43 protein-coding genes (1 of these 43 cut by a window edge) are annotated in these 48,222 nt (G+C 53.9%); 27 read left to right on the forward strand and 16 right to left on the reverse strand.

Annotated elements, in window-relative coordinates; genetic code table 11:
- Positions 1-300, forward strand: the 3' portion of a protein-coding gene (locus tag FZF01_RS10700) for a type IV pilin protein (RefSeq protein WP_150278148.1). Its footprint begins 96 nt before the window's first position; only the last 300 of its 396 coding nucleotides appear in the window; the start codon falls outside the window, past its left edge; it ends in the stop codon at positions 298-300.
- A 17-nt stretch (positions 301-317) separates the two neighbouring features.
- Here FZF01_RS10700 and trmA read toward each other — a convergent pair whose 3' ends face one another.
- Positions 318-1,403: a tRNA (uridine(54)-C5)-methyltransferase TrmA gene (trmA, locus tag FZF01_RS10705; protein ID WP_150278149.1), complete on the reverse strand. Its 1,086-nt coding sequence runs from the start codon at positions 1,401-1,403 to the stop codon at positions 318-320.
- Entirely contained in the window at positions 1,403-2,695 is a 1,293-nt protein-coding gene (locus tag FZF01_RS10710) for an NCS2 family permease (RefSeq protein WP_150278150.1), read from the reverse strand. The genes trmA and FZF01_RS10710 overlap by 1 nt, the downstream gene beginning before the upstream one ends.
- Before the next feature lie 118 nt (positions 2,696-2,813).
- Between FZF01_RS10710 and FZF01_RS10715 the strand changes: the two genes are divergently transcribed.
- Positions 2,814-3,428, forward strand: coding sequence for an FKBP-type peptidyl-prolyl cis-trans isomerase (locus tag FZF01_RS10715; protein ID WP_150278151.1), 615 nt, complete (start codon positions 2,814-2,816; stop codon positions 3,426-3,428).
- Positions 3,429-3,494: 66 nt separating this feature from the next.
- Here FZF01_RS10715 and FZF01_RS10720 read toward each other — a convergent pair whose 3' ends face one another.
- Positions 3,495-4,463 carry a polyprenyl synthetase family protein gene (locus FZF01_RS10720; RefSeq protein WP_150278152.1) on the reverse strand — a complete coding sequence of 323 codons (969 nt, stop codon included), beginning with the start codon at positions 4,461-4,463 and terminating at the stop codon, positions 3,495-3,497.
- A 312-nt stretch (positions 4,464-4,775) separates the two neighbouring features.
- Between FZF01_RS10720 and rplU the strand changes: the two genes are divergently transcribed.
- The 12 genes from rplU to FZF01_RS10780 all read left to right on the forward strand — a co-directional run bounded on the left by rplU (position 4,776) and on the right by FZF01_RS10780 (position 17,755).
- Complete coding sequence (rplU, locus tag FZF01_RS10725; protein WP_150278153.1) at positions 4,776-5,087, forward strand: 50S ribosomal protein L21; 312 nt, start codon at positions 4,776-4,778, stop codon at positions 5,085-5,087.
- A gap of 23 nt (positions 5,088-5,110) precedes the next feature.
- Positions 5,111-5,368 carry a 50S ribosomal protein L27 gene (gene rpmA, locus FZF01_RS10730; RefSeq protein WP_150278154.1) on the forward strand — a complete coding sequence of 86 codons (258 nt, stop codon included), beginning with the start codon at positions 5,111-5,113 and terminating at the stop codon, positions 5,366-5,368.
- A 100-nt stretch (positions 5,369-5,468) separates the two neighbouring features.
- Complete coding sequence (gene cgtA / locus FZF01_RS10735; RefSeq protein WP_150278155.1) at positions 5,469-6,677, forward strand: Obg family GTPase CgtA; 1,209 nt, start codon at positions 5,469-5,471, stop codon at positions 6,675-6,677.
- 190 nt (positions 6,678-6,867) lie between these two features.
- Positions 6,868-7,986, forward strand: coding sequence for a glutamate 5-kinase (gene proB, locus FZF01_RS10740; protein WP_150278156.1), 1,119 nt, complete (start codon positions 6,868-6,870; stop codon positions 7,984-7,986).
- Between the two features lie 108 nt (positions 7,987-8,094).
- Positions 8,095-9,531 carry a UbiA family prenyltransferase gene (locus FZF01_RS10745; RefSeq protein ID WP_150278212.1) on the forward strand — a complete coding sequence of 479 codons (1,437 nt, stop codon included), beginning with the start codon at positions 8,095-8,097 and terminating at the stop codon, positions 9,529-9,531.
- The gene (locus tag FZF01_RS10750; RefSeq protein WP_150278157.1) at positions 9,531-10,841 is read left to right on the forward strand and encodes an FAD-binding oxidoreductase; all 1,311 of its coding nucleotides are present in this window, start codon (positions 9,531-9,533) and stop codon (positions 10,839-10,841) included. Before FZF01_RS10745 ends, FZF01_RS10750 begins: the two co-directional genes overlap by 1 nt.
- Positions 10,842-10,899: 58 nt before the next feature.
- Positions 10,900-13,248, forward strand: coding sequence for a hypothetical protein (locus tag FZF01_RS10755; protein ID WP_150278158.1), 2,349 nt, complete (start codon positions 10,900-10,902; stop codon positions 13,246-13,248).
- Complete coding sequence (locus FZF01_RS10760; RefSeq protein ID WP_150278159.1) at positions 13,245-13,982, forward strand: SDR family oxidoreductase; 738 nt, start codon at positions 13,245-13,247, stop codon at positions 13,980-13,982. Before FZF01_RS10755 ends, FZF01_RS10760 begins: the two co-directional genes overlap by 4 nt.
- Positions 13,983-14,178: 196 nt before the next feature.
- Entirely contained in the window at positions 14,179-15,120 is a 942-nt protein-coding gene (locus FZF01_RS10765) for an NAD-dependent epimerase/dehydratase family protein (protein WP_223825474.1), read from the forward strand.
- Positions 15,121-15,122: 2 nt separating this feature from the next.
- Positions 15,123-16,409: an NAD(P)/FAD-dependent oxidoreductase gene (locus tag FZF01_RS10770; RefSeq protein WP_150278160.1), complete on the forward strand. Its 1,287-nt coding sequence runs from the start codon at positions 15,123-15,125 to the stop codon at positions 16,407-16,409.
- On the forward strand, positions 16,406-16,807 hold the full coding sequence (locus tag FZF01_RS10775) for a GtrA family protein (RefSeq protein WP_150278161.1): 402 nt from the start codon (positions 16,406-16,408) through the stop codon (positions 16,805-16,807). Before FZF01_RS10770 ends, FZF01_RS10775 begins: the two co-directional genes overlap by 4 nt.
- 6 nt (positions 16,808-16,813) lie before the next feature.
- Complete coding sequence (locus FZF01_RS10780; protein ID WP_150278162.1) at positions 16,814-17,755, forward strand: lysylphosphatidylglycerol synthase transmembrane domain-containing protein; 942 nt, start codon at positions 16,814-16,816, stop codon at positions 17,753-17,755.
- 89 nt (positions 17,756-17,844) lie between these two features.
- Here FZF01_RS10780 and rpsT read toward each other — a convergent pair whose 3' ends face one another.
- A complete protein-coding gene (gene rpsT / locus FZF01_RS10785) occupies positions 17,845-18,117 on the reverse strand; it encodes a 30S ribosomal protein S20 (protein WP_150278163.1) in 273 nt (90 codons plus the stop codon).
- Positions 18,118-18,359: 242 nt separating this feature from the next.
- Here rpsT and murJ point away from each other — a divergent pair, with 242 nt between their 5' ends.
- The 6 genes from murJ (at position 18,360) to ispH (ending at position 26,095) form a co-directional block, all read left to right on the forward strand.
- The gene (murJ, locus tag FZF01_RS10790; protein ID WP_150278164.1) at positions 18,360-19,931 is read left to right on the forward strand and encodes a murein biosynthesis integral membrane protein MurJ; all 1,572 of its coding nucleotides are present in this window, start codon (positions 18,360-18,362) and stop codon (positions 19,929-19,931) included.
- A 173-nt stretch (positions 19,932-20,104) separates the two neighbouring features.
- Positions 20,105-21,055 carry a bifunctional riboflavin kinase/FAD synthetase gene (gene ribF, locus FZF01_RS10795; RefSeq protein ID WP_150278165.1) on the forward strand — a complete coding sequence of 317 codons (951 nt, stop codon included), beginning with the start codon at positions 20,105-20,107 and terminating at the stop codon, positions 21,053-21,055.
- 11 nt (positions 21,056-21,066) lie between these two features.
- Complete coding sequence (ileS, locus tag FZF01_RS10800; protein ID WP_150278166.1) at positions 21,067-23,898, forward strand: isoleucine--tRNA ligase; 2,832 nt, start codon at positions 21,067-21,069, stop codon at positions 23,896-23,898.
- Positions 23,891-24,391: a signal peptidase II gene (lspA, locus tag FZF01_RS10805; RefSeq protein ID WP_150278167.1), complete on the forward strand. Its 501-nt coding sequence runs from the start codon at positions 23,891-23,893 to the stop codon at positions 24,389-24,391. Before ileS ends, lspA begins: the two co-directional genes overlap by 8 nt.
- A complete protein-coding gene (gene fkpB, locus FZF01_RS10810) occupies positions 24,388-24,825 on the forward strand; it encodes an FKBP-type peptidyl-prolyl cis-trans isomerase (protein WP_150278168.1) in 438 nt (145 codons plus the stop codon). The genes lspA and fkpB overlap by 4 nt, the downstream gene beginning before the upstream one ends.
- Positions 24,826-25,147: 322 nt before the next feature.
- Positions 25,148-26,095, forward strand: coding sequence for a 4-hydroxy-3-methylbut-2-enyl diphosphate reductase (ispH, locus tag FZF01_RS10815; protein WP_150278169.1), 948 nt, complete (start codon positions 25,148-25,150; stop codon positions 26,093-26,095).
- Here ispH and mutT read toward each other — a convergent pair whose 3' ends face one another.
- Genes mutT through pilB form a run of 6 tightly spaced genes read right to left on the reverse strand, consistent with a single transcriptional unit; the run spans position 26,096 to position 31,807 of the window.
- Positions 26,096-27,157 carry an 8-oxo-dGTP diphosphatase MutT gene (mutT, locus tag FZF01_RS10820; protein ID WP_150278170.1) on the reverse strand — a complete coding sequence of 354 codons (1,062 nt, stop codon included), beginning with the start codon at positions 27,155-27,157 and terminating at the stop codon, positions 26,096-26,098.
- 4 nt (positions 27,158-27,161) lie between these two features.
- A complete protein-coding gene (gene yacG, locus FZF01_RS10825) occupies positions 27,162-27,350 on the reverse strand; it encodes a DNA gyrase inhibitor YacG (protein ID WP_150278171.1) in 189 nt (62 codons plus the stop codon).
- On the reverse strand, positions 27,347-27,952 hold the full coding sequence (gene coaE, locus FZF01_RS10830) for a dephospho-CoA kinase (RefSeq protein WP_150278172.1): 606 nt from the start codon (positions 27,950-27,952) through the stop codon (positions 27,347-27,349). The genes yacG and coaE overlap by 4 nt, the downstream gene beginning before the upstream one ends.
- Before the next feature lie 3 nt (positions 27,953-27,955).
- On the reverse strand, positions 27,956-28,828 hold the full coding sequence (locus FZF01_RS10835; protein ID WP_150278173.1) for a prepilin peptidase: 873 nt from the start codon (positions 28,826-28,828) through the stop codon (positions 27,956-27,958).
- A 3-nt stretch (positions 28,829-28,831) separates the two neighbouring features.
- Positions 28,832-30,100: a type II secretion system F family protein gene (locus FZF01_RS10840; protein ID WP_150278174.1), complete on the reverse strand. Its 1,269-nt coding sequence runs from the start codon at positions 30,098-30,100 to the stop codon at positions 28,832-28,834.
- Between the two features lie 3 nt (positions 30,101-30,103).
- Positions 30,104-31,807, reverse strand: a complete 1,704-nt coding sequence (pilB, locus tag FZF01_RS10845) for a type IV-A pilus assembly ATPase PilB (protein ID WP_150278175.1) — start codon at positions 31,805-31,807, stop codon at positions 30,104-30,106.
- A 264-nt stretch (positions 31,808-32,071) separates the two neighbouring features.
- On the opposite strand from pilB, the gene FZF01_RS10850 reads away from it, so the two are divergent.
- From FZF01_RS10850 to FZF01_RS10870, 5 genes are read left to right on the forward strand one after another with little or no spacing between them, the layout of a single operon-like run.
- Positions 32,072-32,476, forward strand: coding sequence for a pilin (locus FZF01_RS10850; protein ID WP_150278176.1), 405 nt, complete (start codon positions 32,072-32,074; stop codon positions 32,474-32,476).
- Between the two features lie 52 nt (positions 32,477-32,528).
- The gene (locus FZF01_RS10855; protein WP_190325447.1) at positions 32,529-34,523 is read left to right on the forward strand and encodes a hypothetical protein; all 1,995 of its coding nucleotides are present in this window, start codon (positions 32,529-32,531) and stop codon (positions 34,521-34,523) included.
- Positions 34,459-35,340: a glycosyltransferase family 2 protein gene (locus tag FZF01_RS10860; RefSeq protein WP_223825475.1), complete on the forward strand. Its 882-nt coding sequence runs from the start codon at positions 34,459-34,461 to the stop codon at positions 35,338-35,340. The genes FZF01_RS10855 and FZF01_RS10860 overlap by 65 nt, the downstream gene beginning before the upstream one ends.
- Positions 35,337-36,275, forward strand: coding sequence for a hypothetical protein (locus FZF01_RS10865; RefSeq protein WP_150278178.1), 939 nt, complete (start codon positions 35,337-35,339; stop codon positions 36,273-36,275). Before FZF01_RS10860 ends, FZF01_RS10865 begins: the two co-directional genes overlap by 4 nt.
- Positions 36,272-37,024 (forward strand): class I SAM-dependent methyltransferase, encoded by a 753-nt coding sequence (locus FZF01_RS10870; protein ID WP_150278179.1) that lies wholly within the window; start codon positions 36,272-36,274, stop codon positions 37,022-37,024. The genes FZF01_RS10865 and FZF01_RS10870 overlap by 4 nt, the downstream gene beginning before the upstream one ends.
- On the opposite strand, the gene FZF01_RS10875 is transcribed toward FZF01_RS10870, so the two are convergent.
- Together FZF01_RS10875 and FZF01_RS10880 are read right to left on the reverse strand one after the other, a co-directional pair.
- Positions 37,021-38,127: a glycosyltransferase family protein gene (locus FZF01_RS10875; protein ID WP_150278180.1), complete on the reverse strand. Its 1,107-nt coding sequence runs from the start codon at positions 38,125-38,127 to the stop codon at positions 37,021-37,023. The genes FZF01_RS10870 and FZF01_RS10875 overlap by 4 nt on opposite strands.
- Positions 38,128-38,144: 17 nt before the next feature.
- A complete protein-coding gene (locus tag FZF01_RS10880) occupies positions 38,145-39,500 on the reverse strand; it encodes a nucleotide sugar dehydrogenase (RefSeq protein WP_223825476.1) in 1,356 nt (451 codons plus the stop codon).
- A 186-nt stretch (positions 39,501-39,686) separates the two neighbouring features.
- Here FZF01_RS10880 and FZF01_RS10885 point away from each other — a divergent pair, with 186 nt between their 5' ends.
- Together FZF01_RS10885 and FZF01_RS10890 are read left to right on the forward strand one after the other, a co-directional pair.
- Positions 39,687-40,115: an MAPEG family protein gene (locus FZF01_RS10885; protein ID WP_150278181.1), complete on the forward strand. Its 429-nt coding sequence runs from the start codon at positions 39,687-39,689 to the stop codon at positions 40,113-40,115.
- A 206-nt stretch (positions 40,116-40,321) separates the two neighbouring features.
- Entirely contained in the window at positions 40,322-41,653 is a 1,332-nt protein-coding gene (locus tag FZF01_RS10890; RefSeq protein WP_150278182.1) for a ferredoxin reductase family protein, read from the forward strand.
- A 391-nt stretch (positions 41,654-42,044) separates the two neighbouring features.
- Here FZF01_RS10890 and FZF01_RS10895 read toward each other — a convergent pair whose 3' ends face one another.
- Genes FZF01_RS10895 through FZF01_RS10910 form a run of 4 tightly spaced genes read right to left on the reverse strand, consistent with a single transcriptional unit; the run spans position 42,045 to position 47,968 of the window.
- Positions 42,045-42,977 carry a formylglycine-generating enzyme family protein gene (locus FZF01_RS10895; protein WP_150278183.1) on the reverse strand — a complete coding sequence of 311 codons (933 nt, stop codon included), beginning with the start codon at positions 42,975-42,977 and terminating at the stop codon, positions 42,045-42,047.
- Positions 42,970-45,021, reverse strand: a complete 2,052-nt coding sequence (locus tag FZF01_RS10900) for a LysM peptidoglycan-binding domain-containing protein (protein WP_150278184.1) — start codon at positions 45,019-45,021, stop codon at positions 42,970-42,972. Before FZF01_RS10900 ends, FZF01_RS10895 begins: the two co-directional genes overlap by 8 nt.
- A 2-nt stretch (positions 45,022-45,023) precedes the next feature.
- A complete protein-coding gene (locus FZF01_RS10905) occupies positions 45,024-45,866 on the reverse strand; it encodes a DUF4123 domain-containing protein (RefSeq protein WP_150278185.1) in 843 nt (280 codons plus the stop codon).
- Positions 45,851-47,968 carry a type VI secretion system Vgr family protein gene (locus tag FZF01_RS10910; RefSeq protein ID WP_150278186.1) on the reverse strand — a complete coding sequence of 706 codons (2,118 nt, stop codon included), beginning with the start codon at positions 47,966-47,968 and terminating at the stop codon, positions 45,851-45,853. Before FZF01_RS10910 ends, FZF01_RS10905 begins: the two co-directional genes overlap by 16 nt.
- Positions 47,969-48,222: the final 254 nt, after the last annotated feature.

Consider the following 48,222-nt stretch of genomic DNA (forward strand, 5'->3'; position numbering starts at 1 on the left):
ACGAAGAAGACCCGTCGCGCGGAGGCCTCCGCGGTGCTGTTTGAGGCCGCGCAGGTGACGGAGCGTCAGTTTTCGCGTACTGGTGCCTACGCCGGCGCGCCGATACCCACTCGCAGCCCTATAACAGGGGACGCTGTTTATAACGTGGCTCTCGCCAACGGAGCGGGCACTGACGGAGGCTATCTTATTACGGCTACCGCAGTTGCTGGTGGTGTAATGGCGGGAGATGACTGTGCAACCATGACGATAAATGCGCTGGGTCAGACAACTCCGGCAGACGATAAATGCTGGAGAGAGTGACGCCTTGCCAGGCGCTATCAGACTCTTTCCAGCAACACCCCACTCTCCATATGGTGGGTATAGGGAAACTGATCAAAGAGTGAGCATCGGGTTACCCGGTGCGTGCTGGACAGGTCCAGCAAATTCGCCGCCAGGGTTTCCGGATTACAGGAAATATAAAATATTCGCTTGTAGCCCCTGACCAGCTCCAGCGTGGCCGGATCAAGACCTGCTCGGGGTGGATCGACGAACACCGTACCGAAGTCGAAGCTCTGTAGGTCGATACCCTGTAACCGGCGGAATTCGCGTACGCCAGTCAACGCCTGGGTTACTTCTTCACTTGCCAGCCGCACCAGGGTGACGTTTTCTACGCCGTTCATTTCCATATTGGTAATAGCTGAATAAACCGAGCTTTTGGCCAGCTCGGTGGCCATCACCTTGCGAAAGCATGTCGATAGCGGCAGCGTGAAGTTGCCGTTACCGCAATAGAGCTCCAGCAGGTCGTCATCGTTGCTGCCGGCAGCGTCCTGAGCCCAGCTCAGCATGTGCTGATTCACGTTGCCGTTGGGCTGGGTGAAGCCGCCTTCTACCTGTTGGTAGCGCCAGGTCCGGCCATTGACTTCCAGTTCTTCAATGACATGGTCCCGTGAAAGCACACGCTTACGGCCTCGGCTTCGGCCAATCACCAGGATGTCGAGCTGGTCTGCAAGGCGCTGCGCAGCCGCGTCCCAGGTTTCATCAATCGGGCGGTGATAGCACAAGCTGACCAAGGCTTCGCCCGACAGCGTGGTGAGAAACTCGACCTGAAACAGCTTGCGCCCCAGCATTGGTTCGGCTCTGCAGGCTTCTAATAACGGCCCCATCAGTTCGTTGATGCGACGGCTGGCGATGGGCAGTTGGTCGATCAGGATTGGCTTGTATTTGTTGCCCTTCTCAAACATGGCGTAGTACGGCTTGCCATCCTCATACCAGAGCCGGAATTCGGCTCTCAGGCGGAAATGCTCCCGCGGAGACTCGAACACCTCCGGTTCAGGGGCGTTGAAGGGTTTCAGGAGCTCAACCAGGCGCTGGCGCTTGGCTGCAAGTTGCTGTTCGTATTCGGCAGGATCGAAGGACAGGCTCATCAGTTGAACAACGCAAGTTTGATGATGAAAAGGGCCGCCAGAGCATAGAGGCTGGGGTTCAGATCACGCCAGCGGCCGGCCAGTAGCTTGATCAACGTCCAGCTGATAAAGCCCAGTGCAATGCCGTTGGCGATGGAGAAGGTCAGCGGCATGGTGATGGCCGTGATAACCACAGGGGCTGCGACCGTCAGGTCTTCCCAATCGACCTGTACCAGGCCGCCGGTCATCAATACAGCAACAAACAGCAACGCAGGTGCCGTGGCAAAGGCAGGAACGGCGCCGGCCAGTGGCGAGAAGAACAGGCTGATCAGAAACAGTAAGGCCACAACGCAAGCGGTCAGGCCGGTACGGCCGCCTGCAGCCGTGCCTGCCGCCGATTCTATATAGCTGGTAGTGGTGGAGGTGCCCATGGCGGCGCCGGCCATGGTGGCGGTGCTGTCGGCCATGAGGGCGCGGCCCAGGCGCGGTAATTTGCCGTCTGCTTCTACCAGGTTGGCCCTCTGCGCCACGCCGATCAGTGTTCCCGAGGTATCGAACAGGTCTACGAACAGAAAGGCGAAGATCACGCTGAGCATGCCTATCTCCATGGCTCCGCGGATATCCAGTGCCAGGAAGGTCGGTTCAAGGCTCGGCGGTGCCGAAACTACGCCATTTGCCTGGCTAAAGCCGGCAAGCAGGCTGATGCCGGTAATCACCAATATACCGATCATCACCGCTCCGGTGATTTGCCGATACGCCAGGGCTACGATAATGGCGAATCCCAGGCCTGCCAGCAGCGGTGCGGGTTGCGACAAGTCACCCAGGGTCACCAGCGTGGCAGGGTGGTCAACGACCAGGCCGGCGTTCTTCAGTGCGATCAGCGCCAGAAAGAGTCCAATGCCGGCGGCTATTGCTGAGCGCAGTGCCATTGGAATGCTGTTGATGATCCATTCGCGGACCTTGAATATGCTCAGCAGAAAGAACAGAAAGCCTGAGATAAAGACCGCGCCCAGTGCGACTTCCCAGCTGTAACCCATAGAACCGACGACGGTGTAGCTGAAGAAGGCATTCAAACCCATGCCCGGTGCCAGTGCAATCGGGTAATTCGCCCACAGGCCCATGATCAGCGAGCCGATGGCTGCCGCCAGACAGGTCGCTACGAAGGCAGCACCGGGATCGATACCCGCGTCTGCCATCATCATCGGGTTGACGAAAATGATATAGGCCATGGTCAGAAACGTCGTCAGGCCGGCAATCACTTCGGTGCGCACGCTGGTGCCGTGAGCTTGCAGTTGGAATAGCTTTTCCAGCATGGCGGTATCTCGTTTAGGGAGGACGAAAAAGGCCGGCATTGTAACGGACTGGCGCCGTTTAATGAATTCCTCCCAGCTTTATGGCAGGCTTTATGGCTAATTTCCAGGGAGTACCGGTATGAGCGATACCTTTGATACAGACGAAAAGCGCGTCAGCTACGGCATTGGCCGACAGATGGGCGACCAATTACTGACCAGCAACATCCCTGATCTGACGATTGATCTGGTGGTCGCTGGCCTGCGCGATGCTTTTACTCAGCAGCCGAGCCAGGTGGACGAAGCTGCACTGCAGGAGGCCTTCCAGGGTTTGCAGGCGAAAATGCAGGCCGTTGCTGAAGAGGCGGCTCGCGAGGCAGGCAAGGCAGGAATCGATTTCCTGGCACAGAATGCGGAGCGCCCTGGTGTGATTACCCTGGACTCGGGTCTGCAATACGAGGTCGTCAATGCGGGCGACGGAGCGACTCCTGTCGCGTCCTCCACCGTGCGCACCCACTACGAAGGTACCTTGATTGGCGGGGAAGTGTTCGACAGTTCATACAAGCGCGGCGAGCCTGCGGAGTTTCCGGTGGGCGGCGTTATTGCCGGCTGGACCGAGGCCTTGCAGCTCATGCAGGAAGGCGCCAAATGGCGGCTGTTCATCCCGCCGGAACTGGCTTACGGTGGCCGCGCCGCGGGTAGCATTCCGCCGCACAGCACGCTGATATTCGATATTGAGCTGATCAAGGTACTTTAAGATCGCTTCGCGACGGGGTCGGCGCTCCTACCGGCAGGAGCGCCGGCTCCGGCCCGAAGGGGTGGCTCAGAAGCGGCGTTCGATCGCGAACTTGGCCAGCTGCTCCAGAGAGTCGCGGTAGACCGAAGGTGGCAGCACCTGGAGCAGCTTGACCGCTTCGTCGATGTGCGTGCGCGCGAGTTGCGAGGTGTAATCCAGCGCCCCACATTCACGCACAGCTTGCTGTATTGCCGTGATGTCTTCGATTCCGCCCTTCTGGATCGCCTGGCGCACTTTCTGCGCCTGCTCAGCCGTTCCCTCACGCATGGTATAGATCAATGGCAGGGTAGGTTTGCCTTCGGCCAGGTCGTCTCCCACATTCTTGCCCATGGCCTCGGCATCGCCGGTGTAATCGAGTACATCATCGATCAGCTGGAAGGCGATGCCCAAGGCATTGCCGTATTGGCGCAAGGCGTCAATCTGCTCCTCGTTGGCTCCTGCAAGAATGCCCGCGCTGTGAGTTGATGCCTCAAACAGCATCGCGGTCTTGCTGCGGATAACTTCCATGTAGGTGGCTTCGTCGGTGCCGGCGTCGCGGACCTTGGTCAACTGCAGTACTTCACCCTCGGCAATCACGTTGGTGGCGTTGGCTAGCACCTGCATGATGCGCATGTCACCCATTTCGACCATCATTTCAAACGCACGGGAATACAGAAAGTCTCCTACCAGTACGCTGGGCGCGTTGCCCCACTTGGCGTTCGCGGTAGAGCGACCGCGACGCTGGTCGGATATGTCGACTACGTCGTCGTGCAGTAGGGTGGCGGTGTGCAGAAACTCGATAATTGCGGCCAGGCTGTGTTGGCGTTCATCGCTCAGGCCGCAGGCCCGGGCGCTGAGCAGTACCACCAGAGGTCGCAGGCGCTTGCCTCCGGCGTTGATGATGTAATTGCCGATTTTCTCAACGAGAGGAACGCGCGAATGCAGCTGGCGAATGATCAGCTGGTTGACTGAGTCAAAATCATCGGCGACTGCGTTGTAAAAAGGCAGGGTGGACATTAACTGCACATTCCTCGTAGGTTGCGCGGCATGCTAGGCGGCAGGCCCCGCGCTGTCAAGAAAGCCGCTGCCTGGTAACCTATAAAAGGCTGTTAACAGGCCTGTTGGGTGAAGAAGGTAAGTCTTGCGCAAGCGGCACGCATTGCGTAGAATTCCCGCCCCTGAAAACCGTATTTACGGCTAAGCAGATTTACAGCATCCCTGTTTTAACAATGGCAAGGTAGGGCCCGATAGGCGGGTTCACTTGCAGCCATGCCGGCCACTAACGATTATACCCAAGCGCCGGGTGAGCAGGATTACGGAGAAAGCATCATGTACGCAGTGATTGTTACCGGTGGTAAGCAGTACAAGGTCGCCGAAGGCGAATACCTGAGAGTAGAGAAGCTGGACGTTGAAACTGGCGCCAGCATTGATTTCGACCGCGTGCTGCTGATTGGCAATGGCGATGACGTACAGATCGGCGCGCCTGTTGTTGAAGGCGCCAAGGTGACTGCTGAAGTTAGCGCCCACGGTCGTGGCGATAAAATCCGCATCATCAAGTTCCGTCGTCGCAAGCACCACATGAAGCGTCAGGGCCACCGTCAGTGGTACACCGAAATCAAGATTACCGGCATCTCTGCCTAAGCCCATTGAGGAGATAAACACCCATGGCACACAAAAAAGCAGGCGGCTCCACACGTAACGGTCGCGATTCCGAATCGAAACGCCTTGGCGTGAAAATGTATGGCGGCCAGGCAATCATCCCCGGCAACATCATCGTTCGCCAGCGCGGCACTGAATTCCATCCCGGCAAGAACGTCGGCATGGGCAAGGATCACACCCTGTTCGCCAAAGCGGCTGGCGTGATCAAGTTTGAAGTGAAGGGCAAGTTGGGTCGTCGCTACGTAAACGTCGTAGAAGCCTGATACCACCCTCGGTTCGAAAAAGCCCTGTCTGACGACGGGGCTTTTTTGTTTGTTCTTTTTGTAGCAACCTTTAGTCCATCCCGTTGCGGGAGGGAGCAAGATGAAATTCGTTGATGAAGTGTCCATCACGGTCAAGGCCGGCGATGGGGGCAATGGCTGCATGAGCTTTCGCCGGGAGAAATTCATCCCCAAGGGCGGGCCTGACGGCGGTGATGGTGGTGACGGTGGCTCCATTTATCTGGTGGCCGCGGAAAACTGCAATACCCTGGTTGATTACCGCTACAAGCGGCGTTTCAACGCCCAGCGTGGCGAAAACGGTCGTGGCAAGGACTGTTCCGGCGCCAAAGGTGAGGACATGTTCCTCGAGGTGCCGATTGGCACTACCGTGATCGATGCCGGTACTCAGGAAATAATCGGTGACTTGACCGAAGCCGGTCAGCGCCTGCTGGTTGCCCAGGGCGGTTTTCATGGTCTGGGTAATACCCGGTACAAGTCCAGCGTGAATCGTGCGCCGCGGCAGACGTCGCAGGGTAGCCTGGGTGATCTGCGGGACCTGAAGCTGGAGCTGAAAGTTCTGGCGGACGTGGGTCTGCTCGGTTTGCCCAATGCGGGCAAGAGTACGTTTATTCGCGCGGTATCTGCAGCCAAGCCAAAGGTAGCGGATTATCCGTTTACCACCATGGTGCCAAATCTGGGTGTTGTGGATGTTGGGCAGTTGCGCAGTTTCGTGATTGCGGACATTCCCGGTGTTATAGCCGGTGCCGCTGAGGGCGCAGGCCTGGGAACGCGATTCCTCAAGCACCTGTCGCGCACTCACCTGTTGCTGCACCTGGTCGACATGGTGCCGCCGGATGACAGTGATCCGGTGGAGTCCATCGAGACGATCATTCATGAACTGGGCAAGTTCAGCCCCGCGCTAACGCTTCGTGAGCGCTGGCTGGTGCTGAACAAGTGCGACCAGTTGATGGAAGACGAGCAGCAGGCGTTGCTGGATGACGTGGTCGAGCGGCTGGAGTGGGAGGGTCCGGTGTTCGTCATTTCCGCCTCCGAGCGTCAGGGTACCGACGAGCTGGCCAAGGAAGTAATGAATTGGCTGGACGAGCGTACGCTGCGTATGCAGGAAGATGAGGAGTACGCCGCTGAGGTGCGCGCTCTGGATCAGCAGATCGAGGATGAAGCCCGCGCCCATATCCAGAATCTGGACGATCGCAAGGCGCTGCGCAAGCAGGGTCTGCTCAACGAAGATGATGATGCGGATGATGACGACGAAGATGACGAAGATGGTCCGGAGATCATCTACGTGCATTGATTGCTGATACTGCTGCCTACTGGGAGTGTCGAGTTCCATCTCGACGAGGCGGCGCCAATCACGCCACCGTTGGCCGAGATGGAACTCGGCCCTCCCGGAAAGCTAGTCTGTCTGGCGAGGCCCGTTCGCGTTAGCTGCGGATAGGGTTAGAATGCGCTAATTCTATTGACTCTTCGTTTCTGGATCGAATATGCGTGACAAAGTAACCAACGCCCGTCGCTGGGTAGTCAAGATCGGCAGCGCCCTGTTGACCGGTGATGGTCGCGGTCTCGACAAGGAGGCGATGGCGGTCTGGGTAGAGCAGTTGGTCGAGCTGCGTAAAAGCGGCGCGGAACTGGTTCTGGTTTCATCCGGCGCCGTAGCGGCAGGCATGAGTCGTCTGGGCTGGACTGAGCGCCCCAAGACAATCCACCAGATGCAGGCGGCGGCGGCAATCGGCCAGATGGGTCTGGTGCAGGCCTGGGAATCCAGTTTCCAGGCTCACGGTTTGTCTACTGCCCAGGTTCTGCTGACTCACGATGACCTTTCTGACCGCAAACGCTACCTGAATGCCCGCAGCACCCTTCGTGCCCTGCTCGATCTGGGCGTCATCCCGGTGGTTAATGAAAACGACACCGTGGTCACTGACGAGATCCGCTTCGGCGACAACGACACCCTGGGCGCGCTGGTGACCAACCTGGTCGAAGGCGATCTGCTGGTCATCCTTACCGACCGCGATGGCTTGTACACCGCTGACCCTCGAAGCAATCCCGAGGCAGAGCTGGTGCGCGAAGCAATGGCGGACGATCCGTCTCTGGATGCGATGGCGGGCGGCAGTGCTGGCGCGCTGGGCCGCGGCGGTATGCTCACCAAGCTGCGTGCAGCGCGGCTGGCGGCTCGTTCCGGTGCGGGTACGGTGATTGTCGGTGGCAGGATTGATCGTGTCATAGGGCGGCTACAGGGCGGCGAGGAGCTGGGTACGCTGTTGCTGCCAGAGAAAGGCATGCTGGCAGCCCGCAAACAATGGCTCGCAGGACACCTGCAGACCCGCGGTCGGCTGATTATCGATGAGGGCGCTGTAAAGGCCCTGGCCTCCGGACGCCGCAGCCTGCTACCCGTAGGTGTAGTCGCTGTTGAAGGTGCTTTCCGCCGTGGCGAAATGGTTGTTTGCGTTGGGCCTGACGGCAAGGAAGTGGCGCGCGGACTGGTCAATTACAGTGCCCTGGATGCCAGCCGCATCCTCGGCCAGCCAACCGATTCGGTGGCCAAAATACTGGGATATATCGATGAGCCGGAGATGGTGCATCGGGATAATTTGGTGCTGGTATAGGTTGAACGCAGGCGTCACCGTCCTCACACCTTGTTGTATGGCTTTGGGAGAAGGAATCCCTGAAATGTGGAAGCGGATACGGATACTCAGCGCGAACAACTTAGCCTCATGAAGTGCATGACAGGCAAGATCCCGCTGTGCATTGATCTTGACGGCACACTACTTCGGTCGGACATGTTGCTTGAGAGCGGTCTGGCGTTCCTGCGTCAGTACCCTCTTGGCGTGATCAAGCCATTCCAATGGTTGCACGAGAGTAAGGTCAAGCTAAAGGAGGAGCTTGCCAGAGCTACCGAAATAGATGTGACTGTACTTCCCTATGACCCGGCCGTTCTGGAGTTGATCGAAAACGCGCGCGGTGAAGGGCGTGAGATAGTTCTTGCCACTGCGAGCCATGAGATATTGGCCAACCGCATTGCCAAACATCTTCAACTGTTCGACAAGGTTTTGGCGACCAACGCCAGCCGGAACCTTTCAGCTCAGAGCAAGTGTGACCTGCTGGTTGAGCATTACGGCCGAGGCGGGTTTGACTATGCCGGCAACTCTTCAGACGACATATGCATATGGACTGCAGCTCGCCGAGCCTATGTGGTCAACCCTCAAGCTGGCGTTCTGATTGCGGCGAGGCGAAAGGGCAATGTGGAAGCTGTCATGGATTCTGGCCGGGCGGGGATACGGGTCTGGTTCAAGGCGTTGCGGATTCATCAGTGGCTAAAGAATTTACTGATTTTTGTTCCCCTGCTCGCTGCGCATCAGTTCGATCAAAGCTCGCTTCTTCTGCAAGGCATTCTTGCCTTTGTTTTTTTTGGTTTATGCGCATCATCGGTTTACATCTTCAACGACCTACTCGATCTTGAGGATGACCGTCACCATTCGACCAAGCATGCAAGGCCGTTTGCCTCGGGGGCGCTGTCCATCAAAGCTGGCTTGCTGGTCTTTCCGGCCCTGCTTGTTGTCGCCTTTACGGGCGCTGCACTATTTCTGCCATGGAAGTTTGTCGCCGCATTAGCTTTGTATTATTTCATCACATTGACATACTCGCTCTGGCTGAAGCAGCTAATGACGATCGATGTCATTACATTAGCGACGCTTTATACGATGCGCATTATCGCTGGTACCGCAGCGTTCAACTTATCCCCCACTTTCTGGCTGCTGGCCTTTTCCATGTTCGTTTTTCTCAGCCTTGCGCTGGTCAAGCGATATGCCGAGCTCAACGCGGCGCGAAGTAGCGGCGAGACCGAAAAAACCCGTGGTCGAGGATACTTCCCTTCCGATCTAGAAATGGTTGCATCACTTGGCGCCTCCTCGGGCTATCTGTCTGTGATGGTCCTGGCATTGTATATCCACGATCAGGAAACTACCGGGATGTATACGGAACCACGCCTCATATGGCTGGCTTGTCCGCTACTGTTATTCTGGATTACCCGCATTTGGATGCTGACCCATCGCGGGGTCATGGATGATGACCCAGTGGTATTCGCCATCCGCGACCGCGTAAGCCTGATGGTGGGTGTGCTGTTCGGTATGGTTTTCTGGATTGCAGCGTAATGGATACAGCTCTTTCCTGGGGGCGTTATCCCCATTTTCCCCAAACCTTGCATCCTCTTGTTTGGCGCAATCAGGTTGCTGATCAAATAGCCTCTATCGCGCGTGCGCATGGAGAACTGCTGCCTTTTGGAAACGGCAGAAGCTACGGAGACAGCTGTCTTGCGACATCGGGCCACGTGCTTCAGATGCGCTCGTTGGACAGGTTCATTGCAGCTGACTGGGTAAACGGTATTCTTCGCGCCGAAGCTGGAGTAACGCTGGGCGAGATCCTGCAGCTCTCGATTCCGCGCGGTTGGTTTCTGCCAGTCACACCCGGAACGCAATTCGCGACACTGGGCGGTGCGCTAGCCAACGACGTCCACGGGAAAAATCATCATATACGCGGCACATTTGGCAGTCATGTGAATCAATTTAGTCTTGTCCGCTCCGTCGACGGTGCGCTGATCTGCTCACGAGAAATACACGCAGAGCTTTTCGCGGCGAGCATTGGAGGGCTCGGCCTGACTGGTGTGATCGAATGGGCCGAAATTCAGCTTATGCCGATATCGTCGAGCCAGATCAGCGGCGTCGTTAGACGCTTTGATAATCTAGACCGATTTTTCGAACTGTCAGAACAGTTAGATGACCAACATGAGTACAGCGTTGCTTGGATTGATTGTCTGGCCACGGGATCCTCAGCGGGCAGAGGTGTTTACTTCGTCGGTGATCACGCCCCTTCCGGTACTCTCGATCACAGCTCGCCCCCCCGATTTAACGTACCTTTTGCTCCCTCTGTTTCGTTAGTTAACAATCCGTCGTTGCGGATATTTAACGAGTTGTACTGGCGCAAGCACCAAAGCGCCCCCACCCCGCAGCGCAGCGATTATCAACCGTTCTTTTACCCGCTGGATGGTGTGTCCAACTGGAACCGTATTTATGGTCGAAGCGGATTTCAACAGTATCAGTGCATAGTGCCGCATCACTCCGCACGAGAAGCAATACGCGACCTGCTGGATGTAATCTCAAGTTCCGGCCAGGGTTCATTCCTCGCAGTTCTTAAGCGCTGTGGCAACGGTATAAGCCCCGGCCTGCTGTCGTTTCCGCAGCCGGGTATTTCTCTAGCCTTGGATTTCCCCCAGGTTTCAAAGTTGGCAAGTCTGTTCAACCGGATGGATCTCGTGGTTCGCGAGGCAGGGGGCCGGCTTTACCCAGCAAAAGATGCACACATGTCCGGGGCGGACTTCCGCTCCGGGTATCCAGCGTGGGAGCAGGTCGAGTTGCTGCGTGATCCCTCACTTAACTCTAGATTCTGGAAACGGGTAACGGAATGAATCTACAAATAACGAACGGAGAATACGCTTTTTCGCTCAGCGTAGCGGGAGATTTTTTATGAGTCAGGCTAATCAAAACACGAGTTCTTCGGGTCGATGGTTGAATCTCTTTGCTAAAGGGCTGTTGTTGTTTGCAATGCTCGCGGTTTTGGTTCCGTTGTTGCCACTTATGCCTGTGGCTGGTCTTGATCCTTCGTGGCGACTGGGAATGAACGTAGGTGTGGCCGAAGGAATGAAGATCGGTGAAGATATCATATTCACCTTTGGCCCCTATGCGGCTGTTTTTACTCGGTACTTTCATCCGGCAACGGACGAACTGATGGTATGGGGTAGTTTATTTCTGGCCTTTGCCGGCTGGGTAGCAGCTCTCATGGCGGCAGGTAGGCGCTCTTCTCTCCCGCTGGTAATATTGGCGCTGGCGTTACCAACTAGCCTTTTCGCAAGAGATGCTCTTTTGTTCTTGCTCCCACTTTTGATTGGATTAGCGATAGTTGGGCTTCGCGATAGATATCATAGCCGGTTAGCAAGTGCGCTCGTGATGATTATTGTGCTTGCCCCGCTTGGCTTCTTGCCCCTGATTAAGGGAACCCTCCTGATCGCTTGCATAGCGGTAATGGTTTTGGCTGCGGTGTTGCTGATCGCCCGGCGAGAGTGGCTTATGGCCACGCTTACAGTGTGCATCCCGCCTATCGTTATAGTTGCAGCGTGGCTTATCGCAGAGCAGCCGTTAGATACACTACGGATTTATATTACGAATATGCTGCCGATCGTTCAAGGTTACACTGAAGCCATGGCGTTGACGGGATCTTCTCTTGAAGTCATAGTTTACTTGGCGGCTGCTTGCACCATATCCCTGGCGGTGCTCTTGCAAGAGCAGCCGCGTTGGGAAAAAATATACGTATTTCTGATGTTCTGCTTGATTCTTTTTCTTTCCTTTAAGTCGAGTTTTGTTCGGCACGACGGCCATCACGCTCTGATAGCTAGCATTGTGCTTATTTTGGTGTCTATTTGCACTTTGCTATTTCGCTTTAATCGAGCTTCAGGTTTTGCGGTTGTTATTGCGTGCACGAGCGGTTTTTTTATCAGCGCTAGTTACTTGCACTCTCCAGTGCGAGACTATCTTTCATCTAATAAAAATGTTTATGGTGCGGCCGCCTATGGAGCCTATCTTAGGCTTTTCCAGCCGGCATCACTTAAAGCTTCCTACGATCTATCGTTAGAAAACCTCGGGAGACTTTCTCCGATACCACTGTTAGAAGGAGGATCTGATATTTACTCCCATCAGCAGTGGGCGCTCATAGCCTCGGGGAACAACTGGGCCCCCCGCCCAGTCTTTCAGAGTTATTCAGTTTATACGGACTCGTTGGCCGAGCAAAACCGAGCTTATTTAGCTAGTAATAGCGCACCTGGTAACATTTTTTTTAATGTGGAGCCCATTGACGGGCGTTTTCCTGCGATAGAAGACGGTTTAAGTTGGCTGGAGCTGCTTGGGAGATATAAACCTGTGCAGTTCCTTCAGTCCCATTTACAGCTTGAGCGCACAAGCGGTTACTCCATGTCTCGGCAAGAGATTTTCAAAGGAACCTACAGGCTGGGAGAGCTTGTAACTATTCCGCATCGAGATACGCCAATTTTTATGAGCATGGATATCACCCCTTCACTCCTTGGCAGGCTTGTTTCTTTTTTATTCAAGCCGAATCAGCTTAAGCTAGTGGTCCGGCTGCAGGATGGAAGAACTTATAGTTATCGCTTCATAGCGACCATGGCTCGCAGTGGCTTTGTGGTCAGTCCGCTCATTAATAATACTAAGCAATTCGGATTTTTCTGGGGGCGGACAAATTACTTATCTGCAGAATCAGTGGAATCGGTCCAAGTGACAAGCAGTTCGTGGGGGAGTTGGTTCTGGCAAGAAAACATTCACGTAGTGATCGAATCATTGGATGGTGTTTCCAAGTTCGCGGTGGAGGATATCTATAAATTTTCGAAAGCTGAGCCAAACCTATTTAGCGAAGCAGAAACGCGAATGGTAACCTGTGAAGGTGCTTTTAAAATTGTGGATCGGGTGTCAGCTGCTGATGAAATTCTCCATGCAAGTGGCTGGCTGATAAGCTCAGAAAAACAACCCCTTGTGCCTGCATTAACCTACTTTGTGCTGCAAGACTCAGAAGGGGTATCACACTGGTTCGAGACAAGCTCCGAAATACGGCCTGAGATAGGCGATCATTTTGGCGATGAAAAGCTATCAGCTTCAGGGTTCTCGATTGCCGCGGTGGTGGGCAAGCTACAAGGTAGTTTTGAGGTAGGGTTGGCTTTCGTTCAGGAGGGCGCGGTCCACAGGTGCTCAAATATACGTTCAAACTTGGAAGTTCGGGCCCGCCAGCCTGATTGGGAACAGAGTACAGAATGAACATATTGATTCTAGGGGCCACGTCGGCCATCGCCGTCGCTTGTGCTCGGGGTTGGGCGGAGCAGGGGCACACTTTCTTTCTTGTCGGCCGGGACGAAGAAAAGCTTGAGCAGATTAAGAACGACCTTGATGTCCGGGGTGCCAGCTCGGTGATTCTCTTCAAGATGGACGTGAACGACCTGGATACACATCCCGAGATGCTGAATGCCTGTCTTCGCGAGCTGCACCATATAGATGTTGCTCTGGTCGCCCATGGCACACTCCCTGATCAGACTAAATGCGAAAACGATGTAGGTGTGCTGCTGGATACTTTCGCAACCAACGCGGTCTCGACAATTATGTTGCTTTCGGTGATCGCCAACCATCTGGAGATCCAATGCAGTGGAACCCTTGCGGTCATATCTTCGGTGGCAGGTGATAGGGGGCGCCAGAGCAACTATGTATATGGGGCGGCGAAAGCTGCAGTTTCGACGTTCTGTGAAGGGCTGCGCGCTAGGCTTTACAAGGTGGGAGTTCATGTTGTAACGATCAAGCCTGGATTTGTCTCGACCCCTATGACCGCAGGTCTTGACCTACCAAAAAAGCTCACTGTGTCGCCTGAGCGTGCTGGCCAAGCTATTCGTAGAGCCATTGAGCGCAAAATGAATGTTGTTTACGTGCCCGGTTTTTGGTGGTGGATCATGCTTATCATCCGCTCGATGCCCCACGACATACTGAAACGAACCCGTCTGTAATCCGCGGCTAGCATTATGTTTATGGAGAGCCGCCAGGTGTCCTCTGCGATCCATCACGCTGATGATGTCATTTGACTGATGCCAACGAGGTCTTTCGCTGATGAGTTCACTGTAATTTTTTCGAATTACAGGCACCGCTAAGTGATTGGTAGACTAAAGCCATCAGTACCAACCAACTGGATCAAGGATTACGCTGATGTTGCTGACCGATAAAATTGTTTTGCCTGGGGGCGCCGGGCTGGTTGGTCAGAATCTGGTGGCGAGGCTTATTGCCAAGGGCTGTTCGAACATCGTTGTGCTGGATAAACACCAACACAACGTGGATGTGTTGAAATCGGTACATGGCGGGGTGCTGGCAGAGTGTGTCGATTTGGCGCAGCCGGGCGATTGGCGACAGCATTTCGAAGACGCCAAAGTGGTAGTGATGCTGCAGGCGCAGATTGGCGGAACAGAGTACGAGGAGTTTCTCCGTAACAATGTCGAGGCTACGGCATTGATACTATCAGCAGTTAAAGAGCACCAGGTTTCGAAGCTCGTGCATATCAGTTCCTCGGTTGTGGTTTCTGTTGCTGGCGATTTTTATACCAGGACCAAGATCCTGCAAGAAAACCTGGTATTGGAGAGCGGGATTTCGTGCCCAATCCTCCGGCCGACTCTGATGTTCGGGTGGTTTGACAGGAAGCATCTGGGCTGGCTTTCCCGCTTTATGAAGAAGGTGCCCGTATTTCCTATTCCTGGTAATGGTGAATACATGCGGCAGCCATTATATGTCGGAGATTTCTGTAACGTGATCATTAGCGCCATGGAGGGCCGGGCAGCGGACGGGATCTATAACATCTCCGGTCATGAAAAGGTCGATTACATAGATATTATTCGGCACATCAAGCGCGTGACCGGCGCACGGACTGTCATAACCAAGATTCCCTACAGCATGTTTCATTCTCTACTCTGGATATGGGCACTGTTCGACAGAAATCCGCCTTTCACGACTCAGCAACTGGCGGCGTTAACCGCCAAAGATGAGTTTGAAGTGATTGATTGGCCGGCTATTTTCGGTGTTCAGTGCACGCCTTTTGCGGAAGCGATCAACGAGACGTTCAATGATCCCCGATACAGCCACATTGCTCTGGAGTTCTGAATATGGGTAAGCGCGTAGCAGTTTTAGGCGCAGGTCCGATGGGGCTGGCAGTTGCGTATCAATTAGCGCTGGATGGCCATCAGCCGATTGTCTTCGAGGCGGATGATCGAGTGGGCGGCATGGCTGCTCCGTTTAACTTCTCTGGGTTGAATATCGAACGCTACTACCATTTCCATTGCACCTCCGACGACGCATTTCTTGAGCTGTTGGAGGAGCTGGATCTGACGGACAAGATGCACTGGGTGGCTACCAGAATGGGTTACTGGTACCAGGGTGAACTTCAGCCCTGGGGCAATCCAGTTGCATTGCTGAGATTTCGAGGGCTTGGCATGATCGCCAAGTTTCGATACGGATTGCATGCTTTTCTGTCAACCAAACGCAATGATTGGACGCCGCTGGATGACGTGGAGGCGACGGGCTGGATCAAGCGCTGGGTAGGTCCAGAGGCGTACGAAGTGTTATGGCGCAAACTTTTCGATTACAAGTTCTACGACTATTCAGATAACCTTTCTGCGGCATGGATATGGAGTCGCATCCGCCGTATCGGTCGCTCCAGATACAATCTGTTCAAGGAAAAGCTTGGGTATCTTGAAGGCGGATCAGACACTCTCCTTCAAGCTATGCGTGCGTCGATTGAAGAGCGGGGCGGAGAGGTCAGGCTCAATACGCCGGTTTCGCGAATCGTTATGGAAGGGGGGAGCGTCCGTGGTATCGAGGCGAAAGGCCAGTTTGATCCTTTTGAAAGGGTCATAAGCACGATCCCTTTGCCTTACATTCCTCAAATTGCCCCGGATCTGCTCGTTGAGCTACTAGACCGTTTTTGTTCCGTGCGGAACATTGCCGTCGTTTGCGTAATTGCGAAGTTGAACAAGCCGGTCAGCTCGAATTTCTGGGTGAATATCAATGATCCGGACATGGATATACCCGGTTTGGTCGAATACTCGAACTTGTATCCCCTGGAAGAAAGTATCGTTTACGTGCCGTTTTACATGCCGGCAGAGCACCGGAAGTTTGCCGATCCTGATTCGGTTTTCGTGGACAAGGTGCGAAGCTACCTCAAGAAAATCAACCCGGCTTTGGATGATGATGACTTCCTGGATATTCATGCCAGCCGCTATCGCTTCGCGCAACCGATTTGCGAGCCGGGTTTTCTGCGCAGGCTTCCTCCGCCCAAGTTGCCGATAGCGGGACTGTGGGTCGCTGACACGTCCTATTACTACCCGGAAGACAGGGGGATATCGGAAAGCGTTAAGTTCGGACGTGCAATCGCCAGAGACGCCGCAGGATGATCCGGCAATTCCTTTCCGGAAAATTCCTGGCGTTTCTAATAACGGGTGGCATCGCAGCGCTGGTCAATCTGGCGTCGCGGATTGTTTATGACGTTTGGACCAGTTTTTCTACTGCCGTGGTTCTAGCCTACCTTACCGGAATGGTGACCGCTTTCGTGTTGGCCAGATTGTTCGTGTTCCGTGAGACCCGGCAGTCTTTACGGCTTTCTGCAGGGTGGTTTGTTCTGGTGAACTTCGTGGCGATTTTGCAGACATGGGGGCTCAGCATGTTTCTGGCTTTCGTAGTGTTTCCGTGGCTCGGGATTGAAAGGTTTGCGCGCGAAGCAGCCCACGCGATTGGGGTTGTTGTTCCTGTGTTCACTAGTTATCTCGGTCATAAATATTATTCTTTCCGGTAATCACGTTTGAATTTCAGTCGCGCCGTACTCGGGCTCATCGTCCTGTCTGCACTCTACTTGCTTGGCTTGATCTGGGCAGATACCCGAAACGACACTTTCAAGCTGATGGACCAGGTCGTGCGGGTTCTTCCAGTATTGGTTGGTTTCGCATGTTTGTCATGGTTCGTCCGCTATCTGAGGTGGCATTGGTTGCTTAAGCGGGCCGGGTATCGGACGGGGTGGATCTTCGGTTATCTGGCTTACCTTTCAGGTTTCGCTTTTACGGCAACGCCAGGCAAGATAGGAGAGCTGATTCGAATCCGATATTTGGATCGCCAGTCGGTGCCTGCTCAGGTCGTTTTCGGGGCGTTTGTATATGAAAGATCGTTCGACCTGGTCGTAGTGTTTCTGCTGGGTATGGCTGCATTTGGTGAGCACGGCATTCTTTGGCTAAGCGGTATCTTCGTAGTGCTTTTCACCAGTGCGGTTCTGCTGCTTGGACGCTTCCCGCAGACACTGCACGTAATCGAGAGTTTTGTTGTCAGGTACGGGATGGATCGGTTGGGCGGGATGGTGAAGGTTGTCGAGGATGGGCTCATATCCTGCCGGGTTTGGATGAACGGCCCTGACGTTGCACTCTCTTTTGGGCTTGGCTTATTGGCGTGGTCGGTTACCGCTCTTTCTTTTTGCTACCTGCTTGAATGGCTCAATCTGACAATCCCTTTTCTGAGCGCATTCGGTAGCTATCCGCTGGCGATGCTTGCTGGCGCGGCGTCCATGTTGCCCGGCGGCATCGGTTCGACGGAGATTTCTCTGATAGCGATTCTGGGTGTCTATGGTATTTCGGTGGAGGTTGCAGCTGTCACCGCGATAGCGATTCGAGTCGCAGGAATGTGGTTTTCCATTCTTTTTGGATTTGCTGCTATAGGAATTCTGGAAATGTCCGAAAGAAGAGAGTCTCGGCGTTAGTGCGGGATGGGGCCGCCTTTTCTATTTCTAAACAACACCCACAAAAAAACCGACTCAAGGCCGGTTTTTTCTTCCACAAGAAACGCAGATCAGGCGGCGGTAGCCATTGCCTTGATGTGTGCGTTCAGGCGGCTCTTGTGACGAGCGGCTCGGTTCTTGGGGATGATGCCCTTGTCAGCCATGCGGTCAATAACCGGCACTGCTGCGGTGTAGGCAGTCTTTGCTTTTTCCAGGTCTTTGGCGTCGATAGCCTTGACCACGTTCTTGATATAAGTACGAACCATGGAGCGCAGGCTTGCGTTGTGATTGCGGCGCTTCTCGGCCTGCTTGGCGCGTTTCTTGGCTTGAGGTGAGTTTGCCACCGTCGTGCTCCTCAGAAAATCGTTATGAATAAGGGTACAAATAAGGCCGCGTACTATGCCGCCAGCCTGTACCAATGTCAAGGGGTGTCGATCGGCTGCAAACCAGAAGTTTCAGGCCGTTTACCGTGGGGCAGTAGCTTGAGGCTTTTACGCTCCGGCCACAAGCTTTTGCTAAGGCTCGGTTCTCGCCAGAGAGTACGTCGGGAGGCTATCATCGCGGCTTTACCTGGCGACTCGAATCCATGACTGAGCAGGTCCCTCCCGCAGCTCCCGAACCCAAAGCCCCGACGTTACTGCGTTCAGGCATGGTTGTGAGCATCATGACGCTGCTCTCGCGTGTACTCGGGATGGTGCGCGACGTGGTGGTTGCGGCCTATTTCGGTTCCCAGTCCGAAGCCGATGCCTTTTTTATCGCCTTCAAGATCCCCAATTTTCTGCGCAGACTCTTTGCCGAGGGCGCTTTTGCCCAGGCATTTGTGCCGGTGCTGTCCGAATATCGCGCCAAACGCAGTCTGGAGGATGTCAAATACCTGGTGAACGGCGTTGCCGGGACATTGGGAATCACTCTGGTTGCCATCACGGCGCTGGGGGTTGCGGGCGCGCCGGTGCTGATAACCATTTTTGCACCGGGTTTCCATGGCGATACGGAAAAGCTCGCCCTGGCGACCGATATGTTGCGTATCACCTTTCCCTATCTGCTGTTGATCTCACTTACTGCCCTCTGCGGGTCGATACTGAACAGCTACGGTCGATTTGCCGTGCCGGCTTTTACCCCGGTACTGCTCAATCTGAGCATGATTGGTGCGACGGTTCTGATGACGCCCTATTTTGCCGAGCCCATCATGGCGCTGGCGTGGGGCGTGTTTATTGCCGGTGTAGTGCAACTGTTATTCCAGTTGCCGTTTCTTGCGCAGATCAAACTGTTGCCGATGCCGCGCCCCAACCGCAAGCATGAGGGGGTCAAGCGCATCATGACCCTGATGCTACCGGCGTTGTTCGGTGTGTCGGTAAGCCAGATCAATCTGCTGCTGGATACTGTGCTCGCGTCCTTCCTGGAAACGGGCAGCATTTCCTGGCTGTACTACGCTGATCGTCTGTCAGAGCTGCCGCTTGGCGCCTTTGGTATCGCGATTGGTACGGTCATTCTGCCAGCGTTGTCCCGCCAGCACGCGGGGGAGGACCCCAAGGCGTTTTCTGCCACTCTCGACTGGGCGATTCGCATGGTTTTGTTGGTGGGCGTGCCGGCCGCGTTGGCGCTTCTGCTGTTGGCTGAGCCGCTGATTGCCACCCTGTTTCACTATGGCGCCATGACTGAACGCGACACTCTGCAAGCCGCCGCCGCACTGAGAGCTTATTCAATAGGCGTGATGACCTTCATGCTCATCAAGGTATTAGCTCCGGGTTATTTCGCGCGCCAGGACATCAAGACGCCAGTAAAGATCGCGATCATCTGCATGGTGGTCAATATGGGCTTCAACCTGATCCTGATCTGGCCTTTGGCCCACGTTGGGTTGGCGCTGGCAACCTCATTGTCAGCCGTGCTCAATGCGAGTCTGCTCTGGTGGGGGTTGCGCAAGGCAGGCATCTATCAGGCCCAGGCGGGCTGGGGGGTGTTCGCTTTCCGGTTGGTCACAGCCTGCATCGCGATGGCATTGGTTATCGTTTGGATGGTGCCGGGTATCGAGCAGTGGTTCGCCTGGGCGTGGCAACGCAAGGTGCTCGAGATGGCTCTTTTGGTTGGCGCCGGCATAGGTATCTTTGTGTTGACGCTAATCGCCACAGGAATGCGCATGCGTCATCTGCGTCAGGGCTGACAGCAGCCCCGAAAGCCGAGGTGGAACTCGGCCATTCCCAGGGGTGGTTTCCCGGAGGGTCGAGTTCCATCTCGACCAGCATCCTGGCGGTCAACTCGGCGCCTGCGCATGACGCGCACACCGCTTACCCTGTATACTCGCGCGTTTGATCCCTCAGCCAAACAACGAGCATTATGGAACTGGTCCGCGGTCTACATAACCTGCGCCCCCGGCATCGGGGTTGTGTAGCGACAATCGGTAACTTCGACGGTGTGCATGCCGGGCATCAGGCCATTCTGAAGCGCCTGCGTTCGCACTCTGCCCGTATGGGACTGCCCGGCTGTGTGGTGATTTTCGAACCGCAGCCTCGGGAATACTTCGCGCCCAACGCCGCGCCCCCGCGCCTTACCCGCTTGCGCGACAAGCTCATGCTGCTTGAAGCTGAAGGGGTTGATCGCGTGCTTTGTCTGGCCTTTAATCGCCGGCTACGCGAGCTCAGCGCAGAGGAATTCGTTCAGCAGGTGCTGATCGACGGCCTTGGTGTAAAGCATCTGGAAGTGGGTGACGACTTCCGCTTTGGTTGCGATCGCAGTGGTGATTTTGCTTTTCTGGAGGGTAGCGGCGAGCGCCACGGCTTCACCGTCGAGGCGGCCAATACGGTGGCAGAGAGCGGCGACCGCATCAGTAGCACGCGGTTGCGCCAGGTGCTGGCCGACGGCGACTTCGAGCTGGCTGAGCGTCTGCTGGGGCGTCCATTCAGTATCAGCGGTCGTGTGATGTACGGTCAGCAGCTGGGCCGCACCCTGGGTGCACCCACCGCTAATGTGCAATTAAAACGCCTGCACGCACCGCTCAAGGGGGTATTCCGTGTGAGTGCGGTGCTCGACGAAGACCCTTTCAAGGGGTCACATCAGGGCGTGGCCAACATCGGCATGCGTCCCACGGTTGAAGGTGATGGCCAGCCGCATCTCGAGGTCCATCTGCTGGACTTCAAGGGCAATCTCTATGGCCGCCACCTCACCGTCCTATTTCATGAAAAACTGCGTGACGAACAGCGATTCGATTCCCTGGATGCCCTGCAGGCAGCTATCACGGCAGATATTGCAGCTGCCCGCGCCCAATGGGCCTCTGACTCAAACAAGTGAGCCTGGACCAGATGACTGATTACAAAGCGACGCTGAACCTGCCAGAAACGGCATTCCCGATGAAAGCCGGCCTGCCCAACCGTGAGCCGGAGACGCTCAAGCGTCTTGAAGGTATCGACCTGTACGGCAAGATCCGCGAGATCAGCCGCGGCCGGCCCAGCTTTGTGCTGCACGATGGCCCGCCCTACGCCAACGGCGATATTCATATTGGCCACGCAGTCAACAAGATCATCAAGGACATGATTACCCGCTCCAAGACGCTGTCGGGCTTTGACGCACCCTACGTGCCCGGCTGGGACTGCCATGGTTTGCCGATCGAGCACAAGATCGAAGTCACCCACGGCAAGAATCTGGAGCCAGCTAAAACCCGCGAGTTGAGTCGTGCCTACGCGGCCAAGCAGATCGAAGGCCAGAAGACCGACTTCCAGCGTCTGGGTGTGCTCGGGGAGTGGGATAATCCCTACAAGACCATGGATTATGCCAACGAGGCGGGCGAGATCCGTGCGCTGGGCAAGATGGTCGAGAAAGGTTTTGTATTCAAGGGTCTGAAGCCGGTCAACTGGTGCTTCGACTGTGGCTCGGCCCTGGCTGAAGCTGAAGTGGAATATGCCGACAAGCAGTCGCCAACCATTGATGTCGGTTTCCCCTGCGCCGAACCTGCCAAACTCGCCGCCGCCTTTGGCCTGCCAGAGCTGAGCAAGCCGGCGCAGATGGTCATCTGGACCACGACTCCCTGGACGATCCCGGCCAACCAGGCGCTGAACGTGCATCCGGAATTCAACTACGCCCTGGTTGATGTCGGTGACCGATTGCTGGTGCTGGCTGAAGAACTGGTCGAAAGCTGTCTGGCCCGTTACGGCCGTGAAGGCGAGGTTGTTGCTGTTACTACCGGCGACACGCTGGAGTTGATCAATTTCAATCACCCGTTCTATAAACGCAAGTCGCCAGTTTATCTGGCTGATTATGTCGAGTTGGGTGCGGGTACCGGTATCGTGCACTCAGCGCCTGCCTATGGTGTGGACGACTTTCATACCTGCAAGCGCTACGGCATGGTCAATGACGACATTCTCAGCCCTGTTCAGGGCAATGGTGTGTATGTCGAATCGCTGGAATTCTTCGGTGGCCAGTTCATCTGGAAAGCCAACCCCAATGTGGTCGCCAAGCTTGAAGAAGTCGGCTGTCTGCTGGCCCACGAGCAGGTCAGCCACAGCTACATGCACTGCTGGCGTCACAAGACGCCGGTGATCTACCGCGCAACAGCGCAGTGGTTTGTCGGCATGGATACCGAGCCGAAGGAGGGCGAGAGCCTGCGTAAGCGCGCTCTGGCCGCTATTGAAACAACCGAATTCGTTCCCGCCTGGGGCAAGCAGCGCCTGCACAACATGATTGCCGGCCGTCCTGACTGGTGCATTTCGCGCCAACGCAACTGGGGTGTGCCGATCCCCCTGTTTTTGCACAAGGAAACCGGCGACCTGCACCCGCGCACGCTCGAGCTGATCGAAGAAGTTGCCAAGCGAGTCGAGCAGGGGGGAATCGAGGCCTGGTTCAAGGCAGACGCACAGGAGCTGCTGGGTGCCGAGGCAGAGCAGTATGACAAGATCAGCGATACGCTGGACGTCTGGTTCGACTCCGGTACCACCCACTGGCACGTTATGCGCGGCTCACACCCGATGGGTCACGAACAGGGCCCGCGTGCGGACCTGTATCTGGAAGGCTCCGACCAGCATCGCGGCTGGTTCCATTCATCCCTGCTGACCGGCGCCGCCATCGATGGCCACGCGCCCTACAAGGCGCTGTTGACCCACGGTTTCGTCGTCGACGAGAACGGCCGCAAGATGTCCAAGTCCCTGGGCAACGTGGTCGCACCCCAGGAAATCAACAACAGCCTGGGTGCAGACATTCTCCGTTTGTGGGTGTCCTCGACTGACTACTCGGGCGAGATGGCGGTTTCCAAGGTGATCCTGCAGCGCAGCGCAGACGCCTACCGCCGTATTCGTAACACCGCTCGATTCCTGCTCTCGAACCTGACCGGCTTCGATCCAAAAGAGCACCTTCTCGATCCTGAGCAGATGCTGGATCTGGATCGCTGGGCAGTTGATCGCACTTTGCTGCTGCAGCAGGAGATCATCGAGGATTACAACAGCTACAAGTTCTGGAACGTGTATCAGAAGGTGCATAACTTCTGTGTACAGGAGCTGGGCGGCTTCTACCTGGATATCATCAAGGACCGCCAATACACCACTGGTGCCAACAGCACTGCGCGGCGGTCCTGCCAGACGGCCATGTATCACATCGTGGAGGCGCTGACGCGCTGGATAGCCCCTATCCTGGCGTTCACCTCTGAAGAGTTGTGGGAGCACCTGCCGGGCGAGCACAACGAATCCGTGATGCTCAATACCTGGTATGAACAGCTGGCCGCGTTGCCAGAGAGTGCTGCGTTCGGCCGTGAATTCTGGGAAGAAATCATGGCAGTGAAGGTGGCAGTGAATCGCGAGATGGAAAATCTGCGCAAGGAAAAAGTCATCGGCGGCAGCCTGCAGGCGGAAGTGACCTTGCATGCCGACGAAGCACTTGCGGACAAGCTTGCGCGCCTTGGCGACGAGTTACGTTTTGTGCTGATTACGTCCCAGGCGGCTATTGCGCCGCTGGATGCTGCGGGCTCAGACTCGGTCACAACAGAACTACCGGGCTTAAAGCTGAGTATCGTCAAATCCGGTCACGCCAAGTGCGCCCGCTGCTGGCATCTGCGCCCCGACGTGGGCTCACATGCTGCGCATCCCGAACTCTGCGGTCGCTGCATAGATAACATCGAAGGCCCGGGTGAGGTGCGCAAGCATGCCTGATTTGCGTCAGGGAGGCCTGCGCTGGATCTGGATTTCCGTACTGGTCATTGCACTGGATCTGCTGACCAAGTGGGTCGCCTTGAATCAGTTGCAGTTACACCAGCAGCTACCGGTCATTGATGGATTGTTCAGCTTTACCTTGGCCTATAACCCAGGTGCAGCCTTCAGTTTTCTGGCGGGTGCAGGCGGCTGGCAGCGCTGGTTCTTTACCGCGATTGCGGTTGGCGTGAGTGTCATGCTGGTGATCTGGATGGCCCGTTTGCCGCGCAGCAGGCGGTTGGAGTCGATTGCACTGGCGCTGATCCTGGGCGGCGCGCTGGGTAATCTGTACGACCGGATCATGCACGGTCATGTAGTCGATTTTATTTTGGTGCACTGGCAGCAAAGTTGGTTCTTTCCGGCCTTCAACATCGCCGATAGCGCCATAACGGTCGGTGCAGCGCTGTTGATTCTGGACATGTTCATAACCAAACCCGCAAAGGCAAACCCATGACTGAAACGCGCATCAACCATGACACCCAAGTGACGCTGCATTTCACCCTCAAATTGCCTGGTGGTGAGGTGATAGACACGACCACCGATAAATCTCCGGCCACGTTCAAGGTAGGCGACGGTAGGTTGCTGCCGGGCTTTGAGCAGAGCGTATTCGGCCTCAAGGCGGGGGATCAGCGCAGCTTTCAGATAGAGCCAGAGCGCGGCTTTGGTCCGGGTAATCCGCAGAATATTCAGAGCATTGCGCGAGACCAGTTCAATGAAATGGAGTTGGAGCCAGGTCTGCTGGTGATTTTCCGCGATGCGGCCGGCGGAGAGATGCCCGGTGTGGTCAAGACCATCCATGACACCACGGTGGACGTTGACTTCAATCACCCGCTGGCCGGGAAGACAGTGACCTTTGATGTCGAGATTCTGGATGTGCAGCCGGTTTGAGGCGTAGTTGTTGAGTCCAGATGCGAATGGATCCCCGCGTTCGCGAGGATGACGATTTGGGGGAGGAGCGGAGTCCTGTTTTGGCAGCGCGTAGCGCCCGCTTCAGGCGCAAGCGCTAAACCAAAACCTCGTCACTCTCCCGCACGCGGGAATCCACGGCCGCCTGTCAGGGTGCGCTCGTACTTGTACCCGTCATTCTCGCGCACGCGGGAATCCATTCTGACCTTGTTGCATACACCATTCCATCAGACCAGCCCCCATCGATTCTGTCCCGCTTATCGTGGATAATGCGGTCATTCAGCACCCAACCACGAGGCTCTCCATGCAGATCAAATTGGCCAACCCCCGCGGCTTTTGCGCCGGCGTAGACCGCGCCATCGAGATCGTCAATCGTGCGCTCGAAGTGTTCGGGCCGCCGATCTATGTGCGGCATGAAGTGGTGCACAACAAGTTTGTGGTTGAGGACCTGCGCAATCGCGGTGCGGTCTTCGTGGAAGAGATAGAACAGGTCCCTGACGACGTTATCGTGATCTTCAGTGCCCACGGCGTCTCCCAGGCGGTACGAAAGGAAGCTGAAGATCGCGGGCTGAAGATTTTCGACGCTACTTGTCCGCTGGTTACCAAGGTGCATATGGAAGTGGCACGCTATAGCCGTGATGGGCGCGAGTGCATCCTGATCGGCCACGCGGGTCACCCTGAAGTTGAAGGCACCATGGGTCAGTACGACGCCCGCAACGGCGGAGCCATTTATCTGGTTGAAGACGAGAATGATGTCGGCAAGCTGGAAGTGAAGGATCCCCAGCGATTGGCTTTCGTCACCCAGACGACGCTTTCCATGGACGATACCGCTCGGGTGATAGACGCGCTCAGAGCACGTTTTCCGGCGATTGATGGGCCACGCAAGGATGATATCTGCTATGCCACCCAGAACCGTCAGGATGCGGTCAAGCAGCTTGCGGCGGGGTGCGATCTGGTATTGGTGGTGGGTAGTCCGAACAGCTCTAATTCTAATCGGCTGCGCGAGCTTTCCGAGCGTATGGGTACGCCGGCTTATCTGATCGACGGCGCTGAAGAGATCCAGTCAGCGTGGCTGGATGGCGTAAAGCATATCGGTATCACCGCGGGCGCCTCTGCGCCGGATGTTCTGGTGCGCCAGGTTATCCAACATCTCCACGGTTTGGGTGCGACTGGCGAAGAGGAGTTGGCTGGTCAGGAGGAGAATATCGTCTTCAGCATGCCCAAGGAGTTGCGGGTAGTTTCGCTGGACTGATCAGAGGTCAGTCTTGGGCTTCCATAATCCGGATATGCCCGCGATGCCCTGGGCGCCAGCCTGAAAAGCCTGCTCCAGATTGTCAGTCGACAGCCCGCCCAACAGGTAAACCGGGATATTCACCTGCGCAATCAGATTTCGTGCTTCTTCCCACCCCATGCCTTTGGCTTCCGGGTGCGAAGTCGTCGGCAGCACCGGTGAGAGAGTCACGAAGTCTGCGCCGATCTCTGCTGCCATTCGTAATTCCTCTGCATCATGACAGGAAGCGGCCAGCAGATTATTGCCAGCTGGAGCTCCTTCGCGGCCAGGCAGCCGCTCCCACTCTGGTGCGGACCTAGGCCCGAGGTTGGGCGCTTGCACTGACCTTGGTGGGACCGGCGGCCCCGCCGGGAATGGTTCTCCCTTCCGCCATCCGGCTCTGTGCAGCTCTCGCAGCTGCGACGCAGTCACATGCCATCCATCGCCGCTCGCGGGTGGAGTCGCGGCCTTGAGCAACCAGATAAAGTCGTCGCCAAAGCTCTGCATCAATCTGGTCGTCAGCTGCTCATATTTGGCGGGCTGCATAGCTGTCTGCCTAAGCTGAACCATGGTAAGGCCCCGTTTACGGGCATCATCCAGTCCGGCAACAAGCGTTGAACTATCCTCGCAGTCGGGGGTAATCAGGTAGCTTTCCGGTAGTTGTGCGGCGGTGACGATAGGCACATTGGCTTGAGGAAAGTCGTACAGCCTCAGCTCGCCGGGTAATACCCATTGAACAGGCTGACCCTCGGCGCCATGGGCCTCGCCATTGAAATCATCTACAAGCCAGACATCCAGACGCACAGACTTGTCCGGATAATCGTGGTCGATATCAATCAAGGGCCGGGCAGAGGTGACCTCAATGCCCAGCTCTTCTTCCAATTCCCGTTTGAGGCCCTCGTAACGGTCTTCACCCGCGTCAAGCTTGCCGCCAGGAAACTCCCACAGTCCGCCCTGATGCGCGGCTTTGGGGCGCTGAGCAATCAGAATGCGGCCGCTCCGGCGAATCACCGCGGCCATCACATGGATCCGGGTCCGAGTCATCGCGCTATTGCTGCGGCAGATCGCCGGAATACAGATCCTGTTCCAGCTCCTCGCCGGGCACGACGTGTTCTTCGGAAGCCCAGGCCCCCAAGTCAATCAAGCGGCATCGAGGGGAGCAAAAAGGCCGGTCGGGAAAGGCTTCATCCCAGGTGACTGGAGCGGTGCAGGTAGGGCATTGCAGATTCAGGGTCATATGGTGTCTCCGGAAGCCAGTTTCAGGTATTGCTGGTGCAGCGCATCCACCTGCTTGTGGAGCGCTGCCAGGTCCTGATCATTGCTGACTATGTCGTGGGCATGTTTCAGACGCTCTTCCCTGGATGCCTGGGCTTGCATGATAGATCTGACCTGCTGCTCTGGCACATTGTCCCGTAACGCGGTCCGCATGAGCTGCGTTTCCTCCGATACATCCACCACCAGCACACGATCGGTCATCTTGTGCTGCCCGGATTCAACGAGCAAGGGAGAGACCAGCAACGCATATGGCGATGTGGCAGAAGCCAGATCAGTAATAATCTCTTCGCGGATCAGCGGGTGCAGCAAGCCCTCGAGCCATACTCTCTCTTGCGGATCGCTGAAGATTTTTTCGCGTAGTGCGGCTCGGTCCAGCTCACCGGAAGTCTGCAGGACAGCGTCACCGAAACGATCAACTATGGCGTGAAGAGCCGGCCTGCCTGGCTCGACCACAACGCGAGACTTGATATCGGCATCCACAACGTGAATGCCATGTTTAACTGCAAAGTGCAGTGAAACGGCAGACTTGCCACTGCCAATGCCGCCAGTTAAACCAATGATCATTATTCAGAATCCGGCAATTTGAAGATATTTGCCGGTTATTGTGTCACCCCAGATCAGCGCAATCCACCCGGCGATCGCCAGGTAAGGGCCAAAGGGCAGGGGAGTGGCATTCGACTGGCCGCGGGTCTTGAGAATGATGATGCCGAGAATGGCACCCACCAGCGAAGACAGCAGTATGGTCAGGGGCAGGATCTGCCAGCCACCCCAGGCGCCGAGCATGGCCAGAAGCTTGAAATCACCGTAGCCCATGCCCTCCTTGCCGGTTATCAGTTTGAACGCCCAGAACACCAGCCAGAGGCTGAGATAACCTGCTACCGCGCCCCAGAGGGCGGTGTGCAGGTCAGTGAAAAGTCCGAAGCTATTGGCTATAAGTCCTAGCCAGAGCAGGGGCAGCACTATCGCGTCCGGCAGCAACTGTGTATCGGCATCAATCAGGCTGAGACAGATAAGCGCCCAGGTGAGCACCAGCATGCTACCTGCCTGCCAGCCGAAGCCGAATTGCCAGGCAACCACCATGGACAAGACAGCGGTGAGTAGCTCGACAGAAGGGTAGCGCAAGCTGATGTGCTTCTGACAATGCCCGCAGCGCCCGCGGAGTAGCAAATAACTAATAACGGGCAGATTCTGCCAAGCCTTGATCTCGGTATTGCAGTGGGGGCAATGGGAGTGGGGAAGGACGATATTGAATGTTGGCTCCGGGGCCAATTCGACATCCGGCTCGAGCATTTCTCTGCTTTGCCTGAGCCAGGCGCGCTCCATCATGATGGGCAGGCGATGAATCACCACATTCAGAAAACTGCCCACAATCAAACCAAGCAGGCCGGCGAGCAAAATAAAGGCCAGCACATGGCTGGCCAGATAATCAATAAGGGTCATGGTTCAGACGACGGCGCCCAGCTGGAAGATCGGCAGGTACATCGCGATGATCAGGCCGCCAACCAGAATGCCCAGAACCACCATGATCATGGGCTCCATCAGGGTCGTCAGGTTATCCACGGCGTTATCCACCTCGGCCTCGTAATAGTCGGCTACCTTATCGAGCATGCCGTCAAGGTTACCCGACTCTTCACCGATGCCAGCCATCTGGATAGCCAGTGACGGAAACACGTTTGTGGTCCGCATGGAGAAATTAAGTTGCGAGCCTGCGGAAACGTCTTCCTTGATCTGCATAACAGCGTTGTAGAACACCACGTTACCCGCAGCACCAGCCACCGAGTCCAAAGCGTCAACTAGCGGCACACCCGCGGCAAAGGTGGTGGACAGTGTGCGGGCATAGCGAGCCACCGCAGCTTTGTAGATAATGTCGCCAACGATGGGCGCTTTCAACAAAATCCGATCCTGGGCGTCACGGAACTTCTTTGATCGCAAGTGGGCCTGGGTGTATGCGTATCCGATGATGATAAAGCCGATAAGAATGATGAACCACCAGGACTGCAGCCATTCCGAAAGCCCAATAACCATCAGAGTGAATGCCGGCAGTTCAGCACCGAAATTAGCAAAAACTTCCTTGAACTGCGGTACCACCTTGAGCAGCAAAATTGCCGTGACCACAATTGCGACTACAACCACCGCGATGGGGTAGGTCATTGCCTTCTTGATCTTGGCCTTCAGGGCCTCGGTCTTTTCCTTGTAAGTCGCAATACGATCCAGCAGTGATTCAAGACGGCCCGATTGCTCACCCGATTCGACCAGGTTGCAGAACAAATCATCAAAATACTTCGGGTGTTGGCGTAGGGAGTCAGCCAGCGTATTACCTGCGGCTACATCGGTCTTGATTTCAAGGATCAATTTCTGGAAATTCGGGTTCGCGGTACCTTCGGCGATGATGTCAAACGCCTGAATAATAGGTACGCCCGACTTCATCATGGTCGCTAGCTGGCGGGTAAAAAATGCCACATCCAATGGCTTGATCTTCTTGCCGCGGCTGGCAAACAACGTGGATTTCTTGTTGACCTTGGTAACCAGCACTCCCTGCTTGCGCAGCTGGGCCTTGACCAGAGCAGGATTGGTGCTCTGCATCTCGCCGGATACCTTGGTGCCTTTACGATCCTTACCTTCCCATTTGTAGGCGGAAGGCTGTATTTCCTTTACTGCAGCCTTCCTTTTAGCAGGAGCGGCCTTTCTTTTTATCGCTGCTTGTTGCGCCATGACTTAATCCTTGGTCACACGGTTGACTTCCGCCAGGCTGGTCACACCCTGCTCCACCTTCATCAAGGCTGATTGGCGCAGGTTGCGGAACCCTTCGCTCTGGGCGACGTCTGAAATCTCGATGGAGTTGCCATCTTCCATGATAATACGCTGCATTGCCGGCGTGATCTTGACTACCTCATAAATCCCCACACGTCCTTTATAACCATCTTTACAGCTTTCGCAACCCACAGGGCCATAAATTGTGATTCCGGCATCAATTTTTTCGGCGCTGAAACCCTCTTCCAAGAGTACGTCTCGAGGTACTTCCATCGGTTGCTTGCATTGCTTGCACAAGCGCCTGGCCAATCGCTGGGCGATGATCAGGTTGACTGATGTTGCGATGTTAAATGAGGGAACGCCCATATTGCGCAAGCGGGTCAGAGTTTCGGCAGCACTGTTGGTGTGCAGTGTGGAGAGCACCATGTGGCCTGTTTGCGCAGCTTTGACTGCGATTTCCGCCGTTTCCAGGTCCCGAATCTCACCCACCATGATGATATCCGGATCCTGGCGAAGGAACGCCCGCAAGGCCTTGGAGAAATCGAGCCCTTGTTTCAGGTTAACGTTTACCTGATTAACGCCCTCAAGGTTGATTTCAACCGGATCTTCCGCGGTGGAAATATTTCGCTCCACGGTATTCAGAATATTAAGGCCGGTGTACAGCGACACCGTCTTGCCCGAGCCAGTAGGGCCGGTCACCAGAATCATGCCCTGTGGTTTGGCAAGGGCGGTCATGTACATCTCTTTCTGATCGTCCTCATAACCCAGCGCATCAATACCCATTTTAGCGCTCTCAGCATCCAAAATACGCAATACGACTTTTTCGCCCCAGAGGGTGGGCAGGGTGTTCACTCGAAAATCGATAGCCTTGTTTTTGGATATCTTCATCTTGATCCGACCATCCTGCGGTTTGCGTCTCTCAGCCATGTCCATTGCGGACATCACTTTAAGGCGTGCAGCGATACGAACGCCCAGCTGCACAGGAGGTTTGGCTACTTCGTGCAAAATACCATCTGTACGAAAACGTACGCGGTAGATCTTCTCGTAGGGCTCGAAATGCAAGTCTGAAGAACCCATCCGCACTGCATCAAGAAGCATCTTGTTGACGAAGCGAACAATAGGGGCGTCATCTGCATCGCCGCCGACTCCCTCGTTTTTGTCATCGTCCTTGACGCTCTGTACATCGAGTGCGTCCAGGTCCTCGTCAGCCATATCGCCAAGACCGCCAGTGGGGCTGTCGAGAAATTTCTCAATTGCCGCTTGCAATTTATCGTCTTCGACAATGACCGCGTCAGTCATCAAGCCGGTATTGAACTGAATATCGCTCAGGGCCTGCTGATTGGTCGGGTCTGACAGTCCAAGGAAAAGACGCGACCCTCGCTTAAATAGTGGGATGACGCTGTGCTGGCGAATCAGCTTTTCACTCACCAGGTCTCGCGGCTGTGATTCGCCGTCAATTGCAGTGAGATCGCAATAGGGATAACCGAATTCTTCAGCGCATAGCATGGCGAGGTCTTTGGCGTTAGCCAGCTTGTGCTGAACCAGATAGGTAATGAAGGGGATCTTGTCCTGCGTTGCCTGCTTGCTGGCCTTGCTGGCAGCCTGTGCGTCCAGGAGTTGATCCTGAACAATGCGCCGGGCCAGGCCGGAGAGAGCGGGAGTATCCATAGGCTAAGGCTGTCTCGATCCGTTATTAGTAGCATTTCATTTGGGACTATAGTACAGCAGTGCCTGACAGGAGACATAGTCTCTGCGCAAAGATCACCGATGTGACAAATTACGTCACACAGTGACGAGCTAGGTGATGAATTTCCGGTAACAAGTGGTAGCATCTGAAACGCAGGGCAGCGTAGCCGGGCTATCATGGATCTGGCACGGATTATGCATTTAGAAAAGCAGCCTCTAGGCTAAATCACATAAATGGAGTTGACTATGAAAGCTCAAAAAGGTTTTACATTGATCGAACTGATGATCGTTGTAGCGATCATCGGTATTCTGGCTGCCATCGCGCTGCCGGCATACCAGGATTACACTAACCGCGCTAAGGCCTCTGAGATTGTTCTGGCTGCTAGCTCGGCGCGGACATGTGTGACTGAGATAGTTCAGTCTGAAGGTTTTTCAAACCTTGATACTTGTTCCACAGGTTTTAGCTCGACCCAGTATGTTTCTACTCTTCTCGTAGACGCAAGTTCAGGCGAAGTTACAGCAACAGGTAAGAACTTCGGCGAGACAGTGACTGTTACCCTAACTCCGTCGGATACTTCCACAAACCGTATAGGCGAGTGGGTATGTTCTGGTCTGCCTCTTAAGTGGATGCCGGGCTCTTGCCGCGGTTGATTTAGTAGACTAAAAACCCCGGCCTTCATGCCGGGGTTTTTTTATGGTGAATATGAAAAAATTAATAATTTCTCGATCTTTAATTTTACTTGCGGCACTTATGCTGCTTGGTCTTGCATATTATCCAGGTACAACCGGCGCCTTATATTATGATGACTATTCGAATCTCAGTGGATTAACCACCCTCGCCTCTTCCGGAGACATTCAGTCATTCGTGTTTGGTGGACATTCAGGGCCTTTAGGAAGGCCATTGGCGCTTCTAAGTTTTGTGCCGTTCGCTGATGGTTGGCCCAGAAACACACAAGCAGTTTTGTTGTTCAACGTACTCATACATCTGTTGAATTTTCTATTGCTGGTTTACATAGGTCATCGGCTAGTAAAGTTGTCGGAAGCTAAAGTTGTAGGGAGTTCTTTTAGGGTATCTGTCGCAGCTGCTTTTATGTGGGCCATATTGCCAATATTAGCGTCTACGAGTTTAATTGCGATTCAACGTATGACTGGTTTAGCGACCTTGTTTGGTCTTTTTGGCGTGAGTTTGTTTTTGCACGGATATAAGTTTTACCAAAATAGCCCAAATAAAGCGATGTTAATACAGGTTGGAGGCGTAGGGGCATTTAGTGTTCTCTCGGTGTTCAGCAAAGAAATTGGTCTAATATTCCCCGTTTATGCGCTAGTAATCGAGTTATTATTCGCTCGCAAGGTGCCAGAAGCTCAAGCTTTTCAAAATATTAGGCGTTTGACATTACTCCTCCCATTATTAGTGATTTTATATCAGATTTCGCCATTGAGTATTAATTGGTTTGAATATAGCGAACACCGAGGGTACACACCCTGGGACAGACTGCTGACCGAAACTTATATCCTTTGGCAATATCTTTTTTCAGCTTTTTTCCCTCAATCCCCAACGTCATATGGGCCGTTTCACGATTATTTTGGGGTTCTTGGTTTTGAACTGAAAACTATACTCGCAATGTGTGGTTGGGCAGTTATTTCGATTTTAGCTTTTAAAATGAGAAAGCGAAGTGTTTGGCTTTTGTTTGCTTTGGCGTGGTACTTGACAGGGCACCTGATTGAGTCCACCACCGTGCTGCTGGAGCTATATTATGAGCATCGAAATTATACTGCTCTATATGGTGCTGTATTGTCCCTGACTGTAACAGTTTTCATGGTCCGTGGCCGAGTCGGTAGAATTGTTAGATATTCTTATGCTATTTACTGCTGCTTGTTACTTGTAATATTATATGGTCTTACAAATTTATGGGGGCAGCCCGCAAAGGCTGCTGATGTTTGGAATCAAAAGCATCCCGGTTCAGTTAGAGCCGCTTTGCATTCTGTATTTATTGAAATGGAAGGCCTACCCAACGGCCAAGCCAAAAATTTGTATGATGCTAACCAAGACTTTATTGTTAAAGAGAAGCATGCAATCTCATTAAGAATAATGGATAAGACTTTCAAGGCATGTCCAGACTGCATAAATATTAGAATACAAGCATTGTTATTTGCCTGTGTGGTTGAAACGTCAGATCAAATCCTTGAACGGTTCAAATCACTTCTAGAACTTGTACCCTCAGGAAATTTAGATCAAAGTGTAATAAATTTGTTATTTGATCTGCATGAATTTATCGCCTCTCAATCATGCGGTGATTTGGACTACGGCCACCTTTCAGGACTGCTGGATGCTATGATTGAGAATAAGGCAGCTCAGGTACCTGAATACAATACAAAGCTATTTTTCTTGTATGCAATGACTGAGGAAGGTAGGGGTGATATATCAAATGCTCTTACCAAGCTTGATATCGCTGAGCAGGCCGGGCCTCAGGTTGCTCCAGTTTTGCAATATCAGGTTTACCTGCACCTTAAAGACGGAGACAAGAAATCTGCTTACGATGCAGTTAGACGCAGAGAAAAGTTATTAGCTAAACCAGATACGAATAGTAAACTAGCGTCGATGATTCAAGAACTTAAGTCAGAGATTGAAAGCAATGATGAAACTCTCAGAAGAAGTAGTAAAATTGAAAATATCGGTGGTAATACCGGCCAAGAATGAGGCCGCAACCATAGGCACTGTAGTGGAAACTGTAAGGGCACTTGCGCTTGATTTGGAAGTTATCGTGGTTGATGATGGGTCAGACGACGATACAGGAATAATCAGCTCTGTTGCTGGGGCAATAGTTATTAAGCACCCCTATTCTAAAGGGAATGGGGCGGCGATCAAGACCGGTGCGCGACATGCTAAAGGTGATGTTCTGGTATTTATGGATGGGGATGGCCAGCACGATGCTGATTCTATTGTGAAGCTTGTTGATCGCCTGCTTTCGGGGCACGATCTTGTCGTAGGGTCGCGCCAACGAGGATCTCAGGCCAATGTGTGGCGTGGGACTGCTAACCGATTTTATAACTGGCTTGCAACATACATGTCCGGGCATAAAGTGAGTGATTTAACTTCAGGGTTTAGAGCGGTACGTGCAGAAAAATTTCGGGAGTTTATTTATTTATTGCCCAACGGATTTTCTTATCCAACCACCAGCACTATGGCATTTTTTAGGGCTGGTTATTCGGTAGCATATGAGCCTATCCATGTCGCAAAACGGGTTGGTACTAGCCACATCAGGCCTTTAAAGGATGGCACTAGATTTGTTTTAATTATATTCAAAATTGGAACGCTTTATTCTCCCTTGAAAATATTCGCCCCAATTTCACTTCTTATTTTCATGTTAGGTATGGGATGGTACGGTTATACCCTTTCTGCATTTGATAAGTTTACTAATATGAGTGCTTTATTGTTTACCTCTAGCGCAATGATTTTCTTGATGGGGCTAATATCCGAACAGATAACAATGCTCATGTATAAGAGAAGTGAATGAGAAATATAGAAGGTAGTGCTTGGTTGGTCGGGCTTGGAGAGAGCGCCCGGATAAAGCTTGTGTGGAGTAGTTTTTTCTTGGCGGCTATTATTGCTCTCGTGCTGGCAGCTATTTATCTCCTAAAAACAAAATCAAAACTTCCTTTAGATTTAAACTTTTCACCTGTAGCGACCATGTTGGTAATGGCTTTGATGTTGTCAGTATATTTCCTGTCAGCGTTTCTTTGGCAGCGATATCTTCGAATTTACAATATATTTAGAAGCTTTCAAGACATACTAATTGATACCGGTTTTTTGGTAATAGGTAAATATTTCCCAGGAAAAATAGTTGGGATTCTGGGAAGAGGTATTGTATCAAAACAAGGGGTCAAGCTCAGTCGTATAAATTCCATCGTTTCAGTTGGGGAGCAAATTTCCTCCTTGTGTATTGGAGTCCTAACGGCTGGCTGGGTGATTGCGCTAGTTTATATTTCGGGCCTGGTGTCTCTCTCAGTCGTAACTGTATGTTACTTTTTTCTGTTATGTATATCCATCCGATTTTCGACTTCTGTTACGTCAATGGTTCTAGGAAAAGGTTTGTCGGTAACAACAGTATCGATCTATAGTTCCTTCACGCTTGGTATAGGATATGCTTCAACATGGCTCTTTACCGGAATCTCAATAATACCTCTGTTTGGAGAGGGTTGGTTGGCTGGTAGTACTGGCCTTCTGCTTGCCGCTTTTTTAATTTCAGTGATAGCTGGCTGGCTTGCTTTTCTTGCACCAGCAGGTATCGGCGTGCGAGAAGCCATATTTACAAGTTTGGCAGGTTCAATTGTTCCTTGGGAGCATGCATTGTCATGGGTGCTTATGCATCGGCTGATTTGCTGTGTCATTGATGTAATGTTTGGCGTCACATGCGTGGTATTAACAACATTTCGCTATGGTAAAAAATGAAAAAATTTATCAGCGCACCTGCTCCCCGTTTTATTATGCGTTTCTTTGAAATTGATCGCCTGCTCCGTCGGTACGTTTTGTCTTACAAAAGAGCGATTAGGGTCGCAGAAATAGGTCCGGGGCTTGGTGATGTTGCTGCTTGGTTTAACAGTTTTGTTGCTTGTGAATCGGTAGTGCTGGTCGAGTCATCTATAGATGCTAGGGATCTTTTGGTTCAACGGTTTAATGAAGCTAATAATGTAAAGATAGTCGATAGTTTTGACTCTGTAGGGAAGGAGTTCGACCTGATTATGGCTTTTGAAGTCTTGGAGCATATTGAAGATGACCAGAATTTTTTGAGTAATATACACAGCTATATGACTGCTGGTGGGTTGTTTATTGGCTCGGTACCGGCTTACATGAATAAATGGCAAGCGGTCGATGTTTGGGCAGGTCATGTTCGCAGATATGAGCGCTCTGAGTTGAAAGAAAAGTTGGAGGTGGCAGGTTTCTCAGTTATTACTATTGATATATACGGATTTCCTGTAACTAATGCCCTTTACTGTTTGCGAGAGCTGTATTATAAGAAAGCCGCTGTTCTAAGTAGAGATGCAGCCACCGCTCAAAGCGGTATATCTCGAAGTGGACTGCGATTCTTTAATAAAAGCATAGTTTTCTTGTTGCTTTGGTTTTTTAAAAATATACAGAGGGCCCCAATGGTTCGCGACTTTGGCGACGGTTTTATCTTTCTCGCTAAAAAAAATGTTTAAAAATTCATATTGAATAATGCTGTTGTTAACTTGGCTCGAATCACATCGATAGATAAATGAGTGAAATACATTTTTCTGCCTTCGATTCCAATTTTCTCTAAACGGTCCCTGTTGTCCCAACACCAGGTGATATTCTCCGCTAGTGATTTGGGGTCGTTTTGTTTGGTTATCAAACAATTTTCTTTATGCTTGAAATTCTTTACCTCGTTTGTTTCTCCAATAATGGTTGTTCGGGCAAGGGCTAGGCATTGTGATGTTTTTCCGGTAATAACGCGATGCGCTTGCTTGGTGCCACCGAAAGGCCCGCCCAAACAGACGTCTGCCATGGGTATATAGAAATCAATCAGTTGGTCGAAAGGAACGCTTTCTATATATTTGTAGCTCAACGTTGGCGTTCTTTTTGCAAAAGCTTTTTTTAGTGTCTTCTCATACTCCAACTTACCACCAATGAAGATGAAATGTAACGGAATGTCGGGGATAAAAGCGATAGCGTCAACGATAGTGCTAACGCCGTGGAGGGGTAAAAAAGATCCATAAAATAGTATGGTTAAAGATGATTCTACCGGTGTCCGGGTTAGGTGGTCTATTTCTATGGCGCCCACAGGTACTGTCACTATTTTTTTTTCGCTGATAGAAAAGGTTTCTGAGTAATATTTTGAATGTGAGTCAGTGTCAGTGATTATTAGGTCTGCGCTCTTTAAAATCGTTGATTCCACTATTTTAATAATATTAGAAATAATTAACCCTGCTTTTCCAAGTTTACGTTCTTCTACCAATGATGCATATGGAGACATTAGTGCGTCAATAACAATGGGCCTATTTCCTGCAATCAATTTTAATAGCCAATAGAGCTCGTGCCCCCTGAAGCCTAATATATATATATCCGGTCGTCCTCTGAATGCTTGAATAATAAGCTTCAAAGTTGTTTCTAGGTATCGAAAAGTATTTGTACTAGAGTTTGTCGCGACGGTGAGGTGGATTTTTTCTTCTCGTTCTAAGGCCTGGATAATGCTCAATGTTCTTATATATTTTGGAGCCTTGTACGCAAGTGCGTAACAGACCTTTAGTTGAGGAGTTGGCTCAAGATTCGACTGCGTTTTCAATGCTCGTACGCCTTATGTTATGCGGAAACAATTTGTGGATGAATTGGAAGGCGCCCTCGCGTATCGATTAATAGCTTGGGAAAGATTGTTAGATTACCGTAGTTGAATGCGTCATGGTCGGTGGCCAGTACGAGGCAATCATAGGCAGCTATCGCAGCGGGTGTTAGGTCGACCGATTTCAGGTCAAAACTATAATCCCGCTTCTGCGGAAAAATAGGCACATGCGGATCCGAATACTCCACTAGCGCCCCCTTATCCTGCAACAGCGCCATGATTTCCACCGCGGGTGACTCTCTTGTGTCATCAATATTCTTCTTGTAGGCCAAGCCCAATACCAGAATCCTGCTGCCCTTGACCGGCTTGCCGTGATCATTCAGCGCGTCTGCTACCTTCTGTACTACCCAGTGCGGCATGTAATGATTTATCTCACCAGCCAGCTCTATGAAACGCGTATTGATCCCGTATTCCTTGGCTTTCCATGTCAGGTAGAAGGGATCTATGGGTATGCAGTGGCCGCCAAGGCCGGGACCCGGAGTGTAGGGAACGAAACCAAAAGGTTTGGTGGCGGCTGCCTTGATGACTTCGTGGATATTGATGCCCATTTTGTCGGCGACGATCTTCATTTCATTCACCAGGCCGATATTGACGGCCCGGTGAATGTTTTCCAGGAGCTTGGTCATTTCAGCGACTTTAGGCGTGCTTACGGGCACCATGGTTTTTATCGCTAAACTGTAAAGCGATACTCCGAGGTCAAGGCAGCGCTGTGTGGTCCCGCCTATCACTTTAGGAATGTCTGCGGTCTGGTATTGGGCGTTGCCTGGGTCTTCTCGCTCTGGTGAGTACACCAGTGCACAGTTTTCTCCGGGTATGAAGCCCTTGGCGCGTAATCTCGGTTCCAGCAATTCTTCGGTGGTGCCGGGCCAGGTCGTACTTTCCAGACTGAGTATCTGACCCTCACGGAAGTAGGGGAGAATGCTGTCTACCGTGTCCGTTACATAGCTCAGGTCGGGTTGGTGATGACTGTCTAGTGGCGTTGGGACGCAGATGATCTGAATATCAACGTCAGTGGTGAGAGCGAAGTCGTTGGTAGCGATGAACCCTGCCGCCTGGGCTGTTGCAATCTGTTCTGACGTTATGCGCTCGATGTAGCTGTGCCCGCCGTTCAGGGTTTCCACTTTGTGCACGTCTATGTCGAAGCCGGTGACCCTGATGCCCACTTGCGCAAACCGCAGCGCTAACGGCAAGCCCACGTATCCCAGGCCGTAGATGCCCACATGACAGATCCGCTCGCTGATTCGCTTTTCAAGGGTTTCGAGCGATGTATTAGCGGGATAGGTCATGGTGCTGGCATTGTCTGTTTGTTGCTGCGGCATGGGTTGGTTCCTTGACCGTGACGATGATGCTGGTAAGTGATCATTGCAAAGAGGCTGAACAGGAGCAAGGTTTCTTCTGGTCCTTTTGGTCGAGCGCTGTGTGGATGCTCTTGAAGGCCTGCGCTTGGAAAAATAGAGCTATTACTCTATCCTCGATTTCCCAATAAAAATAATGAGGTATCTGCTATGTCGTCTTCCTTATCCCCGTCTGCCGTTGCTTTACTGGGCCTTGCGGCCTGGATGCTGATTTTGTTGTTTGTGATGGTCAATCAACGCGGGCTCTTGGTGTTGTCGGGCAAGATGAAAGTCAACGCATTTGCTCCAGACGGCAGTAATACGCCGGAGGGCTTTGGTCGTCGCCTGGTTCGCGCGCATGCCAATTGTGTCGAGAATCTGCCGTTGCTTTTTGCGGTACTACTCTATGCGTTGGCTACAGGTAATAGCGCTGTAACGGATGGCCTTGCGCTGTTGCTTTTAGCTGCGCGGATTTTTCAATCGGTTATGCATCTGATCAGTACGGCTCAGATTTTTGTCTGGTTGCGTTTTGCCGGTTTTCTAGTGCAGTTGTTGATTGTCGCGTGGTGGTTGCTGCGGTTGTCCGGGTTGGCTGGTTAGGTCTAGCGCTGAAGATCAGGGACAGGGCAAGGCGGATAGCCATGCCCAACCGTGTTCAATCAGTTAGACCCCGTTGATACAGACCTCGGCTGGCGGGCGCTATGTAAATTCTGTTTAAAGTCGGGTTCTGTTTGACAAGGATCAAACGCAAGTGGGTTTGGTGCGAGTAGCGTCTTACCGGACACAGGTCGCTCACAAGGTTTCCCATGGCGCGTATATCGGTTTTTTTCTGGGGTTTGATTGCACTGGTCACGGGCATCTGGTTTATGTCGGACACCCTGTGGGTCAGCCCGTTTGCGTACTTTCCGTTTCGCAAGGTATTCGTGCAGTACTCCGGAATCCTGGCGGTGTTCATGATGTCTGCGGCCCTGGTGCTGGCATTACGGTTGCGATTGCTGGAACGTTGGCTCGGTGGCCTTGACAAGGTTTACCGCGTGCATAAATGGCTGGGCATTGGCGCCCTGGTATTGGCTACTTTGCACTGGTGGTGGGCGCAGGGTAGCAAGTGGATGGTGGGCTGGGGCTGGCTGGAAAAGCCGGCCCGCAGAGGCGCCGGACAAGAGCTCGCCGGCATCGAAACCTGGTTACGCAGCCAGCGCGGGCTGGCAGAAACCTTGGGGGAGTGGGCGTTCTATATTGTCGCGCTATTGATTGTGCTGGCTCTGGTAAAGGCTTTTCCGTACCACCTGTTTCGCAAGACCCACAAGCTGCTGGCGGTGGCGTTCCTGCCTCTGGCCTGGCATAGCTTTATTCTGATGAATTTCGATTATTGGGCCGACCCTATCGGATGGCTGACGTTCCTTGTTGTGGTGGCGGGTAGCGTAGCGGCAGTGTTGCTGCTGTTAGGCTGGCCGTCGAGGGCGCGACAGGTGTCGGGCGAAGTGGTCTCGGTGCACCATTATCCCGGTCTGCGGGTGTTCGAATGCCTGGTCAGGGTGGAGGATGGCTGGCAGGGTCACCAGCCGGGTCAGTTTGCCTTTGTTACTTCCGACCCCCGGGACGGTCCGCACCCCTATACCATTGCCTCAGACTGGGATCCGCAGACCCGTTTCCTGAAGTTTGTTGTGAAGGAGCTGGGTGATCACACCCGGCTGGCCAGCGCGAAGGTGTGCCAGGGTATGCCGGTAACGGTGGAAGGACCTTATGGTGCTTTCAACTTTGAAGATGACAGCCTTACCCAGATATGGGTGGGCGGCGGGATTGGTATTACTCCCTTTATTGCCCGCATGAATTACCTGGCCAGGCATCCGGATCACCGCACCGTATACCTGTTCCATACCACAGAGGATGTCAACGAAGAGGCGCTCGATAAGCTGCGCGCCGATGCCGAGGCTGCAGGTGTCAATCTGATCATTCGGCGTAGCAAAGCAGAGGGCAGGCTGACAGCGCAGGATATCCGTGATGCTGTGCCCGATTGGCAGCAGGCCAGCCTGTGGTTCTGCGGCCCGGTGAAGTTCGCCAGTGCGGTGTTCGGTCAGTTTCGCAAATGGGGCGTACCGGCCAGGCGCATGCACCGGGAGTTTTTTGATATGCGTTAATGGTGTTGGTTGGGCCAGATTTCGAATCAATGGAGATCAATGGGGGGCAGAGTCATCGATCCCTGGGTATCAGTCAGAGCGTATTTGGTCGTTGCCCGGGATCCTGCGTGCGTGGGTAAGGACGAGCCAAGCCCAAGTGATCTGGGCTAAGAGCTCCACGAAAAGCCGGCAAGTATTAACCACGACACGGCAATGAGCAGCGCAAGAATCGCGCCCAGAAAGGCAGCCCTCAGCTTTGTACCCGCTTCAGGGAAGGTCACACTGCCAGTAGAGCTCTGCGAGAGAAAAGCTCATGGGCGACAATGCGAGTGCGAAGATATGGTTCATCCATGATTTCACTTGTTCATACTCCTGGGTAACGGTAATTCGCTTTTGATAAAAACTAGATTGCCTATTGATCGCTGTCAGTGAGAGGGATGGGGCTCTGAAGGGCGCAGCGGAAGGTGTACTCCGAAATGCTGTCCCATTCTTCATTGAGTGCACTGGGGAGCGACTCTGGCATGCCAATACGTGAAAAGCTGAAATCCATGTTACGGACAATCCTTTCGGCGCCCTCGTCGGGCCCTTTTGGATCAGTTATCTCCGGATTTTCCCGATACCATGTTTCCGAGAACCAGTCGTTGACCCATTCCATACCGTTGTCGGCCATATCGTAAATGCCTAACGGATTGGGGGGCAACCGGCTTCCCACTGGGACGTACTCTCCGGTGTCGTGGACTCGCTCGGATAGCTCGGGATGAGCGCTTAGTGGTTGTCCGTCATGGGTAGAGTAGATCCAATTCTTACTGCCTCGGTTGCGTCCAACAAACTCCCATTGGGCCGAGGTGGGTAAATCCAGTGGCAGGTCGGTCAGGCTGCCTAGCCACTGACAATAGTTCTTGGCGTCCTGCCAAGTGACTCGAGCAGGCTTTTCGACAAATAGGCGGCTAGCCGGATCTTGCTCAAAAGGATTTCTTTCCCACGTCTTGGACAGGCCCCGCTCGATCAATGGCAGGTCATTCGCTAGCAGATAGGTATCAAAATCATGCCATGTGGTCTTGTATTTACTCAATGAATAGCTGGACAGAGTTACTTTATGAGGCTGGTCTTCTTCAATTGTTGGCGGGAAATAGGGTCGCCATACGCCATCTTCTCCGACGGCGCCGAAGTCGCCCATGATAAAAGTGCCGCCTTCGATGAAGGCCAGGTTGTCTCGGGTTCTTTCGGTTAGCAGGGTGACGAGCTTAGGCAGATCATAAGTTGCGTTAGGAGGCTGACTGTTCTGACAACCATTGAGAAGTGTGCTGCAGCTAATCAATATCGTTACGAGAGATAGGTTACGCATAGTAGGTTCCCGTCAGTTGGACATGTTTGGCTAGTTGCACTGGTTGGTTGGGGACCGCCCGCTTTCCCCGTAGTTCGCTCTCGATACGGTCTATCTGCAGGCTGGGAAACAGGCGCATTAGATTGCGTAAGCGAGTGCGGTTGTGGGCGAAGCTGCCCTTTGTGCCTGCCGGATTGATGCGGGTGACGGTTTCCTCGTAGTCACGCCAGCTCTGGCTAACTTCAAGGAGAGATAAAACGGCTCTTTCACGGCGGTTATAACCCATCGTATAAGTGTCCCAAAAGCTCGGGCCGTAGTCGAAACAGAAAATGTCCAGAAGACGACCCTTTACTTCAGGAGGTGCGTACCTGACCCAGCTTTCACCCCCCCTGGCGAGGTCGGAAATGACGTTGTTGGCCGTTGTTATGGCCAACTGTTCTCTTTCAAGGGCGCTTCTGTGATCAGATCTGATTCTATTGATATCGTCGCCGATTCGTTCGGCAATTCTTGTACCCAAGCGCACCGTTACGGCAGCATGAGTTGCGCCAGCAAGGATTCCAAGAAAAGCAAAGTTGATCAACTGACCAAACGCATCAGAATCAATATCCTCAACCTTATGAAAATCCACGGTGAGTAGGCTGTTGTAGACGCACTTGACCATAGCCAGGAATGTACCCGCATCTACTTCGGCACCTAATTCTCCAGAGGCGCCAGCGCCTGCTACCAGACCGGCCTGCACGTTAAAGTAGAATTTGTGCGTCCGGGCGCTCCACTTGAGTTTCAACTTGGCTTCACCACCCAGGCCAAGAGCAGCGCCAGCTCCCACTCCGAGGGTGCACAAAGCTGTCCATGCGGCTGGCTCAGCAAGCGTGTCCTGCCATTCCACGCTGCCTTCCAGCTTGCCGTCGGCGCGGACGCCGGCGAAGGCGCTGGCTTCTGCGGATGCAGGACCGTCGTTGCTTTGGCTGCTGCTTGAGCCCCCGGTGCCGCGCAACTGCGGGAGGCCATTTTTCATGTCGACATGCACGTTGGCGCTAAGCAGGGCGCTGGCGCCGGCAAAGCCGGTTAGTTCGGCCTTGATCAGAGCGCGAAACTTACCCAATGATGCTTCCTGCAAACTGTTGAATTCATCTCTATAGCGAATTATCCACTCACTGTCCTCCTCGGCTGGCCAGGAGCTTTCAGCATGAGCTTTCGCTTCTATGAGGTTGGCGCTGACGCTGGCCTTGGCTGCGACGTGGGCATTCATCTTCTTTGCGTCGAAGCCGGCGTTCAGGCTGGCGCCCATGGCATAGCGCATGGCCTGTGCTTGGGTGCCGATGACGATGGGCGGCATGCCGTCGACAGGTGTCCAGCGCGTTGGATCACTTTGCCATTCGAGCAGACACCAGTCGGTAAAACTACTGTGAAGGGTCAGCTTGGCTTTTAGCGTAGGGCTGCGCATATCCTTGGCTATTGAGTCGATCAGCTTCTGACCGTCTACTCTTCCGCTGGCAGGGTCATACCAGCCTTTGGTGCTCGCTCTGTCCTGAGACTCGATGCTGTAGCTGCGGTGGCGCCGCCAACCTGAATCCTTCCGTACATAGGCATAGTGCCGATTGCCCATCAGTCGCCTTATTTCGGTGAGCTGCATGGGCTCGGTTGGCTTGGCGCTGTCGATTACCCGCTCTTGCTGGAGGCGCTCGATAAAGCTGTCCTTGAAACCGGCGATGCTTTCCTCAGTGCCTTCCATTTCAGAGTGAAACTGCTGGATAAGCTGCTCCAGAACGGCCTCCTCTTGCTGAATTTCCCGTTGGTGCTCTGCGGTCAAGGGGATGAAAACGGCTTCATCTGCCTGGTGCAGCAGGTCCACATAGTCGTCTGCGCACTCACTGCAATCGGTGATCTGCCCAACCTCACGGGTTTGCCGGGCGTCGTCTGTGTCAGGCAGTCGGAGGCGCTGTTGCGGATAGATACTGTTGGCATCTTCTATCTCGGGGTTCAAGCGCATCAGTGTGGCGATAGTGGTGCCGTTGGCCCGCGCGATCAGACTGAGGTTGTCCCCGGATTTGACGATATATTCCATGGCTAGACGTCCTTGTTCAGACCAAAGAGCTGTTGTTCGGAGAATGCCAGGCGCTGATCGGCCGTATGGGTTTGATCGCCGAGGTACTCAGCCCAATAGGGACTGCTTAGCTCCTGGGGAAAGCGCCAGGCCAACTCGAGGTAATGGAGCGTCTGATGCTCAAGCCTGAAGCCATAGTCATGGGCTTTTTTGATCAGGGCGGCGATGTGCTCGCGTTGGTTCAAGTAACCCGCATGACCCTGATTGCAGCCCAGGTGATGCGTGGCCTTGTCGATAAATCGTTCATGTTCATCGGTTTGCCATTGAGAAAGTTGTTCCTCGCGAAGTAGGTACCAACCCTCCTCGTTGAGACCCCGAGGCTTGCCGTTGGCCGTACTGACGTATGCTTTCCACGCGCTGCCATCGTGAAGAAGCCATTGAGATATGGGGCCAGACCATGACTCGAATTCTTCAGGACGCATGGTGCTGAACAGTCTGTCGGCCCAGGTAGGGGCGTAGAAACGGCAATAGGCCAGTTGCCGGGAAGGTAGCAGTACGCTGATCAGGCTACGCAGATGATCGGCAATGGTGTCCTTGCCGGCTGCCGAGCGCAGCACTAGACCATAGTCTTGCCAGGTTTCAGGCTTGGCCAGCAATTGCCCTCCCGCACTGGGCTTGACCAGCCAGGGACTGGCTTCAATGACCTTGGCATGTCTGGTGCCGCGAAACAGCGGTACGATTGTGGGGTGGTCATCATGGGTATATGCGGTGAATGGTACGTCCATGTTCAAACCATCCAGCAACAGGTAGCAATCGTCGGAATAATCAGGAGCTGATGCCTGCCGTACATTCATGCGCTCAGACATGGACAAGCCTCCAATGGGCAGTGGCCATCCGGTTGGCGGTGACACTGGCTGGAGAGGAGCAGGTTATCTCTGGCCGCTGACTTGAGCCGGGACAGATCATTTGGCTGTGCATTCAGCGTCAATTGCCCTGCGACAGCCCGATCGGCAGCGCCAGGTATAGTAGGTAGTTGAATGCTTACGCCCGATCCCCGCCCGGCACTTCCCCCCGCATTAATCTTGACCGCCGGCCCGATCAGCGTCACCCCACTGGGATCAAGCTTCAGAAACGAGCCGCCACCTTTGGCGGTGAGTTCCATACCCGCATCAATCACAACCTTGTCGCCGGCGTAATAGTGAATTTCGTTACCTGCCTGGATGAACTGGCCGGTGCCGAGCTTGATGTGTTGGCTGGTGCCGACTGTCAGATGATCGTTGGCCTTGATCTCGGTTTTGCGATCGCTGTGGGTGGTGTGGTGCTCTTCGGCCATGAACTCGGTGTAGCTGTTGGCCTCCACACGATCGTGGCGTTCGTTGCCGACGCGGATCTTCTTGTCGTTCTCAATGTTTTCATCCCAGTCGCGCTGGGCGTGGATGTAGATCTGCTCCTGATCTTTCCTGTCTTCGATTCGCAGCTCGTTGTAGCCGCCACCACCCGGGGAACTGAGGGTCTTGAACACGCTGCGGGTTTTGTTGGCGGGTAGTTCATACGGGACTGGGTGGGTCTTGTGGTAGAGGCAGCCGGTGACCAGTGGCTGGTCCGGGTCGCCTTCGAGGAAGGTGATCAGTACTTCCATCCCTACTCTCGGGATGGCGATGCCGCCGTATTGATTGCCTGCCCAGCTGGACGAAACTCTAAGCCAGCAGCTCGTGCGCTCGTCGCCCTGGCCTTCGCGATCCCAGTGGAATTGCACCTTGATGCGACCGTACCTGTCGCAGTGGATCTCTTCGCCTACTGGGCCGGTAACCACGGCGGTCTGGGTGCCGAGCACTTTGGGTTTGGGGTGGTCGAGTTGCGGGCGGTAATGAATATCCCAAGGGGCAGCGGTGAATTGGTTGCGGTAGCCCTGAGTAAAACCGTCTGACTCCTTGGTATCACTGGTGACGGACTCTTCCAGTACCTGGGGCTGCTTGCCCTCGTGCCGAATGCTGAGGACTAGCCACAGGTCGTTCCATTCGGTGCGTGGATGCTCTGACAGGGTCAGGAAATGGCCGGTGACCAATGTGGGGACATCGCTTTTGCCCTCGGCGAGGCGGTAGTCGCTGCGGTGGCGTTCCAGGCTGCGTTTGGCTAGCTGTTTGCCGCGGGCGCGTTCGGTAAAGCGGCCGGGGTAGTCGTAGTCTTCCAGGTCGGGCAGGGGGGTGGGTGGCTGTTCGCTTTCGGCTGGCTGCTGTGCTTTGTGTGCGGCTTCCATCACCAGGTGAGGCTTTTCAAAGTCGTAATCGCGGCGGGTCACTCTGGTGGGGCGGGTTTCGAAGCGCATGGCGAAGCGTTTGATCACCGGCTCGTCGGCAACAAGGCCACTGTCTTGTATGTAAGCGGTGGGGCGATCCAGCTTGGGAAAGCCGGTCTGATCATCACCGAACACCAACAGGTGGTTATCGGTGCTGTGTTCAAAGTGGTAATGGATGCCTTCTTCTTCACACAGACGCTGGATGAAATGCAGATCGGTTTCGTCGTATTGGGTGCAGTAGACCCGCTGGGGGTATTCGCTGTTGAGCTGGAAGCGGAATGTATCTGCCTGGATGCCATGGTCGTTCAATACCCGGGCGATGATCTGCGGCACGGTGAGATGCTGAAAGATGCGCTGGTTGGTACGGTGGCCGAGGTAATACAAATGTGGCACCAGGTCGATGTGGTAACGGGTCAGGCGCTTGCCGGCGTCGCCCTGGGCAACGCGGTGGATCAGGCCATGGATGCCTTTACCCTCGCCGGCGAATCTGAAGAAAACCGGCTGCTGCAGCAGTGCTTCAATATTCAGATCAGGGCGTTCGCTAACCAGTTCCAGCTGGAAGCGGTAGGGCTGGCTGATGGCTTCGGTGCCGGTGAATGACAGCACTTTGAAGTCGTGGGCGATGCCTGAGATTTCCAGCGTAAAAGCGGCCATGTTGGCAGGGGCGAACATCCATTGTTCCTTGTGCTTGGGCTGTGGAGCGGCAGCATTATTGCAGATCGAGAAAATGAAAAACGTGAGGTGGTCGGCAAAACGGGCAGCGGTTGGAGGTTTCGCCAGACGTTGGTTGGAGGTGCGGGATAGAGCTGGCAAAGTGCGCAAGAATTGGCGCAGTTGGTTGTGGCCGGGAAGGTTGTTGAGCCGGTCACATAGGTAACACCACAAACCGGCCACATAGGTAACACCTATGTTGGCCGTATTACTCG

The sequence above is a fragment of the Halopseudomonas salina genome, from assembly GCF_008641105.1.

Coding starts and splice junctions, on each gene's coding strand:
- trmA (WP_150278149.1), bottom strand. CDS start 1,403: ATGAGCCTGTCCTTCGATCCTGCCGAATACGAACAGCAACTTGCAGCC.
- FZF01_RS10710 (WP_150278150.1), bottom strand. CDS start 2,695: ATGCTGGAAAAGCTATTCCAACTGCAAGCTCACGGCACCAGCGTGCGC.
- FZF01_RS10715 (WP_150278151.1), top strand. CDS start 2,814: ATGAGCGATACCTTTGATACAGACGAAAAGCGCGTCAGCTACGGCATT.
- FZF01_RS10720 (WP_150278152.1), bottom strand. CDS start 4,463: ATGTCCACCCTGCCTTTTTACAACGCAGTCGCCGATGATTTTGACTCA.
- rplU (WP_150278153.1), top strand. CDS start 4,776: ATGTACGCAGTGATTGTTACCGGTGGTAAGCAGTACAAGGTCGCCGAA.
- rpmA (WP_150278154.1), top strand. CDS start 5,111: ATGGCACACAAAAAAGCAGGCGGCTCCACACGTAACGGTCGCGATTCC.
- cgtA (WP_150278155.1), top strand. CDS start 5,469: ATGAAATTCGTTGATGAAGTGTCCATCACGGTCAAGGCCGGCGATGGG.
- proB (WP_150278156.1), top strand. CDS start 6,868: ATGCGTGACAAAGTAACCAACGCCCGTCGCTGGGTAGTCAAGATCGGC.
- FZF01_RS10745 (WP_150278212.1), top strand. CDS start 8,095: ATGAAGTGCATGACAGGCAAGATCCCGCTGTGCATTGATCTTGACGGC.
- FZF01_RS10750 (WP_150278157.1), top strand. CDS start 9,531: ATGGATACAGCTCTTTCCTGGGGGCGTTATCCCCATTTTCCCCAAACC.
- FZF01_RS10755 (WP_150278158.1), top strand. CDS start 10,900: ATGAGTCAGGCTAATCAAAACACGAGTTCTTCGGGTCGATGGTTGAAT.
- FZF01_RS10760 (WP_150278159.1), top strand. CDS start 13,245: ATGAACATATTGATTCTAGGGGCCACGTCGGCCATCGCCGTCGCTTGT.
- FZF01_RS10765 (WP_223825474.1), top strand. CDS start 14,179: ATGTTGCTGACCGATAAAATTGTTTTGCCTGGGGGCGCCGGGCTGGTT.
- FZF01_RS10770 (WP_150278160.1), top strand. CDS start 15,123: ATGGGTAAGCGCGTAGCAGTTTTAGGCGCAGGTCCGATGGGGCTGGCA.
- FZF01_RS10775 (WP_150278161.1), top strand. CDS start 16,406: ATGATCCGGCAATTCCTTTCCGGAAAATTCCTGGCGTTTCTAATAACG.
- murJ (WP_150278164.1), top strand. CDS start 18,360: ATGACTGAGCAGGTCCCTCCCGCAGCTCCCGAACCCAAAGCCCCGACG.
- ribF (WP_150278165.1), top strand. CDS start 20,105: ATGGAACTGGTCCGCGGTCTACATAACCTGCGCCCCCGGCATCGGGGT.
- ileS (WP_150278166.1), top strand. CDS start 21,067: ATGACTGATTACAAAGCGACGCTGAACCTGCCAGAAACGGCATTCCCG.
- lspA (WP_150278167.1), top strand. CDS start 23,891: ATGCCTGATTTGCGTCAGGGAGGCCTGCGCTGGATCTGGATTTCCGTA.
- fkpB (WP_150278168.1), top strand. CDS start 24,388: ATGACTGAAACGCGCATCAACCATGACACCCAAGTGACGCTGCATTTC.
- ispH (WP_150278169.1), top strand. CDS start 25,148: ATGCAGATCAAATTGGCCAACCCCCGCGGCTTTTGCGCCGGCGTAGAC.
- mutT (WP_150278170.1), bottom strand. CDS start 27,157: ATGACTCGGACCCGGATCCATGTGATGGCCGCGGTGATTCGCCGGAGC.
- yacG (WP_150278171.1), bottom strand. CDS start 27,350: ATGACCCTGAATCTGCAATGCCCTACCTGCACCGCTCCAGTCACCTGG.
- coaE (WP_150278172.1), bottom strand. CDS start 27,952: ATGATCATTGGTTTAACTGGCGGCATTGGCAGTGGCAAGTCTGCCGTT.
- FZF01_RS10835 (WP_150278173.1), bottom strand. CDS start 28,828: ATGACCCTTATTGATTATCTGGCCAGCCATGTGCTGGCCTTTATTTTG.
- FZF01_RS10840 (WP_150278174.1), bottom strand. CDS start 30,100: ATGGCGCAACAAGCAGCGATAAAAAGAAAGGCCGCTCCTGCTAAAAGG.
- pilB (WP_150278175.1), bottom strand. CDS start 31,807: ATGGATACTCCCGCTCTCTCCGGCCTGGCCCGGCGCATTGTTCAGGAT.
- FZF01_RS10850 (WP_150278176.1), top strand. CDS start 32,072: ATGAAAGCTCAAAAAGGTTTTACATTGATCGAACTGATGATCGTTGTA.
- FZF01_RS10855 (WP_190325447.1), top strand. CDS start 32,529: ATGAAAAAATTAATAATTTCTCGATCTTTAATTTTACTTGCGGCACTT.
- FZF01_RS10860 (WP_223825475.1), top strand. CDS start 34,459: ATGATGAAACTCTCAGAAGAAGTAGTAAAATTGAAAATATCGGTGGTA.
- FZF01_RS10865 (WP_150278178.1), top strand. CDS start 35,337: ATGAGAAATATAGAAGGTAGTGCTTGGTTGGTCGGGCTTGGAGAGAGC.
- FZF01_RS10870 (WP_150278179.1), top strand. CDS start 36,272: ATGAAAAAATTTATCAGCGCACCTGCTCCCCGTTTTATTATGCGTTTC.
- FZF01_RS10880 (WP_223825476.1), bottom strand. CDS start 39,500: ATGCCGCAGCAACAAACAGACAATGCCAGCACCATGACCTATCCCGCT.
- FZF01_RS10885 (WP_150278181.1), top strand. CDS start 39,687: ATGTCGTCTTCCTTATCCCCGTCTGCCGTTGCTTTACTGGGCCTTGCG.
- FZF01_RS10890 (WP_150278182.1), top strand. CDS start 40,322: ATGGCGCGTATATCGGTTTTTTTCTGGGGTTTGATTGCACTGGTCACG.
- FZF01_RS10895 (WP_150278183.1), bottom strand. CDS start 42,977: ATGCGTAACCTATCTCTCGTAACGATATTGATTAGCTGCAGCACACTT.
- FZF01_RS10900 (WP_150278184.1), bottom strand. CDS start 45,021: ATGGAATATATCGTCAAATCCGGGGACAACCTCAGTCTGATCGCGCGG.
- FZF01_RS10905 (WP_150278185.1), bottom strand. CDS start 45,866: ATGTCTGAGCGCATGAATGTACGGCAGGCATCAGCTCCTGATTATTCC.
- FZF01_RS10910 (WP_150278186.1), bottom strand. CDS start 47,968: ATGTTCGCCCCTGCCAACATGGCCGCTTTTACGCTGGAAATCTCAGGC.